Origin of the sequence: Fodinicola feengrottensis (assembly GCF_010993775.1) — a bacterium.
GTDB lineage: Bacteria > Actinomycetota > Actinomycetes > Mycobacteriales > HKI-0501 > Fodinicola > Fodinicola feengrottensis.
This window is the reverse complement of record NZ_WOTO01000006.1, coordinates 163,275-218,491: the sequence shown is the minus strand read 5'-3', so window position 1 is coordinate 218,491 and position 55,217 is coordinate 163,275. Positions and strand designations below refer to the sequence as shown.

Annotated in this window: 55 protein-coding genes and 17 pseudogenes (2 of these 72 cut by a window edge); 26 read left to right on the top strand and 46 right to left on the bottom strand. The window is 66.3% G+C overall.

Translation table 11 applies throughout. From position 1 onward, the window contains the following. Positions 1 to 549, bottom strand: partial view of an electron transfer flavoprotein subunit beta/FixA family protein gene (locus tag GNX96_RS07930; RefSeq protein ID WP_163567559.1) — the 5' portion only. The gene continues 234 nt to the left of window position 1, outside the view; 549 of the gene's 783 nt are visible here — the first part of the coding sequence; it begins with the start codon at positions 547 to 549; its stop codon lies beyond the left edge, outside the window. A 292-nt stretch (positions 550 to 841) separates the two neighbouring features. Further along, the gene (locus tag GNX96_RS07925) at positions 842 to 1,675 is read right to left on the bottom strand and encodes a GlxA family transcriptional regulator (RefSeq protein ID WP_279579746.1); all 834 of its coding nucleotides are present in this window, start codon (positions 1,673 to 1,675) and stop codon (positions 842 to 844) included. 239 nt (positions 1,676 to 1,914) lie between these two features. Between GNX96_RS07925 and GNX96_RS07920 the strand changes: the two are divergent. Next, positions 1,915 to 2,554, top strand: a pseudogene (locus tag GNX96_RS07920) (HD domain-containing protein). 12 nt (positions 2,555 to 2,566) lie between these two features. Here the strand turns inward: GNX96_RS07920 and GNX96_RS07915 are convergent. The 8 genes and pseudogenes from GNX96_RS07915 to GNX96_RS07900 all read right to left on the bottom strand — a co-directional run bounded on the left by GNX96_RS07915 (position 2,567) and on the right by GNX96_RS07900 (position 7,327). Next, entirely contained in the window at positions 2,567 to 3,160 is a 594-nt protein-coding gene (locus tag GNX96_RS07915) for a TetR/AcrR family transcriptional regulator (RefSeq protein WP_163567558.1), read from the bottom strand. A gap of 4 nt (positions 3,161 to 3,164) precedes the next feature. Next, a complete protein-coding gene (locus tag GNX96_RS49960) occupies positions 3,165 to 3,512 on the bottom strand; it encodes an acyl-CoA dehydrogenase family protein (protein ID WP_279579745.1) in 348 nt (115 codons plus the stop codon). Positions 3,513 to 3,558: 46 nt separating this feature from the next. Beyond that, positions 3,559 to 3,945: pseudogene (locus tag GNX96_RS49955) on the bottom strand (acyl-CoA dehydrogenase family protein); the annotation flags it as partial. Between the two features lie 63 nt (positions 3,946 to 4,008). Continuing rightward, complete coding sequence (locus GNX96_RS49950; RefSeq protein WP_279579744.1) at positions 4,009 to 4,323, bottom strand: acyl-CoA dehydrogenase family protein; 315 nt, start codon at positions 4,321 to 4,323, stop codon at positions 4,009 to 4,011. After that, on the bottom strand, positions 4,320 to 4,700 hold the full coding sequence (locus tag GNX96_RS49945; RefSeq protein ID WP_279579743.1) for an acetate--CoA ligase family protein: 381 nt from the start codon (positions 4,698 to 4,700) through the stop codon (positions 4,320 to 4,322). Before GNX96_RS49945 ends, GNX96_RS49950 begins: the two co-directional genes overlap by 4 nt. Continuing rightward, positions 4,684 to 6,054: pseudogene (locus GNX96_RS07905) on the bottom strand (acetate--CoA ligase family protein); the annotation flags it as partial. The pseudogene GNX96_RS07905 and the gene GNX96_RS49945, both read right to left, overlap by 17 nt. Then, entirely contained in the window at positions 5,939 to 6,310 is a 372-nt protein-coding gene (locus GNX96_RS49940; RefSeq protein WP_279579728.1) for a CoA-binding protein, read from the bottom strand. The pseudogene GNX96_RS07905 and the gene GNX96_RS49940, both read right to left, overlap by 116 nt. A gap of 219 nt (positions 6,311 to 6,529) precedes the next feature. Continuing rightward, positions 6,530 to 7,327 (bottom strand): alpha/beta fold hydrolase, encoded by a 798-nt coding sequence (locus GNX96_RS07900; protein ID WP_163567557.1) that lies wholly within the window; start codon positions 7,325 to 7,327, stop codon positions 6,530 to 6,532. Between the two features lie 58 nt (positions 7,328 to 7,385). Here GNX96_RS07900 and GNX96_RS07895 point away from each other — a divergent pair, with 58 nt between their 5' ends. After that, positions 7,386 to 7,979, top strand: coding sequence for a TetR/AcrR family transcriptional regulator (locus GNX96_RS07895; RefSeq protein WP_279579727.1), 594 nt, complete (start codon positions 7,386 to 7,388; stop codon positions 7,977 to 7,979). A gap of 144 nt (positions 7,980 to 8,123) precedes the next feature. On the opposite strand, the gene GNX96_RS07890 is transcribed toward GNX96_RS07895, so the two are convergent. Beyond that, on the bottom strand, positions 8,124 to 8,504 hold the full coding sequence (locus GNX96_RS07890) for a hypothetical protein (RefSeq protein ID WP_163567556.1): 381 nt from the start codon (positions 8,502 to 8,504) through the stop codon (positions 8,124 to 8,126). A gap of 192 nt (positions 8,505 to 8,696) precedes the next feature. Between GNX96_RS07890 and GNX96_RS60935 the strand changes: the two are divergent. Both GNX96_RS60935 and GNX96_RS07880 read left to right on the top strand, forming a co-directional pair. Then, a pseudogene (locus tag GNX96_RS60935) lies at positions 8,697 to 9,167 on the top strand (class I SAM-dependent methyltransferase); the annotation flags it as partial. A gap of 347 nt (positions 9,168 to 9,514) precedes the next feature. Further along, positions 9,515 to 10,980, top strand: a pseudogene (locus GNX96_RS07880) (1,4-alpha-glucan branching protein domain-containing protein). A 51-nt stretch (positions 10,981 to 11,031) separates the two neighbouring features. Here the strand turns inward: GNX96_RS07880 and GNX96_RS49930 are convergent. Continuing rightward, positions 11,032 to 13,020: a protease-associated domain-containing protein gene (locus GNX96_RS49930; RefSeq protein ID WP_279579726.1), complete on the bottom strand. Its 1,989-nt coding sequence runs from the start codon at positions 13,018 to 13,020 to the stop codon at positions 11,032 to 11,034. A 2-nt stretch (positions 13,021 to 13,022) separates the two neighbouring features. Here GNX96_RS49930 and GNX96_RS49925 point away from each other — a divergent pair, with 2 nt between their 5' ends. After that, positions 13,023 to 13,172: a hypothetical protein gene (locus GNX96_RS49925; protein ID WP_279579725.1), complete on the top strand. Its 150-nt coding sequence runs from the start codon at positions 13,023 to 13,025 to the stop codon at positions 13,170 to 13,172. Positions 13,173 to 13,372: 200 nt separating this feature from the next. Here GNX96_RS49925 and GNX96_RS62885 read toward each other — a convergent pair. From GNX96_RS62885 to GNX96_RS07865, 3 genes and pseudogenes are all read right to left on the bottom strand, one after another. Continuing rightward, positions 13,373 to 13,426, bottom strand: a pseudogene (locus GNX96_RS62885) (hypothetical protein); the annotation flags it as partial. 122 nt (positions 13,427 to 13,548) lie between these two features. Beyond that, positions 13,549 to 13,611, bottom strand: a pseudogene (locus tag GNX96_RS62880) (hypothetical protein); the annotation flags it as partial. 2 nt (positions 13,612 to 13,613) lie between these two features. Further along, a complete protein-coding gene (locus tag GNX96_RS07865; protein ID WP_163567554.1) occupies positions 13,614 to 14,051 on the bottom strand; it encodes a S8 family serine peptidase in 438 nt (145 codons plus the stop codon). Positions 14,052 to 14,068: 17 nt separating this feature from the next. Between GNX96_RS07865 and GNX96_RS07860 the strand changes: the two genes are divergently transcribed. Continuing rightward, positions 14,069 to 14,389, top strand: a complete 321-nt coding sequence (locus tag GNX96_RS07860) for a hypothetical protein (RefSeq protein ID WP_279579724.1) — start codon at positions 14,069 to 14,071, stop codon at positions 14,387 to 14,389. Positions 14,390 to 14,880: 491 nt separating this feature from the next. On the opposite strand, the gene pdxR is transcribed toward GNX96_RS07860, so the two are convergent. Beyond that, the gene (gene pdxR / locus GNX96_RS07855) at positions 14,881 to 16,323 is read right to left on the bottom strand and encodes a MocR-like pyridoxine biosynthesis transcription factor PdxR (RefSeq protein WP_163567552.1); all 1,443 of its coding nucleotides are present in this window, start codon (positions 16,321 to 16,323) and stop codon (positions 14,881 to 14,883) included. A 98-nt stretch (positions 16,324 to 16,421) separates the two neighbouring features. On the opposite strand from pdxR, the pseudogene GNX96_RS07850 reads away from it, so the two are divergent. From GNX96_RS07850 to GNX96_RS49915, 5 genes and pseudogenes are all read left to right on the top strand, one after another. Then, positions 16,422 to 17,040, top strand: a pseudogene (locus GNX96_RS07850) (mycothiol-dependent nitroreductase Rv2466c family protein). A gap of 54 nt (positions 17,041 to 17,094) precedes the next feature. Further along, positions 17,095 to 17,568 carry a cupin domain-containing protein gene (locus GNX96_RS07845; protein ID WP_163567551.1) on the top strand — a complete coding sequence of 158 codons (474 nt, stop codon included), beginning with the start codon at positions 17,095 to 17,097 and terminating at the stop codon, positions 17,566 to 17,568. 22 nt (positions 17,569 to 17,590) lie between these two features. Then, complete coding sequence (locus GNX96_RS07840) at positions 17,591 to 18,064, top strand: cupin domain-containing protein (RefSeq protein WP_163567550.1); 474 nt, start codon at positions 17,591 to 17,593, stop codon at positions 18,062 to 18,064. Next, entirely contained in the window at positions 18,064 to 18,645 is a 582-nt protein-coding gene (locus tag GNX96_RS49920) for an MFS transporter (protein ID WP_279579723.1), read from the top strand. Before GNX96_RS07840 ends, GNX96_RS49920 begins: the two co-directional genes overlap by 1 nt. Beyond that, positions 18,539 to 19,306, top strand: a complete 768-nt coding sequence (locus GNX96_RS49915) for an MFS transporter (RefSeq protein WP_279579742.1) — start codon at positions 18,539 to 18,541, stop codon at positions 19,304 to 19,306. The genes GNX96_RS49920 and GNX96_RS49915 overlap by 107 nt, the downstream gene beginning before the upstream one ends. 84 nt (positions 19,307 to 19,390) lie before the next feature. Here GNX96_RS49915 and GNX96_RS07830 read toward each other — a convergent pair whose 3' ends face one another. Next, positions 19,391 to 19,756, bottom strand: coding sequence for a hypothetical protein (locus tag GNX96_RS07830; protein WP_163567549.1), 366 nt, complete (start codon positions 19,754 to 19,756; stop codon positions 19,391 to 19,393). Positions 19,757 to 20,058: 302 nt separating this feature from the next. Between GNX96_RS07830 and GNX96_RS07825 the strand changes: the two genes are divergently transcribed. Then, on the top strand, positions 20,059 to 21,222 hold the full coding sequence (locus tag GNX96_RS07825) for a helix-turn-helix domain-containing protein (RefSeq protein ID WP_279579722.1): 1,164 nt from the start codon (positions 20,059 to 20,061) through the stop codon (positions 21,220 to 21,222). Positions 21,223 to 21,226: 4 nt separating this feature from the next. Here GNX96_RS07825 and GNX96_RS07820 read toward each other — a convergent pair whose 3' ends face one another. The 17 genes and pseudogenes from GNX96_RS07820 to GNX96_RS07745 form a co-directional block, all read right to left on the bottom strand. Next, positions 21,227 to 21,532, bottom strand: a complete 306-nt coding sequence (locus GNX96_RS07820) for a nuclear transport factor 2 family protein (protein WP_163567547.1) — start codon at positions 21,530 to 21,532, stop codon at positions 21,227 to 21,229. Between the two features lie 403 nt (positions 21,533 to 21,935). Then, on the bottom strand, positions 21,936 to 22,478 hold the full coding sequence (locus GNX96_RS07815) for a hypothetical protein (RefSeq protein ID WP_279579721.1): 543 nt from the start codon (positions 22,476 to 22,478) through the stop codon (positions 21,936 to 21,938). After that, positions 22,475 to 23,686, bottom strand: a complete 1,212-nt coding sequence (locus GNX96_RS07810) for a hypothetical protein (RefSeq protein ID WP_163567546.1) — start codon at positions 23,684 to 23,686, stop codon at positions 22,475 to 22,477. The genes GNX96_RS07815 and GNX96_RS07810 overlap by 4 nt, the downstream gene beginning before the upstream one ends. A gap of 1 nt (position 23,687) precedes the next feature. Then, on the bottom strand, positions 23,688 to 23,993 hold the full coding sequence (locus tag GNX96_RS07805; protein WP_163567545.1) for a hypothetical protein: 306 nt from the start codon (positions 23,991 to 23,993) through the stop codon (positions 23,688 to 23,690). Then, complete coding sequence (locus tag GNX96_RS07800) at positions 23,990 to 24,190, bottom strand: hypothetical protein (protein ID WP_163567544.1); 201 nt, start codon at positions 24,188 to 24,190, stop codon at positions 23,990 to 23,992. The genes GNX96_RS07805 and GNX96_RS07800 overlap by 4 nt, the downstream gene beginning before the upstream one ends. Further along, positions 24,187 to 24,477, bottom strand: coding sequence for a hypothetical protein (locus GNX96_RS49910; RefSeq protein WP_279579720.1), 291 nt, complete (start codon positions 24,475 to 24,477; stop codon positions 24,187 to 24,189). Before GNX96_RS49910 ends, GNX96_RS07800 begins: the two co-directional genes overlap by 4 nt. Beyond that, positions 24,468 to 25,373, bottom strand: coding sequence for an MCE family protein (locus GNX96_RS07795; protein WP_279579719.1), 906 nt, complete (start codon positions 25,371 to 25,373; stop codon positions 24,468 to 24,470). Before GNX96_RS07795 ends, GNX96_RS49910 begins: the two co-directional genes overlap by 10 nt. Before the next feature lie 43 nt (positions 25,374 to 25,416). Next, positions 25,417 to 28,245 carry an MCE family protein gene (locus tag GNX96_RS49905; RefSeq protein WP_279579718.1) on the bottom strand — a complete coding sequence of 943 codons (2,829 nt, stop codon included), beginning with the start codon at positions 28,243 to 28,245 and terminating at the stop codon, positions 25,417 to 25,419. Further along, positions 28,242 to 28,574, bottom strand: a complete 333-nt coding sequence (locus GNX96_RS49900; protein ID WP_279579717.1) for an Mce/MlaD family protein — start codon at positions 28,572 to 28,574, stop codon at positions 28,242 to 28,244. Before GNX96_RS49900 ends, GNX96_RS49905 begins: the two co-directional genes overlap by 4 nt. A gap of 1 nt (position 28,575) precedes the next feature. Further along, entirely contained in the window at positions 28,576 to 28,776 is a 201-nt protein-coding gene (locus GNX96_RS49895) for a hypothetical protein (RefSeq protein ID WP_279579716.1), read from the bottom strand. Next, complete coding sequence (locus GNX96_RS07775) at positions 28,773 to 29,831, bottom strand: MCE family protein (RefSeq protein WP_163567542.1); 1,059 nt, start codon at positions 29,829 to 29,831, stop codon at positions 28,773 to 28,775. Before GNX96_RS07775 ends, GNX96_RS49895 begins: the two co-directional genes overlap by 4 nt. After that, a complete protein-coding gene (locus tag GNX96_RS07770) occupies positions 29,828 to 31,081 on the bottom strand; it encodes an MCE family protein (protein ID WP_279579715.1) in 1,254 nt (417 codons plus the stop codon). Before GNX96_RS07770 ends, GNX96_RS07775 begins: the two co-directional genes overlap by 4 nt. A gap of 7 nt (positions 31,082 to 31,088) precedes the next feature. Then, positions 31,089 to 31,936 (bottom strand): annotated as a pseudogene (locus tag GNX96_RS07765) (MlaE family ABC transporter permease). Between the two features lie 3 nt (positions 31,937 to 31,939). After that, positions 31,940 to 32,696, bottom strand: a pseudogene (locus GNX96_RS07760) (MlaE family ABC transporter permease). A 138-nt stretch (positions 32,697 to 32,834) separates the two neighbouring features. Further along, positions 32,835 to 33,614 carry a hypothetical protein gene (locus GNX96_RS07755; protein WP_163567541.1) on the bottom strand — a complete coding sequence of 260 codons (780 nt, stop codon included), beginning with the start codon at positions 33,612 to 33,614 and terminating at the stop codon, positions 32,835 to 32,837. A gap of 140 nt (positions 33,615 to 33,754) precedes the next feature. Next, positions 33,755 to 34,195, bottom strand: coding sequence for a DUF6801 domain-containing protein (locus tag GNX96_RS60930; protein ID WP_313885605.1), 441 nt, complete (start codon positions 34,193 to 34,195; stop codon positions 33,755 to 33,757). Positions 34,196 to 34,260: 65 nt separating this feature from the next. Then, positions 34,261 to 34,872 (bottom strand): hypothetical protein, encoded by a 612-nt coding sequence (locus GNX96_RS07745; protein WP_163567539.1) that lies wholly within the window; start codon positions 34,870 to 34,872, stop codon positions 34,261 to 34,263. A gap of 921 nt (positions 34,873 to 35,793) precedes the next feature. Here GNX96_RS07745 and GNX96_RS07740 point away from each other — a divergent pair. Continuing rightward, a complete protein-coding gene (locus GNX96_RS07740) occupies positions 35,794 to 37,035 on the top strand; it encodes an HNH endonuclease (RefSeq protein ID WP_163567538.1) in 1,242 nt (413 codons plus the stop codon). A 547-nt stretch (positions 37,036 to 37,582) separates the two neighbouring features. Here GNX96_RS07740 and GNX96_RS07735 read toward each other — a convergent pair. The 8 genes and pseudogenes from GNX96_RS07735 to GNX96_RS07705 form a co-directional block, all read right to left on the bottom strand. Further along, the gene (locus tag GNX96_RS07735) at positions 37,583 to 38,494 is read right to left on the bottom strand and encodes a DUF222 domain-containing protein (RefSeq protein WP_279579741.1); all 912 of its coding nucleotides are present in this window, start codon (positions 38,492 to 38,494) and stop codon (positions 37,583 to 37,585) included. Positions 38,495 to 39,177: 683 nt separating this feature from the next. Then, positions 39,178 to 39,552 carry a GDP-mannose 4,6-dehydratase gene (locus tag GNX96_RS62875; protein ID WP_390623944.1) on the bottom strand — a complete coding sequence of 125 codons (375 nt, stop codon included), beginning with the start codon at positions 39,550 to 39,552 and terminating at the stop codon, positions 39,178 to 39,180. Between the two features lie 50 nt (positions 39,553 to 39,602). Next, positions 39,603 to 40,085 (bottom strand): annotated as a pseudogene (locus GNX96_RS62870) (NAD-dependent epimerase/dehydratase family protein); the annotation flags it as partial. 5 nt (positions 40,086 to 40,090) lie between these two features. Continuing rightward, positions 40,091 to 40,174: pseudogene (locus GNX96_RS62865) on the bottom strand (hypothetical protein); the annotation flags it as partial. 62 nt (positions 40,175 to 40,236) lie between these two features. Next, positions 40,237 to 41,491 (bottom strand): annotated as a pseudogene (locus tag GNX96_RS07725) (alpha/beta hydrolase domain-containing protein). Between the two features lie 128 nt (positions 41,492 to 41,619). Beyond that, on the bottom strand, positions 41,620 to 42,861 hold the full coding sequence (locus tag GNX96_RS07715; RefSeq protein ID WP_163567534.1) for a glycosyltransferase family 4 protein: 1,242 nt from the start codon (positions 42,859 to 42,861) through the stop codon (positions 41,620 to 41,622). A 337-nt stretch (positions 42,862 to 43,198) separates the two neighbouring features. After that, complete coding sequence (locus tag GNX96_RS07710) at positions 43,199 to 44,431, bottom strand: MFS transporter (protein ID WP_163567533.1); 1,233 nt, start codon at positions 44,429 to 44,431, stop codon at positions 43,199 to 43,201. Beyond that, positions 44,424 to 45,194: a DeoR/GlpR family DNA-binding transcription regulator gene (locus tag GNX96_RS07705; protein WP_163567532.1), complete on the bottom strand. Its 771-nt coding sequence runs from the start codon at positions 45,192 to 45,194 to the stop codon at positions 44,424 to 44,426. Before GNX96_RS07705 ends, GNX96_RS07710 begins: the two co-directional genes overlap by 8 nt. A 123-nt stretch (positions 45,195 to 45,317) precedes the next feature. Between GNX96_RS07705 and GNX96_RS49890 the strand changes: the two genes are divergently transcribed. The 6 genes and pseudogenes from GNX96_RS49890 (at position 45,318) to GNX96_RS49880 (ending at position 48,562) form a co-directional block, all read left to right on the top strand. Next, positions 45,318 to 45,845 (top strand): hypothetical protein, encoded by a 528-nt coding sequence (locus GNX96_RS49890; RefSeq protein WP_279579713.1) that lies wholly within the window; start codon positions 45,318 to 45,320, stop codon positions 45,843 to 45,845. Next, complete coding sequence (locus GNX96_RS07700) at positions 45,763 to 46,848, top strand: DUF885 family protein (protein WP_279579740.1); 1,086 nt, start codon at positions 45,763 to 45,765, stop codon at positions 46,846 to 46,848. The genes GNX96_RS49890 and GNX96_RS07700 overlap by 83 nt, the downstream gene beginning before the upstream one ends. 57 nt (positions 46,849 to 46,905) lie before the next feature. Beyond that, positions 46,906 to 47,079 (top strand): hypothetical protein, encoded by a 174-nt coding sequence (locus GNX96_RS07695; protein ID WP_163567531.1) that lies wholly within the window; start codon positions 46,906 to 46,908, stop codon positions 47,077 to 47,079. 187 nt (positions 47,080 to 47,266) lie between these two features. After that, positions 47,267 to 47,356 (top strand): annotated as a pseudogene (locus tag GNX96_RS62860) (glycogen/starch synthase); the annotation flags it as partial. 44 nt (positions 47,357 to 47,400) lie between these two features. Continuing rightward, positions 47,401 to 48,177 carry a glycosyltransferase family 4 protein gene (locus GNX96_RS49885; protein ID WP_279579712.1) on the top strand — a complete coding sequence of 259 codons (777 nt, stop codon included), beginning with the start codon at positions 47,401 to 47,403 and terminating at the stop codon, positions 48,175 to 48,177. Further along, positions 48,161 to 48,562, top strand: a complete 402-nt coding sequence (locus GNX96_RS49880) for a glycosyltransferase (protein ID WP_279579711.1) — start codon at positions 48,161 to 48,163, stop codon at positions 48,560 to 48,562. The genes GNX96_RS49885 and GNX96_RS49880 overlap by 17 nt, the downstream gene beginning before the upstream one ends. 51 nt (positions 48,563 to 48,613) lie before the next feature. Here the strand turns inward: GNX96_RS49880 and GNX96_RS07685 are convergent. Then, positions 48,614 to 49,368 (bottom strand): annotated as a pseudogene (locus GNX96_RS07685) (acyltransferase). A gap of 2 nt (positions 49,369 to 49,370) precedes the next feature. On the opposite strand from GNX96_RS07685, the gene GNX96_RS49875 reads away from it, so the two are divergent. From GNX96_RS49875 to GNX96_RS07670, 5 genes are all read left to right on the top strand, one after another. After that, positions 49,371 to 49,508: a M55 family metallopeptidase gene (locus GNX96_RS49875; RefSeq protein WP_279579710.1), complete on the top strand. Its 138-nt coding sequence runs from the start codon at positions 49,371 to 49,373 to the stop codon at positions 49,506 to 49,508. Positions 49,509 to 49,510: 2 nt separating this feature from the next. Beyond that, positions 49,511 to 49,672, top strand: a complete 162-nt coding sequence (locus GNX96_RS49870; protein WP_279579709.1) for a M55 family metallopeptidase — start codon at positions 49,511 to 49,513, stop codon at positions 49,670 to 49,672. After that, positions 49,669 to 50,256, top strand: coding sequence for a M55 family metallopeptidase (locus GNX96_RS07680; RefSeq protein WP_279579708.1), 588 nt, complete (start codon positions 49,669 to 49,671; stop codon positions 50,254 to 50,256). Before GNX96_RS49870 ends, GNX96_RS07680 begins: the two co-directional genes overlap by 4 nt. A 123-nt stretch (positions 50,257 to 50,379) precedes the next feature. Continuing rightward, positions 50,380 to 50,721, top strand: coding sequence for a cupin domain-containing protein (locus GNX96_RS07675; RefSeq protein WP_279579707.1), 342 nt, complete (start codon positions 50,380 to 50,382; stop codon positions 50,719 to 50,721). Then, positions 50,718 to 51,221: a MarR family winged helix-turn-helix transcriptional regulator gene (locus tag GNX96_RS07670; RefSeq protein WP_163567530.1), complete on the top strand. Its 504-nt coding sequence runs from the start codon at positions 50,718 to 50,720 to the stop codon at positions 51,219 to 51,221. The genes GNX96_RS07675 and GNX96_RS07670 overlap by 4 nt, the downstream gene beginning before the upstream one ends. Here the strand turns inward: GNX96_RS07670 and GNX96_RS07665 are convergent. The 3 genes and pseudogenes from GNX96_RS07665 to GNX96_RS07655 form a co-directional block, all read right to left on the bottom strand. Beyond that, the gene (locus GNX96_RS07665; protein ID WP_163567529.1) at positions 51,185 to 52,120 is read right to left on the bottom strand and encodes a class I SAM-dependent methyltransferase; all 936 of its coding nucleotides are present in this window, start codon (positions 52,118 to 52,120) and stop codon (positions 51,185 to 51,187) included. The genes GNX96_RS07670 and GNX96_RS07665 overlap by 37 nt on opposite strands. Before the next feature lie 16 nt (positions 52,121 to 52,136). Continuing rightward, positions 52,137 to 52,918 (bottom strand): annotated as a pseudogene (locus tag GNX96_RS07660) (enoyl-CoA hydratase/isomerase family protein). A 23-nt stretch (positions 52,919 to 52,941) separates the two neighbouring features. After that, positions 52,942 to 53,776: pseudogene (locus tag GNX96_RS07655) on the bottom strand (ABC transporter ATP-binding protein). A gap of 179 nt (positions 53,777 to 53,955) precedes the next feature. On the opposite strand from GNX96_RS07655, the gene GNX96_RS07650 reads away from it, so the two are divergent. After that, positions 53,956 to 55,047 (top strand): ABC transporter ATP-binding protein, encoded by a 1,092-nt coding sequence (locus tag GNX96_RS07650; protein ID WP_279579706.1) that lies wholly within the window; start codon positions 53,956 to 53,958, stop codon positions 55,045 to 55,047. Positions 55,048 to 55,145: 98 nt separating this feature from the next. Then, on the top strand, positions 55,146 to 55,217 hold the start of the coding sequence (locus tag GNX96_RS07645) for an ABC transporter permease (protein ID WP_163567528.1). It continues 684 nt past the right edge of the window; the window shows 72 of its 756 coding nt (coding positions 1-72); the start codon lies at positions 55,146 to 55,148; its stop codon lies beyond the right edge, outside the window.

Genomic DNA, 55,217 nt, shown 5'->3' with positions numbered 1-55,217 from the left:
GTTGATGGTGTCCCAAACGCTGACTATCGCCGGCGTGGTGGCCTCGATTACCTCGTAGCCGTCGTCGGTCTGCCGCTCGATCGTCGTCAGCTTGTCGCCGTCCACGGTGAGCTTGCGGGCGCCGGTCAGCTGGGCGATGCCGAGGCGCTCGGACAGCATCGCCGGCAGTGCGCCGGTCTGCCCGTCAGTGGATTCCGCACCCGCGATGACCAGGTCGTACTCCAGCTTGCCCAGCGCCGCCGCGATGATCGCCGAGGTGGCAACCGTGTCCGAACCGTGAATCGCGGGGTCGCTGACGTGGACGGCCTTGTCCGGGCCCATCGACAGCGCCTTGCGGATTGTCTCGGTGGCCTTCTCGGGGCCGACCGTCAGCACGGTGACCTCGCCGCCGTGCGCCTCTTTTAGCTTCAATGCCTCTTCGATCGCGTATTCGTCCAGCTCACCGATGACGAGGTTGCCGGCGTCGCGGTCGACGGTCTTGTCGTCTTGTCGAAGGTTGCGCTCAAGTCCTGAGTCAGGCACCTGCTTGACGAGTACGACGATGTTCACTGCTGGCTCGACCTCCTACCGGCGCTGACCACTGAGTTGTTCGTACGACGTTATTCCTACGACCACCGTGTGCGGCACGCCTCACCCGGGTGCCCCGAGGCTTCCGCTTCCTGGGGGCAGGGTCAACGTGCAGCGGTTGTTGCATTCGCCACCCACATGTTACTTACCAGTAGCTACCTGGGCACCTGCCGGAAGTATGGCTCATCTCACGACACCCGGCTCCCCAGGACGCGCGCAAGCCCACAAGGGAAGGTATCTGCCTCGGTTCTGGAGTGGCTCGCCTCCGGCGGCGTCAGCGGGTGGTGCGGAACCGGTGCTGATAGGTCGATGGCGAGACGTTGTGGGTCGCGTGGAAGGCGCGGCGGAGTGATTCGTCGCTGCCGAAGCCACTGGCACGGGCAGCGCTGGTCACTGTCGTACCAGCCTCCAGAAGTGCGCGGGCGGCCTCCAGACGGACCCGTTCGAGGTAGTGACCCGGCGTGGTGCCCAGCTGGTCGCGGAACAGGCGGCGCAGATGGCGCGGGGTCATGGTCGCGGCGCGGGCCAGGGACTGGGCGGTGTGTTCCTCGGCCGGGGCGGCCGCGACCAGGTCGATGACCTGCCGCAGCCGCTGGTCCTGGACGGGCGGCAGCTCCGTACGGACGGAGAACTGCGACTGTCCGCCGGGACGGCGCAGAAACACGACCAGTTCGCGGGCGACTTCGCGGGCGAGGTCGGGACCGTGGTCCTCCTCGACGAGCGCGAGCGTCAAATCGATGCCAGCCGTCACTCCGGCACTGCTGACGAACCGCCCGCTGCGGATGAAGATCGCGTCGGGTCGCACGTCCACCTGGGGAAACTGGGTCGCCAACGCCGACGCATATCGCCAATGAGTGGTGGCTTGGTGGCCGTCGAGCAGGCCGGCGCGGGCCAGTACGAACGCGCCGGTGCAGACCGACGCGACCCGGGTCCGCGGGGAGACCAGCGTCGTCAGCAGCTGCCGCGCCTGAGTATCAGCGGGCAGCCTGGTCAGGTCGTCGGCGCCGGTGACGATCAGGGTGTCGAGCCGACCGGCTGCCTCGACAGGGGTGTCGCAACGAAGCCGTACGCCGGCCGAGGTGACCGGTTCGGTGTGTGGCCAGCCGATCAGCGTGACGTCGTAGTCGGCACCGCGAGCGCGGGCGGCGGCGGCGGCAGTACGTCGACAGGACCCGACACGTCGAGTAGCTGAGCGCCGTCAAACACCAGCACCCCCCGACCCTTGCCATCGGTCGCCTCCAGAGGTCCGTATCTGTGGGATAGCTGTCCGGCCGGACATGGCCGGGCCCAGCGTACGCGGCCGAGGATGACGGTGTTCAGCACGAACGCAAGCGAGGGAGAACGACCATGACCGAGACGATTGCCGGCGTGAGCATCCCGGATACCCACCTCGTGCGGGAAGCCACCGAGTTGGTACGCGCGGTTACTGACGAGCTGCTCTACCACCATTCGCGCCGAGTGTTTTTTTTTCGGTGCCCTCCAAGGCCAGCGGCGCGGGTTAAGTCCGGATCTGGAATTGCTGTACGTCGGCGCGATGTTCCACGACCTCGGGCTCACCGAGAAGTACGCCTCGACCGATCTCCGATTCGAGGTGGACGGCGCCAACACCGCTGCGCGGTTCCTCACCGAACACGGCGTGCCCGCCGACGCTGCCCGCAAAGTGTGGCTGGGCATCGCATTGCACACCACGCCCGGCGTTCCGGAGTTCCTCGAGCCCGAGACCGCGCTGGTCTCCGCGGGCGTGGAGACCGACGTACTGGGCATCGGCTACCGCGACCTGGACCCCGGGCTGGTGGCCGAGGTGACGGCAGCGCATCCGCGGCCGGAATTCAAGAAGCAGATCCTGGCCGCGTTCACCCGTGGCGTCATCAACCGCCCGCGGACGACCTTCGGCACGGTCAACGCCGACGTACTTGCCCATTTCGATCCATCGTTTGTCCGGGAGGACTTTGTGGACACGATCCTGCGCAACGAATGGCCCGAATAACAGCGAAAGGGGTCAGCAGCCGACCAAGTCCGTGACGAAAACGCGGCAGGTTTCCCGCATGGTGGCCAAGGACATGCTGGGTGAGCGCAAAAGCACCTGCATGGCAAGACCGTCGACCATCCCGACCAGCATGTTCGCCAGCCGCACCGGGTCGCCGGCGCGGGCCGTGCCGGCATCCTGGGCGGCCTTGATGACCTCGGCCACCAACTGCCGCCACTGGCCGTACAAATCCTCGTTCACCCGCCGCAGAGCCGGATCGCGGATGCCCTCGGCCCACAGCTGCGCCCACACCCGCCAGGCCCGCAGCGATTTTCCGGAAGACGGCAGGTAAGACTCGACAATCTCCTGCAGCAACTCCAACGGTTCCCGCGTCGACTCACGCATCCACTGCCGGCGTGCCAGCGACTCCTCGAAATTGAAGACAAAAGCAGCGTCGACCAGCTCTTTTTTCGTTTCGAAGTAATAGTGTACGGTCCCGGTGCTGACGCCGGCCGCGGTCGCCACATCCGCCACCCGAAGCTGCTGGAGGCCGGATTTCGCGATCACCGCACAGGTCGCGTCCAGAATCTGCTGGCGGCGCTCGACTTCCACACTGGGGCGCGGCATCGCGTTACCCGAGGTTCCGGGAGATCACCAGGCGCATGATGTCAGAGGTGCCCTCCTCGATCTCCTCCAGCTTCACGTCCCGCATCCATTGCTCGACGGGGAATTCCCGCGAATAGCCCCAGCCACCGAGCGTCTGCACGGCCGCCCAGGTCACGAACATCGCCGTTTCGGAGGCCGTCAGCTTGGCCATCGCCGCGAGGCCGGTGGCTGTCTGGCCACTGTCGATCACCCGGGCGGCATGGTGGACGAGCAGCCGGGCCGCCTCGATTTTGGTGGCCATGTCGGCCAACCGGAAGGCGACCGCCTGATGCTCGATGATCGGTACGCCGAACTGCCCTGCGTGTTTTCGCATAGTCCAAGGCGAATTCGTACGCGGCCCGGGCCGCACCGAGCGCGGCCGCGCCGAGCACCACCCGGGAGACATCGAAGGTCCCCATCAGGCCGCGAAAACCCTGCCCTTCCTCACCTAACCGGTCTTCCGTCGGCACGTACACGTCATCGAGAAAGATCTCCCGGCAGACGATCGCCCGCTGCCCCATCTTGCGCATCGGCGCACCGAAAGTCATTCCCGCGGCCGGCTTTTTCAGCAGGAACGCGGTAACACCACCAGATCGCTGACTAATATCGGTCTTGGCGAAGATGACGTAGACCTCCGCGGCGCCGGCGTTGGAGATCCAGGTCTTCCGGCCGTTGAGCCGATAACCGCCTTCGACCTTGGTCGCGGTCGTACGAATCGAGGCCGCGTCCGATCCGGACTCCGCCTCGGTGGTGGCCAACGCGGTCATCGGCGCGTCCGCGCCGGACAGCGGGGTGAGCCACCGCTTCCGCTGGTCCCTCGGTGCCCAGCATCAAGATCGGGTCAGCGAAAAAAAAAAACCGTTGGAGCACACCAAATTCCCGATCCCCGGATCACCCCAACAGAGCTCCTCCTGGACCAGACACTGGGTGAACACATCGGTGATCCCGCCGCCGCCATATTCCGCTGGCAGCATGAAATCGGCGATGCCGACCTGCGCCGCCTTCTGGAAGATGTCGACCGGGGTGACCACGTCCGCCTCATCCACTTCACGGCCGCGCGGACGAATCTCCCGACGAGCGAAGTCCTGGCACAGCTGGACAATCTGCCGCTGTTCGTCGGTCAACGGCCAGGCCGGGATCGTCATGACCGTCCTTCTTCCGGTACGAGCAGTACGTCCACCGCAAGCACGCCGGCTGGGCCGACCCGGACCGGGTTCAGCTCCAGCTCCGCGAACTCCAGCGGCAGCTGGGAAATCTCGGCCACCAGCCGGGCGAGAGCGACGACATCGGTCCGCGCACGACCACGCCAGCCATGCAGCAGGGGCGCGCAGCGCAGCCGGTCGATCATCGCGGCGGCTGTCTCCGGCGACACCGGCGCCAGCTCCACCGCAAGGTCCCGCTGCAGCTGGGCGGCCGTACCACCGGCGCCGATCGCCACCACCACCACCAAAATCCGGGTCCCGGCGGACGCCGACCAACATTTCGACCACGTCCTCCCGCAGGTCCTGCTCCTCCACCACATATTCGCCATCGCCGAGTCTGGCGCGCATCTGCTCGTACGCGGCGGACACCGCGTCCCGGTCCGCCAGTGCGACCCGAATGCCGCCGACCTCGGTTTTGTGGTCCAGCCAACCGGCTTTCAGCACGTACGGCGGCGACAACGTGTCGTCGACAAAGGGAAAGAGCCGGGCGGCGGGGAAGGGGATGCCGTACGCCGACAGCGCTTCGCGGGCCGCCCAGTATCCGCCGGGGATCCTGGTCGTACGCACCGGGCCTGCCGGCCTTTCTCGTTTCACATCTTTAAAATCAGCCAACCGAGCGAGCGCGAACACCGCGGCCTCGATGGTCGGGAAGGCCGGCACGCCGACCTCCCAGAGCTCCTCGGTGACCGGGCCCTGGCTGCCCATCGTGTGCACGACGAGCGGTTTTCGGTAAGTGGCGGCGATCTTCCCGAGCCGCTGCGCGACCTCCAGCTCGCGCTCAGCGAGCGTCGGCGTATCCGAGCCATAACAACCGAAATAGCCGGTCAGGATGGCCCCGTCGACCTCGTCGGTGGCGAGCGCCCGATCGATGGTTTCGGCATAGCTGGCCAACTCCCGCTCGCCGGCACCGGCCAGATCCACCGGATTCACGTGGGCCGCGGCCGCCGACAGCACAGAGCCGATGCTTTCCGAGAGAGCGGACGAAAAGCTTGGCACCGACAACCCAGCGCCAGCGGCCTGGTCGGCGGCGATGCCACCCTGTCCGCCACTGTCTGCCACGATCGCGACCCGCCGACCAGCCGGGATCGCCGTGCCAGCAAGGAAGGCACGGGCCGCCGTGACTAGCTGGGCCGGCGTCTGCACCCGTACCACCCCGGCCGCCCGACAGGCCGCGTCGACCACGTCCAGCGACGACGTGAGCGATCCGGTGTGCGAGCGAGCCAACCGGCTGCTCGCCGCGCTGGCACCCACGGTCAAGACGACCGTCGGCTTCCCGGCGGCCCGTAATTCGCGCAGGGTCTCGAAAAGTGCCTCGCCGCCGGCGAAACTCTCCAGATAGAGCGCGATCATCCTGGTCAGCCGATGGTTTACCAGATCAGCCAGCATTTCCACGGCCGTCACGTCCGACTGGTTGCCGACCGACACCAACCGGGCGATCCCGATCCCTTGGCGCGCCCCAAGAGTCGCGATCTCCGAGCCAATCTGCCCGCTCTGCGAGACGATCGCGAGCGGCCCGGCGGTGAAACCGCCCCACGCCAGCCGCAGGTCACTGGCCGCGTCAAAGATGCCGAGGCTGTTCGGTCCGACCAGCCGAGCTCCGGCGGCCCGGATCCCGGGCCGCCAGCTGGCGCTCGTCCGGCACCCCGGCGGCGATGCCGACAAAGCCGCGCACACCCATCTCAAGCGCCTCGTCGACGATCCGTTCGATGGCGTTGGCCGGCACACACAGCGCGACCAACTCCGGCGGCTCCGCGAGCTCGGACAGCCGCCGTACGCACCGCTGCCCCAGCACCTGCCCGCCGCCACGGTTCACCAGGTCGACGCGCCGCCGATGCCGCCCGGCAAGCGCGCCGGACGCCAACCAATGCCCCCATTTCGCCGGATCCGCGGAAGCCCCGACCACCGCCACCGACGCCGGATCCCGGAACACCTCCAGCCCCCGTCCCGCTCGGCATCGCGGCCACTCCCGATCGATAAATAACTGATCCGTCAGTCAGTTATGGAGCCCGATCCTGGCCCTGGCAGCGGCGAATGTCAACCAGGCCTCAGCCCGAAGCCGGGATCCCCCATTACCCGCCGCCAATGAACCAGCGTCGGCGGCGCGATCGCGCGAATGTCCACGCGCGGGTTCCCGTTCGGCGCAGGCCCATCAGGCCCGGGCTTTTCCGCTGACCGTCTCGATAAACGGCCGGACCAGCGAGAGGAACCGGTCCGGTTCGGAAGCGAAGACGACATGTCCGGTGTCCAGCGTTTCCAGCTGGGATCCGGCCAGCGACTGGTGGGTCGTACGGCCGGCACTGAGCGGGATCACCGGATCTCGCTCGCCCCAGACCAGCAGGGTTGGCGCGGTCAACCGGGCGGCCGCCGGCCGCAGGTCGAAATCGACAGTGGCGAAACTCTTCCACAGCGCCGCGTCGATCCGGGCGCCCTCAGCGGTTTTGGCCTTGTCGACAACCCGTCGGGCGATCGCGCGGTCGAAATCGGTACGCACCTTCATATAGCTGGGCACCATTCGCGGCATGACCAAGTGATTGACCGCTTTTACTCCCAGTAGCCGACAACAGGCCCTGGTCACGATGTTCTGCGCGATGAAGCCACCAGCGTTGACCAGCACCAGCCCGCTCACCTGGTCCGGGCGGTCGATGGCAAGTTTCGCCGCCGCATATCCACCGACGGAATTCCCGATAAAGACAGCGGGTGGCAGGCCTCGTACCACTTCGGCCAGGACGTCGGCGAAAAGTCGCGCGCTGAGCCGCGCTGGCGCCGGGTCGGACTCACCGTGCCCAGGCCAGTCCACCGCGATGACCTTGTGGTCGGCCGACAGCGGCTCGGCGATCAGGTCGAAATCGGTGTGATCGTGCAGCGCCGCATGCAACAGCACTATCGGCGGGCCGGCGCCGCGCTCGCGGTAGAACACCCGCCCGGCAGTGGTCGACACGTACGGCATGGGATCCCCTCTCGAGTTTCAGTGACCGACTGGTCGGTCACTGAAACTGTACCAGTGGGTGACCGGTCGGTCAGTGGGCTATCCTGGAGGCATGCCAACAAGGCAAGCAGCTGCCGAACTGACCCGCGAGGCGTTGCTGGACGCCGGCCTCGCCGTCGCCGAGCGACATGGGCTGGGCGGAATGAGTGTGAACCGGATCGTCACGCAGGCGGGCGTCGCGAAAGGCACGTTCTACGTGCATTTTCCCGATCGCAGCGCATTTCTGAGCGCGCTGCACGGCAATTTCCATGATCGCGTCACGGTGGCGGTGACCGCGGCGACGGCCGGACTGGAGCCGGGATTGGGCCGGCTCCGGCAGGGCATGACGACCTATCTCGACGCGTGCCTCGCCGCCCGCGGAGTGAAGGCCCTACTACTGGAAGCCCGCAACGATGACTCGGTGGCCGCTGAGGTGGCGCTGCGCAACGATGCTTTCGCGCAGTTCGCGGCGCCAGACCTGCGGGCGATGGGGTGGCGGCAGCCGGTCGCCGCCGCCCGGCTGCTGATCGCGATGGCCGCCGAAACAGCGCTGGTCGAGCTGGTCAACGGCCGCCGCGACTCGACCAGCCGGCGGGTCCTCTGGCAGCTGGTCGAGCGCGCCGACCTGACCTGAGCCAAAACGGCCGCGCACCCAAGTTTGGTGCGCGGCCGTTTTGGCGCAGGGGAAACAGCTGGAACCAAGGACGGATCCTGGCAATAAGTCCATTCCTGGCAACCGGGAGCCGACACCGACCCAGCCATTTTCTCAGTGGAGAAACTACGGCGCTTGGCGCCAGGCCATCCGGAAACTGTGGATGCCACCGTTGCCGTAAGCCTTCAACGTGTACGCACCACCTGGCACACCCCAGCATTCCCACGTCTGGGCCGGGGCATTGATCGTCGTGACGTTGTCGCAGTTCCCGACGCCTTCCATCTGCCAGGCGAGCTTCTCATCGCCGCCGCCCCACGCATCGATGTCGACGAAGATGTTTCCGCCGTTCAGGTTGGCGATTCGCTGGCAGTTGGTGACACCGTCGCACTCCCACGGTCCGCCATTCGCTGGTGCGGCGGCGGCCGGAGTGACTGTGGCGGCGAGCGCGCCGGCCATCAGGACAGCTCCAGCGGCCGTCCATCCGGCCCGCTTGATTTTCGACCTCATGCGAAACCTCTCTTCTGATCAAGGGGGAGTTCCGCCAGTCACCATCGTGGCGACATCCCCGGGACACAAGCTGTTCCATCCGGCTTTGAACCGTTCACCGCACGTTGACAATCGAAAGCCCGACACTTACGAAATGGCCGACTTCGGTCGGGGTACTCGCCGGTAGGGTGTTGCCCGCGGCGATGCTAAGTTGTGCTGACGACCAGAACAGGACCTCTCCGAGGCGGTGTGACGATCAGTAGCATCTCCGCAGCTGAGTGGGACGCTCTCCCGCTGACCGGCGAGCGCACGGTGCCGGGCATCGCGCACGAGAACTACTGGTTCCGCCGGCATGAGGTCGCCTATCAGTACGCGTTGTCGTGGGTGCGTGGAGCCGATGTGCTGGAGGCCGGCGCCGGCGAGGGATACGGCGCCGCCGTGTTGGCGACCTCCGCGCGACAGGTGTTCGCACTGGATTACGACCTTTCCGCTATCGAGCACGTGAGCCGCAAATACCCGCAGGTGTCGGCGATCCGCGGCAATCTCGCCGCGCTGCCGGTGGCCGATGCGGCGGTGGACGCGGTGGTCAGCCTGCAGACCGTCGAACATCTCTGGAATCAACCGGAATTCATCTCCGAATGCGCCCGGGTGTTGCGACCGGCCGGCACTTTCCTGATCTCCACCCCGAACCGGCTGACGTTCTCCCCCGGTCTGGACAAACCGCTGAATCCGTTCCACACCAGGGAACTCACCGCCGCCGAGCTGGACGAGCTGCTGGCGCCGCATTTCCGGGTGTCGCGGATGCTCGGTGTCCATCATGGACCGCGGCTGCGCCGAGCGGACAAACATTTCGACGGTTTCGTGGCGGCCCAACTGGCCGAGCCGCCGGCCACCTGGCATCCGGAGCTGCGCCGGGCGGTGACCGCCGTACGGGCCTCGGATTTCGTGGTCACCGAAGACAAGGTGGATGCGAGCCTCGATCTTTTCGCCATCGCGGTGAAGAAGAGAGCCAGCCAGTCGGCACGTTCTGTCTGGTCCTGCACACCCACCTGCCGTGGCTGCCGCACGCCGGCACCTGGCCAGTCGGCGAGGAATGGGACGTACCAGGCATTCACCGCCTCCTGGCAGCGGGTCGTCAGGGTGATCGAGGCGCTGGACCGGCCGGACGTGCTCACTCTAGGCATTACACCGACGGTCGCGGCGATGCTGGACGACCCGTACACCCTCCGGGAGTTGCACACCTGGATCGCGAACTGGCAACTCCGCGCCGCCGAGCTGGCCGGCCGACCAGAGCCACACCTCAAATCCCTGGCCTCGTACGAATGGCGGGCCGCCTCGGCGTGCCTGGACGACTTCGAAAGCCGGTGGATGCACGGTGGCTCGCCGGTGCTGGGACAGCTGGCCAGCAGCGGCACGGTCGAGTTGCTGGGCGGGCCGGCGATGCATCCTTTCCAGCCATTGCTGCCTTCTCGGCTGCAGCGGTTCGCGCTCGCCGTCGGGCTGGACGACGACGCCCGGCAGCGGTATGGCTTCGCGCCGGCCGGAATCTGGGCACCGGAATGTGGTTACCGGCCCGGCCTTGAAGCGTCCTATGTAGACGCCGGCGTCCAACGGTTCTTGATTGATGGTCCGGCCGTCCAGGGCCAGACGCACGCCGCATATCCGGTCGTCGGCACCGACGTGGTCGCTTTCGCCAGGGACCTGGAGGTCACTTACCGGGTGTGGTCGCCCAAGGCCGGATATCCGGGATCCGCACCGTACCGGGATTTCCACACCTTTGACCACGCCTCCGGTTTTCGGCCGGTCCAGGTCACCGGAAAGCACCTTCCCTCCGAGGCGAAGAAGCCGTGGGATCCGGCGGCCGGTGCGGCGCAGGCCAGCGCGGACGCGGACGACTTCGTGGCTCGGGTTCGTGACCGGCTGGTGTCGTTGGCTGACCAGCACGGCCAGGAAAGCCTGGTGGTGGCGGCGTACGACACCGAGCTTTTCGGGCACTGGTGGCACGAAGGAACCACAGTGGCTGGCCGCGGTCTTGCGCCGGTTGCCCGAGGCGGGCGTACGGGTGACGACTCTCGGCGGCGCGCTCGCGGCCGGCCATCTCGGGCCGGAGCGGGAGATTCCGGCGTCATCGTGGGGATCCGGCAAGGACTGGCGAGTATGGGACGGCGAGCAGGTCGCCGATCTGGTGGCGGACAACGCGAAAGTCGCCGATCGCCTGCTGTCCACAGTGGACGACTTCGGTACCGCCGACCGTGACCCGGTGCTCGACCAGTTGGCCACTGAGGCGCTGCTCGCCCTCTCCAGCGACTGGGCGTTCATGGTCACGAAGGACTCGGCGGCCCACTACGCCCGCTGCAGGGCCGCGAAACACGCCGCCCAGGTCGCTGAGCTCGCCGATCTCCTTTACGCCGGCCACCGCCGCGCCGCCGAAACCCTCGCCGCCCAGCTCCGCGTCGTCGACGGCCCTTTCGCCCATCTGGACGCCCGACAGCTCTAAAACAACGCCCGCGAAAACGCGTCGTTCCCGCGGGCGTTGCCAACGTACGCCTTACCGCAGCTGGTAAGCGTGAACCATCGTCTCGTCCACCGAGTTGCCAGCGGTGTCGGTCGCCTTCACCCGCAGCGACACGAATCCCCCGGACTTTCCACCCAGCACCGGCAACACCCAGGTGTCACCAGCGCCAACGGCCCGTACGAGCGACCAGGTTTTGCCGTCATCAAAGGAAGCCCACGCCTGCACCGACGACACTCGTGCCGCCGCCGAGCCCCGCTGACGACCAACAGAAATCGGCACCACCGCATTGACCGGGACCCGGTTGTAGTCATCGGCAGGCGGCGAATAGCCAACATCCAGCAACGGCAGCGGCTGGTTCGCATTCCCAGCCACGTGCGCCGACCGGAAATCCCAGGTCGCGGACACCCTGCTGGAGAATGTCGAGGCCGGCGCATCGCTTGCCATCTGTGCCTTGAACTCGTAAGCGGCGTCATCGGCCGGGACGGTCCATTCCCCACCGCCCGGGCACGGACTGGCGCCGGGTCCGGTGGTGACCGGTGTGCCGTTGCGAAGCAGCTGATTCGATCCCATCCCGAGGTAACAGGTGTAATCGGAATGGTCGGCGGAACTGTCCACTCGCAGCGGAATTCCGAAGCCAAGCGTGTCACCGGACCGGTAGGCGTATGGCGGGTCGGTGGTGAATACCGGCGCGGTCGACACCCTGGGCGAAAAGACCGCTCCGTTCCACGACTGCTCGACGGCCCTGCCGGCGCGGAACGCCTGGGCGGGCAGGCTCTGCCGAGCCGAGAACCAGTTCGTCTGGTCGAAATAGCTGCCGATCATGCCTCCCACCAGCCAACTGACTCTCGGCGACAGATACTGATCCTGGGTGGAAGGCAGCCCCACCGGGATCTCGATGTTGCTGAAGAAACCATTGAAGTCACCGGCGATAAACGTGTATCCGTAAGAAACTCCGGCGGCCCGGAATTTCGCCTTTATGTGCGCGAGCTGGCTCTTGGTCTCATGTCGCAAACCACCGACCGGAAACGCCCCACTGATCGGATAGAACAGATCATATTGGTACGGGCTGGAAGCCACCGTGGTCAGCGACACCGTTGTCGGGCCGTGCGCGACGGCGTCCAACAACAGCTGACTGTCCGCCTCGGTGCCGGCCTCATACACAGGGATGGGGGTGTCGTTGGGAACACTGAATAGCCGACCGACCTCGATCATCCCGACACCACCTGCCTTGGCGACGTCGGCCGCGATCACCGCCGGGTCGTTGCCGGCCGGCGCGACCAAAACCACCCGCCCTTTCACCTCCGCTTTGGACAGATCGGCCGGTGTTCCAGTGCCGCCACTGACCAGCTGCCGGGTGCCCTTGGTGGTGGCCCGGGGCGAGTTGACCGCGTACGACAGCACAACCCGAGAACCGCCCGAGCCTATGCCAGTCACCACCGCCTCGGGTTCGGCGAACGTGCTTTCCAGCCCCAGCTGGAAATCCGCCGCTGGTTTGCCCACCGAGCCACTGTAGAGTGCGGCACCGCCGCCCACGAGCTGGGCGAGGTAGAGCCCGATCGGCATCCCGGTCAAATGCCACCCCAACATCTGGCTGAGCTGTTGGGCACCCGGTTGGTCGACCGTGATGACCGACGGCTGGGCGTCCTTCGCGGCATCGATCGTCAGACTGGTGTTGGCATGCAGGTCGAGATCCGGCGTGGAAATCCCGGCGGTCGAGACGACGTCATCGCCGGAAAACTGGTACACCGTGGTCGCGAACGCGAGGTGGCCCGCGTCGAGCCGCAACCTCACCGTCCCGTCCGGCCCGACCTGAACACCGAAGGGCTGCATGTTCGCCCGGTTGATGCCAAAAACCTCGCCGTTGGTGGCTGGTCTTCCGTCCCGGCCAAGCACGGTGAGGGTCAGATCGTATTTCTCCGGTTCCTGGTACGCCCCGACTGCGGTGCGTACGACGGTGTCGCCAGCGGTCGCGGTGATCCATCCGCCGTACTGGCTGGCCGACTGGCGCCTTGGCCGGATCAAAGATGACGTCCACAGTGGACCTGCCATGTGCTGGTACGGCCACATTGGTCGCTGACAGCGCGAAACTCCCGTCCGCCGCCGGCTTCCCACTCGCGTCTGTCACCGCCGGCGTCACCGCGAGGGTCACCGCCGTATCGCCGTCGTTGCGGTAGGTGATGGTCTTGGTCTCCGGCGGCTGCCCCATGTGCGGCCACCGAAGATAGCCAAAAGAGAGACTGCCGGTCGCGGTGACTTTCTGCGCGTACGCTCGCGCCACGTCCACCCGACCGTCGCCCTGCTGGTAGACATTCGCACCGGATATCTGCTTACTGGTGGACATCAGTGCGGCCTTGAGCTGGTCGGCCTGCCAATCCGGATGCTCTTGCACCAGAATCGCCGCCGAGCCGGCCACGTGCGGCGACGCCATCGACGTGCCAGACAGCCGCTGGTACGAATCTCCGACTGGGTCGCCGATATCGCTGCCGGCGGCGCGCGCGCGGCCACGATATCCACCCCCGGTGCGGAAATATCCGGCTTCACGGCGTAGTCACCCAGCCTCGGGCCAAGACTGGAGAAGGTGGCGTACTGGTCCTGTTTGGTGACCGCGGACACGGTCAACGCCGCGTCCGCCGCGGCGGGCGACCCGACCCGACCTGCGAAGAAGGCCCGGAGTTTCCGGCCGCCAGCACGAACAAGGTGCCCGACTGTGCGGTCAACATGTTCACCGCCTGCGACATCGGATCGGTGCCATCGCTGGGTTCGTCCGATCCCAGGCTCATGTTCACCACCCGGGCATGCTGATCAACCGCCCACTGCATTCCGGCGATAATGCCCGAGTCGTAGCCGGAGCCGTCGTCGCCCAGCACTTTGCCGATCAACAACTTCGCGCCCGGCGCGACACCTTTGTATTTCCCACCGAAAGCCGCGCCGCTGCCAGCAACGATCGAGGCCACGTGGGTGCCATGCCCGAAATGGTCCTGCGTTCCGGTGGTGGAACCGGGAAAAGTCCCTGCTCGCCAGCACCTCACCAGCGAAATCCGGATGATCGGCATCCAAACCGGTGTCCAAGATGGCGACCGGCACGCCTTTCCCGGTGAAACCGGCCTTCCACGCCTCGGGCGCACCGATCTGCGGCACGCTCTGGTCCAGTGCGGCGTGCACTTTCCCGTCCAGCCACAGCTTCTGTACGCCCGCGGCCAGCGCACGCGCACCCGTGCCACCCCGGACCGCCTGCCAGAACGCGGTCGCGGTCGGCTTCTTGACCCGAGTCGCGATGATCCCGAGTTTCGCGAACGAGACGCTGTTCTGCGCGTCCGGCAACACGGCCGGCCGGGCGCCGGCCGGGCCGGTCTCCAGCAACGGGATGTCGGCTCGGTGCGCGTCGTCGTAGCCGTCGCGAACCAGCAGGCTCACGTCGAACAGCCGCGAATCCACCTTGCCAGCGGCCAACAACGGCAGCACGTCGGCCGGCAGGACGGTCACGTCGTCCTTTGACTTTGTTGATGACAAAGGACATGTGGGTTCTACCAAGGGCCGCCGACACAACTGCCGACTGCTGCGCGCCGCTGCCGGAGAGCGTCACCTTGTCGCCGGTGATCAGCGTGACCACCTGACTTTTCCCGGTCGCCTTCCCGGGTTTTCCCGGCGACGGCGGTGCGGCGCCGGCGCCGGCCGGCGCCACCCCCACCATGCCCGCCACCAGCACAAAAGCCAGCCCACTGGCCATGAAAGGTCTTCGCCTCATCGACATCCCATCCAGACCTGGAAAGCGAACGTACGAACGCAAGGACAACTGAACCCGCCGACAAGGTTGCCCCCCGTGCTCGACAAGGCCCCCCGAAGTGCCCGAATGGGCCAGAGAATGTCCTGACTACCGACCGATCATCCGATTTCACCGGAGACCGCCTGGAAACTGTCCGCCAGCCTGCGCAATCCCGCTGGCAGGTCGGCGATCGCGATGCCGCCGTAGCCGAGCACCAGCCCCTGGGCGGGTTCGCCGGCGCAGTATTCGGACAACGGTTCCACCGCGACACCGGCGGCCACCGCCCGCTCCACCACCGCGGCGACATCGATTCCGGTGTCCGCGCGCAACCGGGAACACACATGCAGACCGCAAACCGAGGGCACCGGATCCAACCAGGGTGCGAGACTTCCCTGCAGTGCCTCGTGGATCAGCTCGTAGCGACCGGCGTATTCGCGAGTCGCGCGGCGAATGTGCCGGGCCAACAGGCCGTCCTCGACGAACCGCGCGAGCGCCGCCTGGGTGCTCATTTCGCTGTGCCAGTCGGAAAGTTGTTTCGCCGCCCGGAGCGCGGGCTGCAGCGAGACGGGCGCGACGAGAAGGCCGAGCCGCAACATCGGCAACAATGTCTTGGAAAACGACCCGACATACACCACCCGGCCGTACCGGTCGATGCTCTGCAAAGGCTCCAGCGGCCGGTCGGAGAACCGGAACTCGCTGTCGTAGTCGTCCTCGACGACGACCGCGCCGTGCCGTGCCGCCGCCCACTCCAGCAGCGCGTCGCGGCGGCGCAGCGACATCGTGGTGCCGAGCGGGAACTGGTGCGACGGCGTGGTGTAGACCAGCCGCGCGGCGGCCGGCAGCGCCGTCACGTCGAGGCCCTCGGCGTCGACTCGTACGCCCACCACCCGCGCACCCAGGCTCTCGAAGAGCGCGCGTACGGGCGGATAGCCGGGCTCTTCGACCGCGACCGTGTCGCCCGGGTCGACCATCACCCGGCCGATCAGGTCGATGGCCTGCTGGGCACCGTGGGTGATGACCACGTCGTCGGCGCCGGCGCGTACCGACCGGGAAACACCCAGATGCCGGGCGATCGCGGCGCGCAGGCCCGGATGGCCGGCCGGGTCCTTGTACTCGGCCGAATGCAGCAGGCCGGGCCGCAGCTCGCGGGTCACCAGCCGGCGCCAGCTCTGCAACGGGAACAGCCGCGGGTCCGGCATCCCCACCCGGAAGTCGTACGGCGCCGCCGCGGTCGGGGTCCGGGCCGCCGGCAGGTCCCGCCACAGCGCCCGCGGTCGTACGACCGCACCGCCCGGCGCGGTCCGCGACCGTCCCTGCCCCAGCTTCTCGGCCTGCACATAAGTGCCGGCGCCCACCCGCCCGACCAGGAAACCCTCGGCGGTCAGCCGCTCGTACGCGGCGGCGACGGTGTTGCGGGACACCGCGAGCTGGGCGGCCAGGTCACGGGCCGACGGCAGCCGCTCGCCGGGCCGCAGCCGGCCGTCCAGGACAGCGTCGTGCAGTTGCCGGTAGATCCGCGCGGCGAGGTCGCCGCGGCCGGCGAGACTGACGTGGAAGTCCACCGAATGACCCAATCAAGTTACCGAGAATTGGACCTTACCGCCGGCCAATCTACTGCTTAGTGTCCTGTGTAGACAGCTGGAGATCCGAGGAGACACCGATGACCACCACGGCCGACATGTGGTTCGACCCGAAATGCCCCTTCGCGTGGAACAACTCGCGCTGGCTGCTGGAAGTCGGAGAAGGTACGTGACGTGCGGATTCGCTTCCACGTCATGAGCCTGTCGATCCTCAACGACGGCCGCGAGGGCCTGGACGACTGGTACGCGAACTGGCTCAAGGACACCCGCGGGCCGGTGCGGGTAGCGATCGCCGCTGAGCAGAAGTTCGGCGGCGACGTGCTGCGCGATCTCTACACGGCGCTGGGCAACCGGATCCACCACGACAAAACGCCGATCAGCCGCGAGCTCTACGTCTCGGCGTTGGCGGAGGTCGGACTGCCGGTCGAGCTCGCCGACGCGGCCGACAGCACGGACTACGAGGAGGCCCTGTTGGCCAGTCACCACGCCGGCCTCGATCCGGTCGGCGAGAACCTCGGCACGCCGTCGATCCACCTGCCCGGGCCGGACGGCCAACCAAACGCGTTCTTCGGACCGGTGCTTTCGCGGATTCCGCGCGGCGACGAGGCTGGGCGGCTGTGGGACGGCGTCGTGCTGGTCAGCGGGGTGCGCGGCTTCGCGGAGCTGAAGCGTTCCCGCGACCAGCTATCGTTCGATTAGGGAGGCGGCCGCGGCGCGGGTCGGCCTGCTCATCCGGTCGCCAAAAGGAGCGAAATGACTTACACAAAGGACACTGGCGAGGTCAGCGCACTCGTACGGCCATATGCTGCCGCCGAAACCGTGCGTACGGCCAAGGTTTTCGGCCGTTTTGTGGCCACTGGCGAGCACACGAACAACCAGTTCGGGCTTTTCGAGTGGAATATGCAACCGCGGGCCGGCGGTCCGGATCCACATTTCCACCGGACCTACTCGGAGTCATTCCACGTTCTGTCCGGCAGCGTGACGATCTACGACGGCCGGGAATGGGTGAAAACCGTCCCGGGTGACTTCGTCCACGTGCCCGAGGGTGGTCTGCACGGATTCCGGAACGACACCGACGAGCCGGCTTCGATGCTTATCCTGTTCTCTCCCGGCGAAGCCCGGGAGAACTACTTCCGCGAGCTGACCGAGATCCGCAACACCGGGCGCAAACTCACCGACGAGGAATGGACCGAGTTCTTCGTACGGCACGACAACCATTTCAGCTGATCCGCGCAAGAAAGCGAAAAAAGTGACATACAACAAGGAAAGTGGCGAGGTCAGCGCGATCGTTCGCCGCAACGGCGAAGTCGAGACGACCAGGACCAAGCGGTCCTTCGCCCGGTTCGTCGCCACTGGCGCCGAGACCAACGGACAGTTCGGCTTGTACGAATGGAATATGCAGCCGCGATCTGGCGGATCGGACCCGCATTTCCACCGGAAGTTCTCCGAGTCATTCTTCATCACCGCCGGCACCGTGGAGATCTACAACGGAACGGAATGGGTGCTGAGCTCGCCGGGTGATTTCGTGCACGTACCAGCCGGCGGCATCCACGCCTTTCGCAATGTCAGCGACGAACCGGCCTCGATGATGGTCATCTTCGCGCCGGGCGAGGCCCGTGAGGAGTATTTCCGTGAGCTGATGGACATCAGCAACAACGAGCGGAAACTTTCCGAGGCGGAGTGGGCCACGCTTTACGACAAATACGACAACACCCTCGCGTGATGGCGATCCGCATCGTCCCACCGGCCGGGCCGGCGCGGATGCTCGCCCAGGCGCAGCTGACGAACGCGATTGGCGACGGCGCGTACTACGTGACGTCCGCGCTCTATTTCACCCTTTTCATCGGCCTGACACCCACCCAGGTCGGCCTCGGCCTGACCCTGGGCTGGGCGATCGGTTCGGTGGTCGGGGTGCCGCTGGGGTATCTCGCCGATCGTCGCGGACCCCGTGGCATAGCCGTCCTGCTGGCGGTCGCGACCGGCCTGTCGGTCGCGTCTTTTCTGCTCGTACGGTCATTTGTCCCGTTCCTGATCGCCGCGTGCCTTTACGCCAGCTGCCAGTGCGGCCTCGGCGCGGCCCGGCAGGCGCTGCTGGCGGGCTTGGTGGACAAGGAAAAACGCACCGAGGTGCGGGCTTATCTGCAGTCCACCGTCAATGCCCGGGCTCGCGGTTGGAGCGGCCCTGGGTGGCCTCGCGCTGACGCTGAACACCCGTACGGCCTTCCTGGTGGTTTTCGCGATCGACGCGGTCAGTTTCCTGCTTTCCGCGCTGGCGCTGCGCCGGCTGCCGGCCGTCGCCGCTAGCCCGCGCGGACCCTCCGGCGAGCCGGCTTTGGCCGTACTAAGGGACAAACCGTACACCCTGGTGACCTTCCTCAACACCATCATGCTTTTCTATATGCCGCTGCTCAGCCTGGTGATCCCGCTCTGGCTCGTCCAGCGCACCGCGGCGCCACACTGGATGGTGTCCGCACTGCTGGTGCTCAACACCCTCAGCGTGGTGATTTTCCAAGTACGGGTGGCCAGCCGGGTCACTGGCCTCACGTCCGCGGCCCGGTCCGTACGCTTGGCCGGCATCGCGATGCTGGCCGCCTGCGCGGTTTTCGCGCTGTCGTCCCTCGGCTCGTCGGCCTGGCTCGCCGGGCTCGTCCTGCTGGCCGGCGCGGTGCTGCAGGTGATCGGCGAGATGATGCTCGGCGCCGGCTCCTGGGAAATTGGTTTCGACCTGGCTCCGGCCGGAAAACAGGGCCAATACCAGGGGTTTTTCGGCACTAGCACAGCCATCGCGAGGATGGCCGGACCATTGGCGCTGACCACCCTGATCATCACGTGGGGCACGCCCGGCTGGATCGTGCTCGGCGTGCTGTTCCTGCTCGCCGGCACCGCGATGGGCCCGGCCGTACGCTGGGCGGAACGAACCCGCGTGCCGGCGGCCGTTAGGTTGTCAGCAGACCCCGTGCGCTGAGGAAAGCGGTCAATTGGGCGATTTGCCCCTCGGTCATGGCCGTTCGCGGCAGGCCGATCAAACCGCCGGGCCGGAGCCGCAACATCAGCATCGACCGGCTGACCGTCGCCGTACGGACCGCTGACCACGGCCGCTGCATGCTGCCCACAGGCGTCGTCGTGTCCAGGGATTGCTCGGTAATCCGGTAGAGCAGGGTTGCCTCGGCATCTTCGCGACCTGCCGCCACGACACCCAGCCAATCAGCGTGGGCACGAAGAACACGAAGACACCCATCACGGTCAGAAAGACCACCGTGTAATCCACTTCTTGGGATGTGACCAGCGAAAACACGCCGCAGACAAGCATCAATGGGCCCAGCACGCGAAAGAGAACGAGGCGCCACCGCAGGCTCGCTCGCACCACCGCCCGGATGTACGCGCGATCGACCGGTACCTCGAAACTGATGTCCACCGACAAGCCTCCCGTGTCGGGTCAAAGGTAGCGGGTCCGAGGAGGTGTCCTTTTGGGGCACCGTGGTCGGTACGGACGATGAATCGTACGAAAGATGCCAATTTGGCAGCGCAAAGGCAGACGTCCGACCGATGACCAGAAGCGGCCACCTTCCACACAGCAGTTATGTCGCGAAAAGTAACCCGAATGTGGCCGTTCGGCGTAAAGGATTTCCCGTTCGGTGGGACAGGTCCCTCACAGAAGGGTTTAGCCTGCTAACTGTGGGCCAGCTCACTCTGTGGGCCAACGGGGAAGGGAGCACTGTGGCTGCGAACCTGCAGGAGGCCAGCCGATCGGGAGGTCCACCGCCGCGCCAGCTGCGGCAGTTGGCGGAGACGCTGCGGCCGGAGCTTCCCAGCCTGGCCGCCGAAATCATCGACGAAATCAGGCGGTCGATCCCGGAATACGCGCAGCCGCTGGACGGTCCGTACGGGCACGCGCTGCGGGTGGGGACGGCGGAGGCGATCACCGGTTTCGTGGATCAGCTGGGCGGGTTGCCGGTGTCTTCGATGCACCGGGACGAGGTGTGCCGGCGGCTCGGCGAGAACGAGGAACGGGCCGGCCGCAGCATGGATCCGCTGCAGGCGGCCTACCGAGTCGGCGCCCGAGTGGCGTGGCAGCGGATCATGAAGGTGGGGCGCCGCTACAGCTTCTCCAGCCAGGCGGTTTCCATGCTGGCGGACCGAATTTTCGCGTATATCGACGAGCTCGCCTCGCTCTCGCTGGACGGTTATTCGCGGGCGAAGGCCGGTTCCGCGCAGGCCCGCCGGGAGGGGCAGCGACGGTTGCTCCGGGCGATTCTGGTCGGTGCGAGCGATCTGGCCGAGCTCGCCGAGGCGGCCGAATGGGCGCTGCCGGCGACCGTGACGCTGGTCGCGGTCGAACCGGGTGACCTGCCCAATGACCCGCTGCTGTCGCCGTCGGTGCTCGCTGACCTGCATCCGACCGACCCGTGCCTGCTCGCTGCCGGGCCGATCGACGACCTGGAGTTGGGCAGACTTCGGGACGGCTTGGGGGAAACGCGCCTCGCGATCGGCCTGACCGTGCCGCTCGGCCAGGCCGCGGACTCGCTGCGCTGGGCGCGGCAGGCACTGCAGGTGGTGGACGAGCCAGCGGTACGCTGCGACGACCACCTGATCCCGCTGTGGCTCGCCTGCGATCCGGCGCTGGTCGAGCAAATCCGCGAGCGGGTGCTCGGCCCGCTCGACGACATGGCCGTCAAGCAGCGGGACCGGCTGGCCGAAACTTTGCTGGCCTGGCTGCAAACCCAGGGCAGCGCAGCGCTGATGGCCGAGCAGTTGCACATCCACCCGCAGACCGTGCGCTACCGGATCCGCCAACTGGAGGACGCGCTGCCCGGCCAGCTCCAGGACCCGGACGCGCGCTGGTCGATGGAGGCCGTGCTGCGACGCCGGTCAGACAAGTAGATTCTCAGCTGGTGAAGAAGTCGAGGTTGGCGATTTTCCAGACACCGCCCACCCTTACCGCGTCCACCGCGAAATGGGTGCCGGCGTAGCTCGCCTGGCCGGTGTCCGAGCGTACGTTGCGCTGGTCGGCGAAAACCAGCAGCCGGGCCCGATCGCCCTGCAGGCTCACCACACCGGCCGTCACCACGCTGGTGGTCAGCACCAGTTTCTGTTGCGGCGCCTGCTGCTTCACCAACGCGATCAACTTGGTGTATTGCTGGATCGCGGATCCGGTGAGCAACCGGCCGGCAGCCTTCTCGGTGGTGTCCACATGCGCGTAGTCGTACGAAAAAACGGTGTGTGACCGCGGTGGTGATCTGCCTTTTCACCGCCGCGGTGCCGGCCGCGTCGGTCAGCGCGGTGTTCGTCGCGGACGCGCTCGTACGCAGCTGCGATGCCTGCACGCCGCACCATGTCGCCGCGCCACCGAAAAGCACCGCGACGACCGCGAGCGCCGCCGGCCAGCGCCACGACAGCGGCTTTTTCTCGCCCACAGCGGGCTTTGTCAGCCGTACGGCCGGCACGACCTTGCCGTTGACTTCCTCGACCTCGTCGACCTGCGCCGGTTCGATGTCGGTTTGTTTCGCGGGCACCGCGTTTCCTCTCTCAGCCCGAGCCGGTGCCGATGGGCACCGGGCCGACGGCGGCCAGTTTCCAGCCGTCGTCCGTACGGGTCAGCTGTCCCTCGAAGCGGTTGCTCTTGTCGACCGGCGCGCCGGTCGACGGGTTACGGTGATCTTGAGCGCGACGATCACGGTCGCTGTGCCGGCCCGGTCGTCCAGCGTGGTCAGCGCCGCCTCCAACACCCGGGCGGTGGTGACGGTCTGCGCCTTCTGCAGCTGCGCGGTCACTTGCGGCCGGTTGTCGGTGAGCTGTTGGTGCAGGTCACCGGTGGTGGACTGGGCCCACACCGCGAGGCCCGCGGCGGCGTTCCGGTAGTCCAACGTGTTCAGGTTCTGGACCGCCTGCTCGCCGGCCTGACGTACTTCGTCCCGCAGCTGCGAATACCGCAGCGACTCGTCGTGCGCGGCCTGCTGGTACGACCAGCCACACCACCCAGCCGCCGCGACCGCTATCACCACCAGCGCGATCGCCGCGACCAGCACCGGGTTGACCAACAAGCGGTTGGCCAGCGGCTTTGTCCGCAACGCCGCTTTACTTGCGGCTGGCGCACCCAACGGGACGGTGCGGACAACACGGCGGAGCAGGGTTTTCACGGCTGCTCTCGTGTGATGACCGGCGGGCCGAGGGTGGCGTCGATGGTGTTGCCCGGCCCGGGAATCAGCTGGTTGATCAGCAACTGCTGGAGCAGGCAGTGCCCGAACGGCGGAATCGTGTACGTGCCGCCGACCGGCCCGCCGAGCACCGCGTTGAACCCGTCCTTGCCGGTCAGCTGGATAGTCGCCGGGGAGACGCTCTCGCAGTGCGGCCCGACCAGCGTCGGAATCCCGCCGACCTTGACGTTGCTGAGCCGGATGATGACCTTGGAGATGCTGGTCATCCCGCCGGTGTTCTGGTCGACCGTGCCGGTCGTCTGGCCAACGTTGACGAACGTGGTCGTCGCGGAAACCGGTAGCAGTCCGAGGATTTTGAAGGTCGACTGCGCCGGCGGCAGCGGTAGGTCGGCGGTGAAGGTCGACGTGTCCAGGTCCAGGACAGCCGACAGTTTGGTCGGCCCGAGAGTGAGCACCGACCCGGTTTTCTTGATCATCGACGTGCCGTTCACATCGTAGACGGCGTTCAGGATCGTGTCGGCCTGCGCCGCCGGCGCGGCCGCGAGGACCGCCCCGGCCGCCACAGCCAGCGCGACGAGAGCGGTCCACACCCGTACCGATAGCAGTCGTTTCATGATCGCGTTCCTTCCTCTCGGGACGCTCAGACAGCCTGGATAGCGCTGATCAGCCACCGGCCGTTCGTCCGGTCGGCGGTGACGAGCAGGTCGGCCGCCGCGACGGTGGCCGGCTGGCCGGCCCTTGCCGCGCGTTGGTCGCAGAAAAAAAAGCACAACCACGTGGTTGTCGGTGAGGGAGCTGACGGCGGTCGAGACGACCGTCGTCGCGACGGTTAGCTTCTGCTCCCCCGCGTGCGCGCTGACCTGGCCGAAAAGCAGCTTGTACTGAGCCGCCGCGGTGCCGGTCAACGCCTGGTCCGCGAACCGGCTGGTGGCCGTCGGATCTGTTGCGGTATAGGAAAAGATCCGGGCGACCGAAGCGGAGAGCTGGGTCGCGACGACCTGGCCTGCGGCCGGGTCGCGTACGGCCCGGTTGGTGGCCGCCACGCTGCCCCGCACCTTCGCCGTTTCCACCTGCAGCCACCCACCGGCGACCACGGCCACCAGGATGACCACGACCAGCACCGCGAAACCCCAGGGCTTGCGCGCCTTTTCCTGCTCCACCTGCGCCGGAGCCTGCATTGTCGTGGTCATCTCACGCCTTCCCAGTCGGTACGGGACTGAGTGAGCTGACTTTCCAGCCGGCGCCGGCACGGGTGAGCACGGCCCGATAGCGGTGCCGCTCGGTGGTCGGCGAGCCGCTGCTCGGGGTGATTTCCAGGCTTACGGTGGTCAAAAGTGTGGCGGTCCCGGCCGATTCGTCCATCGTCACCACCGCGGCCGCGGTGACCGTGCCAACCGCAGTGGCGCTGGCTTTGCGCAGCTGGCTGACGGTGTCTGCCTTTACCCGTACCAATTCCTGGTGCAGCGCGCCGGTGGTACACGACAGCCAGCGGTTCACGTCACTTCGGGGCTCTGCCGGCGAACCGTGGTGAGAGTGGCCACGGACTGCCGGCCAGCGCTCAAAACACCGTCCCGCAGCTGGCCGTACCGGACGGCGGAGCTGGCGTTCGCCTGCTGCAGCGTCCATCCGGACCAGCCGGCGAAGGCGACCGCGACAGCTAGTACGGCCACGCCGATTTTCCAGCGACGGCTCACTTCGACACCCCCAACAGCCCATCCATGCTGTTCGGCACCGGAGCCGGCGGGTCGGTCAACCCGGCGGCGGTGCCGGCCAGCGCCTGCGGCGGATCGACCACCGTCGGCACTCCCCCGCCGTACGGCGCGTGGGCGGAGCCGCGGACGAGAATGCCACTGCTGGCCGGAGAAGTGCATTTCGCCGCGGTGTTAAGTGGTGCTTGCGGGGTGGTGTCCAGACCGTTCCGATAGTCGGTGCCGCCATAGCCCGCCACGCATGGCAGCGGGTTGAAGAACGTCACGGCCATGCCCAGGTGCAGCGCGCGTTTCCTTGCACCACGGTCGATCCGATCGCGGTGGCCGTCGGGGTCAATGCGAGCAGCTGGTTCAGCGCGCCGGTTCGGGTCTCTACGACATTCGTCGTGGTGAGCAGGTTTGCCAGCAACACGCCCAAACCCGGGTCGGTGTCGGTGAGCAGGCCGCTGATCTGGGTGGCCGCACCGGGAGCGGCCGCGATCAGCCGGCGCAGGTCCGGGTCGGAGGTGGCCAGCTGGTGCGCGAAAAGTTTCGCGTCCCGGCCGAAAGACACCAACGCGGCGCTCTGGTCCGCCTGAGTTTGCAGGACCGTACGCCCATTCACGATCAGCGCCGAGGTGGCCGGCAGGTTCTGGTCCGCCGCCTGCACGAAGTCGCCGGTGGTGTCCAGCAGGATCTGCAGGTTCGGCCCCTGGTTCTGCAGCGCCGCGTGTAGTTCGTTGACCACCACCTGCAGCGACTCGGTCGGCACCGAGGTGGCGAAACTGTCCACGCTCAGCAACAAAGTCTGTACCGGGATCGGAGTTTGAGTCTGCTCGACCGCGATCGTCGAGCCGTTGCTCAGATACGGTCCGGAGTCGCTGGTTGGCCGCAGGTCCACATACTGCTCACCGACCGCGGACAGGTTGGTCACCACGGCCCGCGCGTTCACCGGGATATTGGCCGTCCCGTTGGTGATTTGCAGATCGACCTGAATACCGTCCGGAGTCAGCCGAAGCTCGCCGACCCGGCCGATCGAAACACCCCGGTAAGTCACGTCCGCATTGGTGTAAATGCCGCCCGAAGACGGCAGATTCACCGTCACGTCATAATAGCCGCGCAGACCCACCAGCGGGCCGAGGCCGGCGTACCGATAGCCGACGAAAGCGATGACCAGCACCGCGATCACCGCGAAGGCGATGACTTTCGCCCCCGTACTCCAACGGTCAACATCACGGGCTCCCGGTGGGACTCGGGCTGCCACCGGATGGGGACGGCGAGCCGGACGACGGTGCCGATCCGGAGGGCGACGAGGAGCCTGAACCGGACGGTTTGGGCTTGCCACCGGGGCGGCCCGGTGGAGATTGGCTGGGTGGGCCGAAAGTTTGGCCGGTGGTCGTTGGATTCACCGGCGGCAGTGGCAGCGGCACCGCGTTGTTCGCCGCGTTGCTGGGATTCGGGTCGGTAGGAGCGGCTGGCAACACCGGTGGGATCAGCACGGTCCCGGGTGCGGCGACCACCGACAGGTAGACGTTGAGGTAGTCACCGCGGATCGCGTTCAGCGAGTAATCCGTGAAGGGATAGGTGAAAAGCACCTGCAACGACTGCGGCAGCGCCTGCCCCGAGGCAGCCAGCTGGCGCAACGTCGGCTCCAGCGCTTTCAGATCCGCGACCAAGTCGTTCTTGCTGCGCTTGATCGTGTCGACGGCGACGCTGGACAGCGAATTCAACGCGGTCAACATCCGGACCAGGTCCGGCCGCTGCTGGTTGATCGCCTGCAAACCGGGCGGCAGCGACTGCAGCACCCCCCTGCTGATTTCCTGCCGCTGGTTCGCCAACGTGTGGGACAACTTGTCCAATGCGGTCAACGCGTCGGTGATGTCCTGGCGATGTGCGTTCAGCGAAGTGGCGAGAGTGTTGAGATTCGCCAGCAGGGAACGGATCTGCGGCTCGTTGCCGGACAAAGCCGAATTCAGCTCGCGGGTGATGGTCTGGATCTGCCCGATCCCGCCGCCGTTGAGCAGCATCGACAGCGCGCCCAACACCTCCTCGACGGAGGGGTTCCGATTCGTACGATCCAAGGGAATCGTCGCGTTGTTCACCAGCCGGCCGGTGCCCGGCTGGCCGGGCGGCGCACCCAGCTCCACATACTTCTCCCCCAGCAGGCTGCTTTGTTCCAGCCAGGCATAAGAATCCGCGGGCAGCTTCACATTCGCGTTGATCAGCAAGGTGAGATTCGCGGTCCAACCGTTGGTCGGCAGGTCGATGCTCTCCACCCGGCCGACCGCCACCTCGTTGACCTTCACCGCGGACTGCGGCACCAGATCCAGCACGTCGGCGAACTGTGCTGTAATGCGGTACGGGTGGGCACCCAGGTCCGCGCCGCCGGGCAGCGGTAGGTCGTAGATTCCCTTGTAACCGCCCGATCCGCAGCTGGCCAGCAGGGCGCCAGCCAGCACCGCCACCAGCAGGACGGAGAGTTTTCGAAGCGTACCGGCGGTCATTTCGCGCCTCCCGAGCCGTAGGCCTGGCCAACCGTGGGCAACGGCAGCGGCAGCGCCGGGCTCTTGCCGGCCGGCACCGGGGTGAGCTGCGATGGCTGTGGTCCCATGCTGATCTCGTTCAGGTTGGCCCGGCCGTCCAGCGTGTGGGTGTTCGGGTTGTACGCGGCCGCCAGGTTGGTCAACGCGAGCGGCGCGGTGTCCAGCGTCTCGGCCAGCGACGCCCGTTGCGCGACCAGGATCGCGGTGATCTGGGCGAGACCGTCCACACTGGACTTGAGCGCGTCCCGGTGGGTCTGGATAAACGTACGAACGAATCTGGGTCAGCGCGGTCGCCAATGTCTTCAGCGCGTTCGACAGATCCTGCCGATCAGCCGCGAGGAACCCGCCGACCGTCGCGAGTTGTTGTTGCACAGCACGGACATTCGCGTCGTTGTCTCGGAGCATGCCGGTGAACTGCTGCAGGTTGGTCACGGTGCCGAAGAAATCGTCCTTGGAACCGGCGAGGGTCCGGGTGGCCTTACCGAGCTGGGAGATCATCGTGCCCAGCGCGGCACCGTTGCCGTCGAGGTTGGCCGCCGATGTGTTCAGCAAGTCCGAAAGCGCGCCTTTGGAGTTCGCGCCGTGCGGTCCGAGCGCGTCGGACAACTTCGTCAGGCTGGCATAAAGCTGGTCGATTTCCAGCGGGGTAGCCGTTCTCGTGATCGGAATGACGGCGCCGTCCGACATCGGAGCGCCACCGGTGTAGGCCGGGCTGAGCTGCACGTAACGGTCCGCGACCACGCTCGGCGACACGACCACCGCGCCGGCGTTGGCCGCCGGCGCGTCCACGTCGCCGTCGAGGGTCATGGTGACCCGCACCTCGGTGCCAGCCGGGGTCACCGTGTTCACCGTGCCCACTCGTACGCCGAGAATGCGCAGGTCCGACCCGGGATAGACGCCGACCGTCTGGGTGAAATAGGCGGTGATGTGTTTCGCTTTGACGTCAGCGAAGACCCACCACACCGCGGCGGTCAGCACGAGCAGCACCACGACCCCGGCGGCGGCCAGCACCCGCCATCTTCCGGCGGTCATCAGTTGCCTCCGTTTTTGGGCGGCTCGCAGCCAGTCGGCGGTCCGCTGCCCGGCGGCAGGTACGACGGCGGCACGACCCCGCACACGTACGAGTCCAGCCAGTGGCCACTGCCCATCGTGTTGCCGATCAGCCGGTAGTACGGGCCGGCCAGCGCGAGAGCCTGGTTCAGGTTGGCCTGATTCTGTTTCAGGACCGACAAAACCGTGTTCAACGACTGCAGCGTCGGCCCGAGTTGGGGTCTCGTTGTCCCTCACCAGGCCGGAAATCTGGGTGGCCAGCGACTGGGTGCCGGTGAGCAGTTGGCCAATCGCGGTGCGCCGCTGGGCCAGCTCGTTCAACAACAGGTTGCCATCGGCAAGCAGCGCGTCGAATTCGCTGTTGTTGGCGGCCAAAGTGCCGGTGATCTGGCGGGTGTTGGCCAGCAGCTGGGCCAGTTGCGCGTCCCGGGAAGCGATCGTGGTGGACAGCGCGGCCAGCCCGGTCACCGCTGAGCGTACGTACGGTGTGGCGCGCCAGCGAAAGCGCTGGAAATAGCCTGAAAGCTCGCCGCCAGCTGGTCCGTGTCGATCGCCCCGACAGTGGCCGACAGGCCGTTGAATGCCTGCACCACGTCGAAAGGCGAGACCGTACGGGCCCGCGGGATCGTCGCCGACGGGTCCTGGTCCTTCGCCCCGAGCGGGTCGACAGAGAGGAATTTGGCGCCCAGCAACGTCTTGATCTTGATCGCCACCGTGCTGGCGTTGCCCACCCACGCGTTCTTCACCCGGAAGGTCGCCTTCACCTGGGCGCCGTCCAGCCGTACGTCGTCGGTCACGTCACCCACTTTTACCCCGGCGACGAGCACGTCGTCCCCCCGGTTTGAGGCCAGCGGCCTCACTGAAATCGGCGCTGTACGCCGTACCAGCTCCCACTACCGGCAGGTCGTTCCAGTAGAAGGTGAGCAGCCCGATCAGCGCCATCGCGACCACGCCGACCAACGCGACCGCTATCGGATTACGCTCTCGCAGTGGCTTCACGGCGTTCCCACCGCCGGGCCCTGCTGAGCGAGGCAACGGCCGTCCTTGATCGGCCGTCCGGTCGGCGGCTGGCTGCCGTCCGATGTGGACAGTCCGGTCACGGTGGCCGAGCAGAGGTAGAAATTCAGCCAGGAACCGTACGACGCGAGGGTGCCGATCCGACCGAACTTCACCGGCAGGTTCGTCAGGAAGGAGTTGAGCTCCGGGGTGTTGCTGGCCAACGTACCGGAAAGTCTGCCGAGCGAGGCGATGTCGCTCTTCAGCGGTGCGCGGCCCAACTGCAGCAGGCCGGCGGTGCTGGTGGTCAGGTCGGCGATGCCGCTGACCGCGTCGCCAATGGGTGCGCGGTCCGCCGCCAACCCAGAAACCAGTTGTTGCAACGTGACGATCAGGTCAGTCAATTGCCCACCACGCGAGTTGATGGTGTTCAGCACCGCGTTCAGATTGTCAATCACCTGGCCGATAACCTGGTCCTTACTGGCAAGCGCGGTGGTCAGCGTGGCGGTGCTGGCGACCAGGCTGGTCACCGTGGTCCCGTCGCCCTGCAACACCTGAACGATCTCGTTGGACAGCTTATTCACGTCTTCTGGCGACAGGGCCTGGAAAAGTGGCTGGAAACCATTGAAAAGCGCGGTCAGGTCCAGCGCCGGGGTGGTCTGGGTGACCGGGATCAGGCCACCTGGCGCCATCACCTCGTCCACCGGCCCGGTGCCGCGAGCCAGGTCGATATAGCGCTGGCCCAGCAGGTTCATATTTTTGATGGCCGCCGTTACCGAAACCGGCAGCCGACGGCCCGGGTCCACCGAGAACCGGACCTGCGCGAGCCGTCGGTCGGCGATCTGGATCGACTCGACCTGGCCGACCCGAACCCCGGCGATCCGCACTGTGTCCCCCACCTGCAGGCCGGTGACATCGGTGAACTTCGCCGCATAGTCCGTGCCGCCACCGAGATTCCCGTTCACGATGGTCAGTGCCAGAATGCCGGTCGCCACCAAGGTCACCAGCGTGAACAAGCCGCTTTTGACCAGTGCTCCGGTAAGACTGGGTCGTCTCATTGCAGCGTCACCTCCGCGCCGCGGTAGATCGGGCCGACCAACACGCTGCTCCAGTCCGGCAGCTGCGACGGCGACTGCCCGACCTGAGGTGCCACCAGCTCGTTCACGAACTGGTTCTCGGTGGCCGAGTTCGGCAGGCCCAGGCCGCCATTGGTCGTACTCACCGTCGGCGGCGTTTGCGGCGACCCCACACCGGTCGCGGTGAAAGGCCGGTCGGTCGGATAGCAATGTGGCTGACCGCCGCCGGAATACGTGGGGGTGTCCTTGCCAGGCAGGTAACGGCCACGCGACGGCACCGAGTCGATCTTGACGTGCAGGCCCGGCTGGTTGGTGCCCTTTCCCAGAACTTTGTCCATCACCGGCACGAAAGCGGCCATCTCGGCGAGCACGCACGGATATTCCGGCGAGTATTTCGCCAGGATCTGCAGGGCCACCCGAGAGTTCGCGGACAGCCGGATGATGGTGTTCTTGTTCCTGCTCAGAAAGGTCTCCAGGTCGGCGGAGGTCGAGGTCACCGACTGGTAGAGCGTCTCCAGGTTCGTCCGCTGGTCCAGGATTGTCTGGGTGGTGACACTGAAATCGTTCAGCGCGTCCACGATGTCCGGCGCGGCTGACGCGTACGCGTCGGCGACCGTCACCAATTCATGGATGTCGTTAGTGAGGTCGGGGAGCTGCGGATTGAATTTCGTCAGGTAGTCGTCGAGCTGGACGAGCGTACGCCCGAGCTGCGGCCCTCTTCCTTGCAGTGCCTGCGAAATCGCCGTCAACGTCTCGGCCAGCTTCTCCGGCTGCACCGCAGTCAGCAGCGGCAGCATGTCGCCGAGCACCTTGTCCAACTGGATCGCCGCCGCGCTGCGATCCAGGTCGATGGTGGCGCCGTCGCTGAGCTTTTCCGGGCTGGGCGTGGCCGGGATCAGCAGCGCTACGTACCGGTCCCCGAAAAGCGAAGTCGGCAACAACTGCGCGGTCACGTTGGCCGGCAGCATCGGCACGTACTGCGGGTCGATGGCCAGCCGCAGCCGGGCTTGGCTGCCATCGCTGGAAATCTGCCGCACCTGCCCGACCACCACTCCACGGACCTTCACGTCTGCGTCCCGGTGCATCTGGTTTCCAGCCGTACCAGCCAACAACGTCACCGAAAGCGCCGAACTGAACGCTTTCTGGTAAAAACCGCCACCGAGAGGCTGGCCAGCAACACGAACACCAGCAGGAACGCCACCCCGACCAGGCGGCGTCCGGTTTTGGACCAACCGCGCCTCATCCGGCGACCTTCACCGTCGTGGTGGCTCCCCAGATCGCGAGGCTCAGGAAGAAATCGGTGATGCTGATGGTGACAATGGCGGTGCGTACGGCCCGGCCTACCGCGATGCCCACACCCGCCGGTCCGCCGCTGGCCCGGTAGCCGTAATAACAATGCGCGAGGATCACCATCACGCTGAAGATGAGCACTTTCATAAAGGACCAGAGGACGTCTTCAGGGGGTAAGAAGAGGGTGAAATAGTGGTCGTACGTGCCGGCGGACTGGCCGTCACCGAAGACCGTGATGGCCCTGGAGGCGGCGTAAGAGGTGAGCAGCCCGAGCGCGTAGAGCGGCACGATCGCGATCGCGCGCCGGCCAGAATCCGAGTGGTGACAAGATAGGGCACGCTCGGCAGGCCCATCACCTCCAGCGCGTCCACTTCCTCGGAGATCCGCATCGCGCCAAGCTGCGCGGTGAAACCGGCGCCGACGGTGGCCGACAGTGCCAGGCCCGCGACCAGCGGCGCGATCTCGCGAGTGTTGAAATACGCCGAGATGAAGCCGGTGAAAGCCGCGGTGCCGATCTGGTTCAGCGCCGCATAGCCCTGCAAACCCACCACCGTGCCGGTGAAAAGGGTCATCGCGACCATCACGCCGATCGTGCCACCAATAACACCAAGGGCACCGCTGCCAAAACTCACCTCGGCCAGCAGCCGGATGATCTCGCGGGTGTAGCGATGGACCGTACGTGGCGTCCACCCGATCGCCTTGACATAGAAAATCAGCTGGTCGCCCAAAGCGTCCAACCACGCCAGCCGACGATCCAGGAACCCCGTTCCCTGATCGCTCGCGTAGGGATTCGCCATTGCTCAGCCACCCTTCGGCGGAACGATCTGCAGGTAGATCGCGGTCAGGATCAGGTTCACGAAGAACAGCAGCAGAAACGTGATGACCACCGACTGGTTCACCGCGTCGTCACCGACACCTTTCGGGCCACCACGCGGATTCAGTCCCCGGTACGCGGCCACTACTCCGGCAATATAACCGAAGATCAGCGCCTTGATCTCGCTAATCCACAAATCCGGCAGCTGCGCCAGCGAAGAGAAACTCGCCAGGTACGCGCCCGGAGTGCCGCCCTGCATGATGACATTGAAGAAATAGCCACCCAACACGCCGACCACCGAAACCATGCCGTTCAGCAGGACAGCGACCAACATGCAGGCCAAAACCCGCGGCACCACTAGCCGCTGGACCGGCGACACCGCCAGCACCTCCATCGCGGCGATTTCCTCGCGGATCGTACGGGCACCGAGATCCGCGCACATCGCGGACCCACCGGCGCCGGCGATCAGCAGCGCTGTCACCAAAGGACTCGCCTGCTGGATGATCGCCAGCACACTCGCGGCGCCGGTGAAACTCTCCGCCGCCGAATCTGCTGGGTCAGCGATCCCAGGTGCAGAGCGATCACCGCGCCGAACGGAATGGACACCAAAGCGGTCGGCAGGATCGTCACGCTCGCGATGAACCAGAACTGCTCGATGAACTCGCGGGTTTGGAACGGCCGCTTGAAAAAAACAGCCTCGCCACGCTGCCACCGAGCGCGAACAGTCGGCCGGTCTGGCGCATCCCGCCGACGGCCTTGCCCAGCACCGGAATCTCGCCCCAGTCGCGGCGCGGCGGCGGCGCGGCGGCGCCGAAGCACCGGGCGGGCGCCCCGCGGGCGGCTGCGTCTGGGTTGTCATCGCGATGTCCTCCGGTGGGCTTTCAACGCTTGGGTTCCGGGATAACCGGCGGGCACTGGTATGGCACCGGCACTGGGAAACAACCCGGCCCCTGGGTCATGCGCATGAAGTTGCCCGGCCCGGAAATGGACGCGGTGAACAACCCGTCCAGGTCCTCCCCCACCCCGCAGTCGGCGAACCGTGGGATCGTCACGGTTCCGGCGAAAGTGCCGCCGGTGTCGGCCGCGTAGTCACCTTCCGCGTTCAATGTCAGGAACAGGTTCTCGAAGGTGTGACAGTTTGGTCCCACATCAAGGGAAGTGCCATTGACCTTCACCTCGTAAATCCGCAAGGACATCTGCACGGTCGAAACGGTGGTAGTGATGTACGTGCCGTCCGGTTGTGCCGCGGAATGGGTCTTAATGACCATGATCCCGACCTGCGTGAGTTGCATAGTCGCCGCCGTCGGCATGAAGCCGAAGGTCAGGAAGGTGCTTTTGGCCGGTGGCAGCGTCAACTGCCCGTTGGCGACCACGTCCACATCGCCGGTGACCGGGTCGAAGGTCGCGTCGAAGATTTTGAGGTCGATCAACCCCGGGCCGACCAAGGCGGCCCCGTTAAGCTTTTGTACGTCGGAATAGCCGACGAGGTAGGCCGAAGCGGGCGTCGAATTGGGCTCGTCGTCCAACCGGCCGGCGGCGGACTTGTGCGTACCGGCCGCGCCGACTTTCAGCGGCCCCGCCGGGCAATCGTGAAATGCCAGAGCCGGCACTGTTCTGGGTCGCGGCCACCGGCAAGGACGCCAGCTGCGTACCGGAGTCATCCGTCGTCGTACACATGACCTGGGTGTCTTTGGCCCCTGCTGAGGAAAAGGTGAGAGTCAGCTGGGTGGCCACAAAGGACAGTCGACCGGGAACGGCGGACGTCACCGGCTGCGCTTTTCCGTTCGCTTCCCAGCCGATATCACCACTGGGCGGCGCCGACTCGCCGGTCGCCGGCGGCACGGCCGTTGTCGTGGGGGTGGCCGGGAAAGTCCAGGTCGTACGAGCCCCGATCCCCGCGATCGCTGGCACCACTGTCAACTGCGCGCTCGCGCGCGGTCGAGCCACTGGCGATGCCGGTGGCGGCCGGCACCGTCAGGCTGAGCCGAATCCCGCTCGGCTGAATGGGCTGTCCGACCGCGCCGGCCCCCGGCAGGGTAACCGCCACCCGCGCGGCCACTGGCTGTGTCCCGGATGGCTGTGTCCCGGAAGGGAAGTGGCAAGTGAACGGGACAGGCACGTCGGCGTTTTGCTGTGCGGTAGCCGAACTGGACCCACCAGTGAGCCCTGCGGCGATCGCGAGGACACCTGCTCCGATCCAGACAATCGACCGACGGCCGGCCTGTCGCCACCTGCCACGCATTCACACCTGCCCTTCTGTCCGAGACACAGCCATCCAGGACGTTGCGTTCGCCAGACCGCTGCGACTTACGGGCTGGTGATGGCGATCGTGTTCGGAGTGATCGTGTACGCGCCGCTGAAGGTCGGGTGGTCACCGTTGTGGATGAGCCCGAAACAACCGCTGGCGCCGGAAACCGTCAGCTGCGTACCAAGAGCGGCATTCAGCGTCGGGTCGACATTAAGCACCGCGGTGCTGTTGGTGTACGTGCCGGCCACCGAGCCGGACACCGTGGCCGCACAGCCCGGGCCACTCAGCGCCGCCGTGACGTTCGTGATCGTGCCCTGGGTGACGCCGCTCGCGTAGTTCACCGCGTTCAGGGCCCACACACCGCTCTGCGTCACGGTGAACGTCAGGCCGGCCGGACCGGTGCAGTGCACAAAGGTGATCGACGTGATCTGCGCGATGTTGGTGCCGGGCAGGCCGGTCCCGTTCGCGATCGTGCCACCGGCCGTCGAGGAGGTGCATTTGAGGACGACGCCACCATCGGTGAGGGTGGTGGTGCCGGCCGCGCCGCTCAGCGTGCCGCCCGGGCTGCCAGTCACGCTCCACGTCGGAGCGGCCTGCGCCGGCGCCGCGCTCAGGGCCATCGCGGCAGCTGCTACGCCGGTCAAGAGAATACCCGCTAATCGCTTACGCACTTTCCTTCTCCTTCTTTCTGGCTGCGAGCTCTGGACGACTGCGCACCAGGGTCGACCGTTCTGTGGGGCACCAGACACCGCGCCAGCACGCGTTTTCCGGCCCAAGCCGCCCCGGCAAGGGTTTTTTCCGGCAACGGTTTTCCGTGCTCCGCCACAGAGTTTCGGCGACGTTGCTGTCCATCGGGAACGGACGCCTGCTCCACCACCACCTCCCGTGGCTAGTCGCCTTTCTCACCGGTCCCGATCCGTCGGGAACGACGGTCCGTGCTGACCTTGCTGCGCCGTGAGAACGTACGCACTGGGGCACCGGTTTTCCAAGGCCAGCAGGCACTTTCGCTCGAGCCGGCGGCGGATGTCCGGTTTTGCTCATCCGCCGGTAACAAAGTGGCAGATCCGCGTTTGTCCATTAGTGACAAAGACCACGGCGCTCTACTGACTGGTATCTACCGGTGAGTAGAGTCCCGGTACCGATCAAGAAACCGGCTATGAGCTGGTGATCTGAACCGTGTCAGGACTGATCTGAGCGGTCTCGTTGACAACCGGATGGTCCCTGTTGTGCGCTCTCGTTGAAGCAGCCGCTGACGCACGACAGAGACGAACGTGGGATCGCCCTCACCGGCATATGCGGCGGGTGACATAGCGCCCGTAGTAGTCGTAGGAGTCACGCCCTACCAAGGGGGCGGGAAAGCCGGCCGCAGGGCGAAGGGGGCACAGGTGATTGGAGACAGCAGCCCGCTCCAGCACCAGCGGTCTCGAAATATCAGCCCCACGCTCCTGAGCCTTACTTCAGAGACCCAACGTTCTCGCTCGCAAGATTTGAACGCGCGCGCTCCACGTTTCGTTGGAATCATTGTGAAAGTATCCATTTCCTGATTACCCGTACGCCATCAAACTGTCGGTGCCGGCGGTAGAATTAACAGCATGGCCGCCGGCGACGACACCACCACTCCAGAACTCTGGAGGTGTGACCCGGACGAGCTCGGTGAGCTGCTGCAGGCAAAGGAGAAAGCGGTCCGGCTACTGCAGGTCGAGGTGTTGGACATTGTCGCGGCGATCCACCGGGGAAACGTCGGCAAGACGCTCGGGCACCGCAACACCCTGGGCATGCTGCAAGACCTCCTGCGACTGTCCCCAACAGAGGCGTCCCGACGCTACAAACGAGCGCTGAACCTGTGCCCCAGTCAAGCCCTGACCGGGGAAACACTCGCACCCACACTCAGCATCGCCAGTGAGGCGATGCGTCGCGGTGAGCTCGCGGACTCTCAGATCGACACGATTGTTGGGGTCATGACCAGGCTCCCGGCCAGGGTGACCATCCGGGATCGTGAGGAAGCTGAAGCGTCCCTGGTAGAGCACGCGAAACGGTACACCGCACCCGGCCTAGCCAAAGTCGGCCGTCGGATCCATGATCACTTGGACCCTGACGGTCCGGCGCCCTCCGAACACGAAAACGAGAAACCACGCAGAGAACTATCCCTGCACACCGGGACAGACGGACGCCTGAACTTCACTGGCTCGTTCGACGGTGAAACCGGCACCCTCTTCAGTGAGATTCTGAGCCCACTGGCCAAACCTCGTCCGGCTGAGAATGGTACCCCTGATCAGCGGTCGGTGTCTGAGCGCAACGGGGACGCGCTCGCGGAAGCGTTGAATCTGATCGCGGACTCCGGGAAACTCCCCATCCAGGGCGCTGAGCGGCCGCATCTGACTATTACGATGACGTGGGAAATGCTGCGGGACCGGCTCGGGGTCGCGTACCCGCACAGTGGCGCACCGATTTCCCCAGAGGGCGTCCGCCGGCTGGCTTGTGACGCGGACATCATCCCGATGGTGCTGGGCAGCGACAGCGTGCCCCTTGATGTTGGACGCAACGAACGACTCATCACACCAGCCCTACGCAAAGCCCTGATAGCACGAGACAAAGGCTGCGCCAGATGCGGCCGACCACCCCGCTGGACCAGAGGGCACCACGTGCAGCACTGGGCCGATGGTGGGCATACTTGCCTTGAAAATTGCGTGCTCCTGTGCGATCGCTGCCATCGTTTAGTGCACCACGGTGGTTGGGATGTACGCATTGTTGACGGAATCGTTGAATTCCTGCCGCCCGCGTACGTTGACCGCGAACGAAGACCCATCCGCGGGATTAATCAGCTCGCTGCATAGAAAAATCCACCCGGCCGCCGGGCAGCACCACGCCCGGCGGCCCACAATCCTGCAGACGAACCATCACCCCTTCGTTCTCAGCAGACCTGAACCCGAGAACCACCGACAAACAGCGCCAGATTTAGCAGCGACACACTACTACCAAGCCGGTAGTGAGTTAAGGGATATTTGAGGCGTGGCGTAGGGTGGTTGACGGAAGGCATTTTGGCGGTGTGGGAGGTTGTTGGCCCATTTGTGCAGCAACCGTCCGACTGCGGTGGTCGCCAATTTTTGGCGGCGAGCAGGCGAAGATTTACTGTTACTAGCGGGCCGGGCCCATCCTCGTACCGGTAGTTAGCAAGCCCGTTGTCAACCGCGGGCCGGCCAGCATCCAGTGCCAGGCGGTCCTGTGGTTGGCGATAGACAGCCATAAACCAAGTCCATTCCGTCACACCATCGTCGGAAAGTCGACTATGACATCCGCGCGTCTTGGCAGTAGGCGTGCGTGACCGAGCGACTCTCGCTGGCCGTGGTGAGCCCGGGATCACCGGGGGCGTCCTTCCTACCGTTAGAACGGTGGTGGTGGGTATTCGTCGTTGGGTGTGACGTCGTACGTTCGACCGGTGGGGCTTGTCCACAGGAATCGGCCTGGTGTTGGTTGGGTGACGGTCCAGCCGTGTTCTTTGATGTCGTTGTGGAATTTGCAGGCTGGTCCGGTGCTGTCGTACGCGGTCTTTCCTTCCGGGTCGCGGCAGGGGATGGTGTGGTCGAATTCGCAGGTGGCGGCGGGTCGGTTGCAGGCGGGGCCGCAGCATCGTTGGTCGCGTGCGTTGACCAGGTCCCGTAGCGCTTTGGTGGGGGCGATAGCGCGTACGGCCATGGTCGATGACCACTCCGCTGACGGGGTCGGTGAGGATTCGGTACCACTCACTGTTTTCGTCGCCGGCGAGTTCGCGGGCGCGTTGCGCGCGGTCATCGGGCCGTAGCCACTCAGGATCGCTGGGTTGTCGTCCAGGCCCATCAGCGTGGTGGCGTCTACGCGGAGTTCGATTTTGGTGCGTACGTTGCTGGGGACGCCGAGACAGAGGTCGGTGAGGGCGTCGGCGCGGAGTGCGTCCATGGTGCGGGTTTCGTCTTTGGTTTTAAGGCTGCGGGCGATGGTGTCGATGCGACGGTAGATCGCTTCGGCTGATTCGGCGGGCAGGAACGCGCCGAGCAGAGCCATGCCGTCTTCGCAGGGTTGTTTTTCTACTCGCCTCTCGGAGACGAGTTTCTTGCGGCGGGTTTCGGCGGCGGCTGGGTCGATTTTGATGACCTCCCGGCGGGCCCTGTCCCGGATCGATCGAGGCGTTTTCGAGTCGGCGCCGGGTAGCACCTTCTCTTCGACTTTCCGGGCGTCTTCGGGTGAGAGGTGGCCGACCTGGTCCGCGAACGTGAACGCCTTACGCAGGTCAAGGGCGCCGTGAGACATCCCCGCCATCGTGTCCGGCACTCATGGACCAGTTGGTACGCCAAATTCAACCGCTTCTGAGCCGCTGACAGGCTCCAGGTCAGGGATGCGGCGATTTCACCGGCCGCGTATTTGGAGAATGGTGCGCCTACTGCTGGGCGGGCGTTGGTGAAGCGGTCCATGAACCGCATCTGCATCGCCTGCGTATACGAAATCACCTTGTCCAGCGTCTCGACCGCGGCCAGCGCGGTGTCAGCGTCGGCTCGGCCGTACCGGTCGAGTTCTTCCAGCATCTGCAGGGGGACCCAGCTGGGTGGCATGGTGCGCCACGGTTGCTTGTTGGGGTCGGTGAATTCCGGTCGCCGTCGTTTTCTGCTCATGACCCGATTTTACTGGCTGCCATCGACAGTCGGGCTGCCAGTTTTCGTTTCTGTGGATAAGAAACGGACCACCTAAATGCCCCTGTGGAAACCCCTGTTTCAGAGCACGCTCTGGCGTCCGACAGAGGCGGAATATTCGTCGCTCTTCCAGCTCTTCCAGCTCTGCCCGCCACAAACGGTCGCCCCGGCGACAGGCCCATGTTGCGCAGCAACCGTCCGACTAACACTTGACCAGCCGTAGCACCAGCCCATCGGCCACGTCCGGGGAAAGTCCACTACAACACCCCCGCCTTGGTAGATGACCTGTTCCAAGGTGGTCAGTGGTCGGCGGAATTACACCGCTGATTTGTCTCGGATACTGGTGCGTGGCCAGCCGGCCCAGGCTGAGGCGACCATTTCGGAGAGGTCGAACTTGGCTCGCCAGCCAAGTTCGGCTTCGATCCGGGTCACGTCCGCGACCACCTCGGCGGGGTCGCCTGGGCGCCGAGCAACGACGGTTGGTTCGAAGTCGCATCCGGTGATGGTTTTGATCGTGTCGAGCACCTCGAACACGGTGCTGCCGTCGCCGCGACCCACGTTGTACGTCCGTCGGGTAAACCGCTGCTCCAACAGGTCCACTGCCTCGACGTGCGCGGCCGCGAGATCGAGGGCATGGACGTAGTCGCGTACGCACGTGCCGTCGCTGGTCGGCCAGTCATCCCCGAACACCTTCGGTGGTACGTTCTGCTGCAGCGCGGCGAAAAAACTCTCGGGATGAGGTTGTCGCCACCACGGTCCGCCAGTTGCGCGGTGGCCGCGCCGGCGACGTTGAAATACCGCAGGGAGATATAGCCGATGTCGTGCGCCGTCGACGCGTGGGCGAGGATCTTCTCGCAGTTCAGCTTGGACTCGCCGTACGGATTCTCCGGCCGGCAGTCGGCGTCCTCGGAAACCGGGGAAACGTCAGTGGTGCCATAGACCGCCGCGCTTGAGGAAAGCACGACCCTGCGCACATCGGCCCGGATGGCCGCGTCCAACAACGAGATCATGCCACCCACGTTCTCGTTGTAATAGAAGATCGGGTGGCGAACCGAATCCGGAGCGGACTTTCGTCCGGCCAGATGGACGATGCCGCGGACGTCGTGCTCGCGAATGGTCGACTCGACCAAGGCGGTGTCCAGGACCGATCCCACACGACCAGCGGTGTTCCGACCGGAATGCGCTCTGCCACGCCGGTGGACAGGTCGTCCAGGACAACACATTTGTGTCCGGACCGATCCATCGCGTGCAGCACATGTGAGCCGATGTAGCCGGCGCCGCCGGTGAGCAGCCAGGTGGTGCGCCCTGACATCTTTGTCATAGGTAATCCAATGATTGTTGACGGGCATCGCGGAAGACGGTGCAGCGCGACCGTCAGTTGTTGAGCGACATCAAATAGACTATTGACGCTGTTTCCTTGATCTCGGCAGCGTCCGCCTGCAGGATGACCCCGTTCTCAATGGCGGTGTCAGTCGCCGCGTCGAACGCGGTTTGGTACGCGTCCGCGCTTGGATAGATCTCTTTCAACATCGCGGCCGGAAAAGGCGCGGTCAGATCGGTGGGCTCGGGCGGGATGCCGTCCTGTGGACCAACTCCGGTCAGCAACGCGGTCGGCACGTCCACCCACGGTGTCCGAACTCCGCCCACCGCATTGCCGCGCACGTCACGCCGGAGAATGTGCGGTGCGTGCGCGACGGTGGCAAGCCGATCGCCATACGGCAAGGCAACACCATCGCGAAGACAGCGATGGAGGCTGTGAAGCGCGGCGTTGGCCACGTAATGGTGCTGTGGGCCCGAAGTCACGAACTGGTTGAGACCCGGCCCGAACATCTTCGCTCGGCTGGCCAGCGCCGAGATGATATCCGATGGCCGGCGTTGGAGGGGATGGAGCGGGGCCATCGCCTGAAGGTACGCGTCGGATCGCGCCGCTCCGGCGATTTCCCACAGCCGGAAGCATTCCTCGTCCGGCTGCCGGACGGATCCGTACCCAGAACTGGCGACCTCGGTCTCGGTCTGCAGGACGAGCACCGGCACCCGCAGAACATCTGCGAATCGTACGGATCCCGAATCGTCGACGGTATCCGCGCGATGGGGCACTTTGGGCTGCGCGAACGTCGGCCGACAATGCACCAGATATCCGTCGAAGACTTCGGCGATCGGGTCAATTTTGTTGACATAGGTGGTGAGCCGGTGCGCCGACTTCGACATTCCGGCCGCCAGCAGGCGAACCCCCTGGCAAGATCGCCCGGATGGCCCGCCCGGCCTGCGAGAACATGTCGTAAGAATATTCGTCGCCGGGATGGTGCAGGCAGGAATACCGCTGGGCGTCCCAGCCTTTTAGCCCGTCCATCACACCGGCGCGCTGCACCGAAACACCGGCCCAGGCGAAACCTCCGCGCACCAGCTCCGGCTGGGTGTATGCCCATTCGTGCGCCGTGTCGACGGAATCGGTGGCATCGAGCCATTCCACCACCGCGGTGCCGTTGAATCGGTCGAACTGTGCCGGGGTCCGAACCAGAATCCGGGTGACGTACGCGGCCTGGGGACCCACGTCGATCTCACTGTCCTCGCCGTGCCGGAACGTCGTCGACACGCCCCGGATTACGTACTCTTCCTCGACATAGCCCATCGCGGCCAGCCGGTCGGCGGACAGCTGTGCTGGACCTGGCGAGAAAGCCTTTCCTTGGTCACCTCGAAAAGGTTCGAGGTCTGGCAGCGGTATCACCGCGGATGTATGTGGAGCGGGAGCCACGCTTATCAGCCTTCCGATGGGCCTGCCTCTGTGAGGTATTGATGCCCAGGTCCGGTTCCCGTCTGAGGTCGCAAGACCAGCCCTGGTGCAAGTAATGACGCATCGGCCGGCATGAAAGGTTGCGCTCGATTCCACATGCGTCCGATATGCAGGGAAAATTTCGCCGGTGCCCTCGATTGTCGGAAATCCGGCGAAGAGGTGACACAGAAGTACGACTCGCGGACCGTCAGTGGGTCGAAGATCCCAGCAGTGACCGGTAAACCGTGACCAGCCGCCGAGTGACGTTTGCGGTGTCCAACCAGGCCAACGCCTCGCGGCCAGTGGAGCGGGTCGGGCTGGTCAGCAGCGGTTCTACCGCGTCCGCCAGGCGGGTAATCAACGTCGCGCGGGATTCGTCGGTTCCCCACGGGTTCCGGGAACTTCACCACGGTGCTGGGCGAGGCGTGCGCCAGCGTCTCGGCGGCATCACCAACATCCACGGTGACGACGGGCAAATTCATGGTGGCCGCTTCCTTCACCACCGTCGGCGACGCTTCGGTGCCCTTTCGAGAAGTAAACAACATGACATCCGCGGCGGCGAACTTCGGGACTACCGCGGGCCTGTCCTGTCCCGGCGCGGCCAGCACCAGTTCCTGTGCTGGTACGCCGCGCTCGCGCAGCTCGGCGAGTACATCAGCGAAAACGTCATATCCCTTGACCTGATTGTCCGGGTGACCGCCGAACAAGACCACTCGCGCATCGGGATCTATGCCCAAAGTGGCTCGGGCTTCGGCCCGATCGGTCGGAGTGAAAAGTTCGAAATCCACACCGTTGGCGATGACCGTGGCCTCTGGTTCCTCGGCCGTGACAGCCAATCGGCGTGACACGTAGATCCGTGCCACCGAGCCGGCACCGAGCCGGGTAATCCGCCGCTGTCGTGGCGAGTTGATATCCGACCCGTACAGCGAAAGGATCTTCGGAATACCGGTCACCAGCCGCGCGGCCAGCGCGGTCAGGCCGTAATGGACGTGTACGATGTCGTAACGGCCGGCGCGGGCGCGACGGCGTACCCGAGGCGCGGCCAGCAAATAGTCGACTTTGCCGCGGGCCTGCGCGACCACCTCCACATCCACCTGATGTCCCTGTCTGCGCAGGGCTTCCACCTGTTCGCGTACGAAGACGCCGCGAAAACTGCCACTCTCCGGCCACAGGTTGGTGACCGTCAGAATGCGCAGTGACGGCTGGTGAGATGGCGACAACGCTGTCATGACAACTCCGAATCTTTACTGTACTGGGCGCATCGCCCTTGATGAGCAACCCAGCTAATCCCAGCATAGAGAATGACAGCCGCGGATGAACCGCGTCCTTCAGCAGCGGTTCTTCGCCGTCTGGATGGCATTTGTCATCCAGACGCGATATTCGGACACGCCGGTACGATCCAGCCTTTTCCGCAAAAGACCCAGCACTGATTATCGTACGACCGCAACCTTTCTCGGCCACCATGCGTCTTACCTTCATGCTCACCAGTCGACAACCGCGGACGGAGCGACGAATGCCCTGATTAACCGCTGTAACGCGCGTCCGCATCCGGACTCGCCGGTAAATTCACCCGACCGGCGCGGTTTCGACGGCGGGCCGGCGGGCCGGGCGCAGAATCGGCGCCAGTATGGCCACCACGACCGTGAGCACCACCGGAATTCCCAGCGCCACTGGCAAAGTGACCAGTGACGCGGCAGCGCCGATGGCGACCGGTCCGAGCAGCATGCCGGCGTAGCCGGTGCCGACCACCTGGCCGAGGTCACGGCCGCCCCGGTCGGGATTGCGGTTCGCGGTCGCGGTGAAGACCTGCGGTACGATACTGGCGAGCCCAAAACCGAAGATTCCGAAGCCGATCGCGGCCCCTATCGGCTGGTTGACCAGCAAACCAACGGCCATGCCGGCGGCGCCGAACCCGGCGCTGAGCTGGACCAGCCGGACCGGACCGAGCCACATTGCCAGCCGGTCCCCGATAAACCGGCCCATCGTCATGGTGATGGAGAAGACCGCATAGCCGATCGCCGCTGTGCCGGCCGTCGTGCCCAGGTTTTCGTGCAGGTAGATGGAACTCCAGTCGGCCACCGAACCTTCGGCGAGGAAACAGAACATCGCGAGCAGGCTCAGCACGATCACCGCGAGCGACGGGCCGCGACGCTTGACCGGCAATGCCGACGGGTCCGTACGCGCCGAAGACCCCGTCGCCGGCGGAAGCAGCCAGGCCGGTCCCAGCACGGCGATCACCAGCATCAGTACGGCAGCCGCCGCGAAAGTGGGCAACGCGCCAATCGCCAGCGCGGCCGCCGCACCGCCGAACGCGGAGCCGGCAAATCCGCCGACGCTGTAAATCGCATGAAAAGAAGTCATGATCGGTCGTCCGTACGCGCGCTCGACCTCGACCGCGTGCGCATTCATCCCGACATCGAGGGTGTTGAAGCCGACACCGAAGCAGAAAAGTGCGGCCACCAGCCAAAAGTAGCTGGGCGCGAGGCCGGGGCCCAGGACGACCACGCAGCACAGCACGCCACCCACCAGCACCACCAGTCGGCTGCCGAACCGGTCCACCAGCCGGCCAACGAACGGAATGCAAGCGATAGAGCCAATACCGAAGGCCAGCAGCGCGTAGCTGAGCTGCCCATTGGTCAGCCCCAGCCGCATCTTCACGTCCGGGATCCGGACCGCCCAGGTGGCGGCCAGCATGCCCATCAGGAAGAAGTAGCCAATCACCGCCCACCTTGCCTTGCGCAGCCGGGAATCCACTGCCGGGGCGGCCGGGAAAAGCCGCGCCCGCAACGATTCAGACACGCCGAACCTCCACCCCGGCGGCTTGGAAGTCAGCGATCACGCGCTCCGGGGCGCTCGTGTCGGTGATGAGTACGTCGATCCTGGCCAGCGGGCAGACCTGGCCGAGGGCGGTACGGGCGAATTTGGTGGCGTCCGCGACCGCGATCACCCGCCGGCTGGATTCCAGCGCCGCCTGCTTCACGTCCACGTCGTCGAGGTCGAAGGTGGTCAGGCCGTGCTCGGCGGAAATCCCGCAACAGCCCAGGATCACCGTGTCGAAGCGCAGCGACCGCAGCGCCCGGGTGGTCAGATGCCCGGTGAAGACGAGCTCGCCGGCCCGGACTTCCCCGCCCGGCATCAGCAGGCGTACGCCGCCATGTCCTCCTGCCGGGGCCGACAGCGTGTTCGCCACGTGCAGTCCTAACGGCATCGCGGTGATCCGCCGGCCGATCAGCGCCCGGGCTACCTCGCGGCCGGTCGTACCTCCGTCGACGACGACCGCCTCACCGTCGGTCACCATCGCCGCCGCGGCCGCGCCGATCCGCTTCTTCGCTGCCAGCTCTTCCAGCTCCCGCAGCGCGAACGGTGGCTCGTCGCCACGCGGGAGCAGGCTCACCGCGCCGCCGCGAACCCGCCGCAGCACGCCCTGCGCGGCCAACAGGTCGAGGTCCCGACGAATCGTCATCTCCGAGCACGCGGTCTCCCGGGCCAGGTCGACCACGCTGATCCGCTCGGCGGCCCGCAGGGCCTGGACGATCGTACGCACCCGTTCGTCACTACTCACACGATGATTCGAACACGATTGATGTTCTGAACACAAATCTCTGAACATTTTTTATGTTCGAAACGTCTGATCGAGCGCCCAACTCTGTAGGCCGGCCATATGTACGTCGTCTAGCCTGCGAGGATGACTGATCGACTGCGAGCGGTGACCGAACTCGACCTTGCCACGGCACGGGAGCTGGCCGGCCTGCACGAATATGACGGACGGATCCAGGACCTCTCGGCGGACGGCGTCCAGCGCGCCCTCGCGACCGTCAAAGAGGCGCAGGAGCAGGGAAAACTCGACGATCCGCAAGACGAGGCGCACCTGGCCGCTTTCGAACACAGCGCCCAGGTCGTGTATGGGGACCTGCAGCTGCACCGGCGGTTCCCGCTGCTGCACCAGGCGAACCTGGAGCTGACCGGCTACGAGCGTGACTACGCGCCAACCGCGGACCGTGCACAAGCCCGTGAGCGGCACCTCGCCAGCTGGCCAGATGCGGTCGACATGGCCGTCCGTACGCTCGATCAGGTGCCAGCGCCGGTCGCGCAGGCGTGCCTGGGAGCCGCCCGGGGCGTGGCCGCCGGGGCTGGACGCGGATCGGTCCGACATCGAGGCGAAGGCCCTACAAGCGCACGCCCGGTTCGTCGAACACATCGCCGCCGCGGCTGAGCACGGTCCGGCCGACGCGGCGCTCGGCGGCCCGGCTCTGGCCAGCCTCCTGTCGGCCTCCGAAGCGGTCCCGATCGACCTCTCCGAGCTGGGCAAACAGGCCGACGCCGAGCGGGACCGGCTGCGCGAGATGCTGACCGAGGCCTGCGCGCGGCGGCTGCTGCCGGGTGTGTCGGTGGCCGACGCCGTACAGCGGCTCAACGCAGACCACCCGGACGCTGACGGGGTGCTCGACGAGGCCCGCGACCAGACCGAGGAGGTGCTGGCCTGGACAAAGCGGCACGACCTCGCGCCGACCGACGGCGAGTGCCTCGTACGCCCGTCGCCGGAGTCCTACCGGTGGTCCATCGCGTCGCTGTCGCCGGTCGCGCCGTACGAACCAACCAGCCAGACCTTCTACAACATCACTCCGCCGGACGCGTCCTGGCCCGAGGATGAGCAGGAGGGCTGGCTGGAGGTGTTCAGCCGGACCACCCTGCCGGCGATCACCATCCACGAGGTGGCGCCCGGGCACTTCAGCCACTTCCTGGCGATGCGCAGCCTGACCAGCGACGTACGCAAGACCCTGCACAGCAACTCGTTCATCGAGGGCTGGGCGCACTACTGCGAGGAAATGGCGCTGCAGGAGGGTTTCCGGGACGACGACGACGCCCGCTACGCCGCCGGGGTGGCGATCGAGGGGCTGGTACGAGTGACCCGCCTCGCGATGGCGATCGCGCTGCACACCGGCGCGCTGACGGTGGCCGAGGCGGCCGAGCAGTTCGCCATCAACACCTTCTACGGGACGCCCGGCAACCCCAGCCAGGCCGCCTGGTCGGAGGCCCGCCGCGGCACCTTCGACCCCACTTATGGCCGCTACACATGGGGCAAGCTGGAGATCCTCGCACTGCGGGAGCGGGCCCGTGCGGCCTGGGGCGCCGACTTCGGCCTGCCGCGGTTCCACCGCGAGCTGCTGGCGCTCGGCTCGCCGCCACTCGGCCTGATGGCGTCGCTTATCGCGTGACATAGTCGAACATCGCGCGTTCTTAAGGGTGCCCTTTCGATCACTTTGGAGGCACCCATGAGAATACGCAGGATGGCCCTCGCGCTGGGCATCGCGGCGCTGGCGCTCACGCCAGCCGTCCGTCAGCGCGCCGTCGGCGGCGTCCGCGACGACGACGATCAGCCCGGCGATCTGGGCCGTGGGGCCGTACGCGGACTACTACGACCCCAGGATGTGCTGGGCCGACGGTGACGCGGGCATCGCACAGGGGCGCTGGCGCGAGTACGACTGCCGGCAGCTGCCCGGCATCTACGAGTGGCGCATGTACGTGAACTGGACTATCTAGTTCTGATGACGTGGCCTCGTCACGTACGACTGACGGGGCCACGCCGCCACCCGGTGGTTACTTGCGAGTAAGGGTCTGGCACCATGATCGGCGGTGCGGACTCTGGTGCTCTCCTGGGAATACCCGCCGGCAGTAGTCGGCGGGCTTGGCCGTCACGTGCATGCGCTGTCCGAGGCGATGGCCGCGGCGGGGTCACGAGGTCACCGTCATCAGTCGGCACGCGCCCGGTGCCCCGGCCGACGAGATCGTCAACGGCGTACGGGTCATCCGGGTGCCGGACGACCCGCCGCTGTTCGAGTTCAACCCCGAGACGCTGCTGGCCTGGACGATGGGCCTTCAACCACGCCGTCACCCGGGCGGCGCTCGCGGTCTGCGACGAGATCCAGCCCGAGGTCGTCCACGCCCACGACTGGCTCGTCGCGCACGCCGCCGCCACCCTCAAACACCACCTCGGGGTGCCGCTGGTCGCCACCATGCACGCCACCGAGGCCGGCCGGCACCAGGGCTGGCTGCCCGGCGACCTGAACCGCTCCATTCATTCGGTCGAATGGTGGCTCACGTACGAGGCCCGCCGGGTGCTGGCCTGCAGCGAATACATGCGCTGGCAGATCACCCAGCTCTTCGAGCTGCCACCGGCCAAAGTGGACACCGTCCCGAACGGTGTTCACCCGCAGGACTGGAAAGTCTCCGCCGCCGCTGTTCGTACGGTCCGCCGCACGTACGGGTCCACATTGGACGCCCCACTCTTGTTGTTCAGCGGCCGACTGGTGTACGAAAAAGGTCTGCAGGACATTCTCGCCGCCCTCCCCCGGCTGCGCCGCCGGCACCCGGGACTGCGGTTGGTGGTCGCCGGCGACGGCCCGTACGGCGACGAACTGCGTGCCCAGGCCCGCCGGCTCCGGCTCGGGAAATCCGTACAGTGGCTGGGTTTCGTCCCCGGCCGACAACTCGCTTCGCTCGCCGCCGCCGCCGACTGCGCGCTGGCTGGTGCCGAGCATTTATGAGCCTTTCGGCATGGTCGCCCTGGAAGCCGCCGCCGCCGGCGCCACCCTCGTGCTCTCGGACACCGGCGGATTGGCTGAGCTGGCCAAAAACGGCGTCTCCGCGCTGCAAGTGCCAGCTGGCAGCCCGGCCGCGATCGCCGACGCCGTCAGTCGACTGTTGCGCGACGAGGTGTTGTCCCGGCGACTCTCCCGACAGGCCCGCGCGGTGGCGACGCGGGACTACGCCTGGCCGCGGATCGCCGAGCAGGTCATCGAAACGTACGAACAAGCCGTCATCGAGGAACGCGAACTCGCCGCCGCCCCGCCCGTCGCACACGGCCGAGCCCCCACTCCCCTGCGCATCGTGGTCCCCGACGGAAATCTCCTCGCCGACGGCACCGACTGATTTCCCACCGAGTGCGGGACTTTATCCGACGGTCGGCGCTGGTCCGGCGGATTACCGATCGGCGGCGCGCAGCTCGCTGACGGCTTCGGCCTGTTTGCGGGCCATGTCGGCGACATCGGCGCGTTGTTGGGCAGCGAGGTCCCAGGCCTGCGCGATGTCCTTGACCACCCGGCCCGGCACGCCGGCGACCACGCTCGCCGCCGGTACGGTGCCCTTGACCACGGTGTGGGCGGCGAAAAAACGCAGTTAGGGCCGGTGCTGGCGCCGCGCAGCACGGTGACTTTCACGCCGAGCCAGCTGCCCGGGCCGATCCGGACCGGCGACTTCGCCAGGCCCTGGTCCTTGATCGGCACCGACGGATCGGCGTAGACGTGGTCGAAATCCGTCACGTACACCCAGTCGGCGATCAGCGTACCGGCGCCGAACTCCACGTCGACGTAGCAGTTGATGGTGTTCTCACTGCCGAAAACGCACTTGTCGCCGATCCGCATGGTGCCCTCGTGGGCCCGGAACTTGGTGCCCGATCCGATGTGCACCCAGCGGCCCACCACGATCCGGCCATAGCCGCGGCGGACCTCGAACCGCACCTTCTTTCCCAGGAAAACCATGCCTTCCAGGACGATGTCCCGACGGGTCAGGGTGAGGCGGGCGAGGCGCAGGTAGCGGATCAAATACCACGGGGTCCAGGCGCGGTTGCGGATCACCCAGCGCAGCGACGCGAGGGTGAGAAACCTGGCCTGCCGCGGATCTCGCCGTCCCACCTCGCGCACGCTACCGGACCACCCGGCGAGCCAGCGCGCTGGCAGGCATGATGGGACTTTGCCGGGAGACCGAAGGCGGATACGTGAAGGTCTATGTCAGTGCGGACATGGAGGGCGTCACCGGGCTGGTTGACTTCCACGACGTACAGCCCACCGGCCGGGACTACGAGGCCGGCCGGGGGTGATGATGACCGAGGACGTGAACGCGGCCGTCAGCGGAGCCCTGGAAGGCGGCGCCACCGAGGTTCTCGTCAACGACGCGCACGGCCCGATGCGGAGCCTGCTGCCGCCGATCGACTGCGACTGCACCCGGTCGCGGAGTTGGTACGCGGCAAGGCGAAACCGATGAGCATGTTGGAAGGCCTGGACGCGGGTTTCGAGGCGGTGCTGTGCATCGGCTTTCACACCCGGTCCGGCGCGCTCGGCGTGCTGAGCCACAGTTTCATGGGCCACGAGATTGAGGACATGTGGCTCGACGACCGGCCGGTCGGCGAGATCGGCATGGTGTACGCGACCGCCGCCGCCCTCGGCGTACCGGTCATCCTGCTCTCCGGCGACGACGCGGCCTGCGCGGAAATGGCCGAGTGGAACGCGAAAGTCGCGACCGTGCCGGTGAAATGGGCGATCGACCGGTTCGCCGCGAAACTGCGCCCGGCCGTCCAGGCGCGGGAGGCGATCCGGACCGGCGCTCGCGATGCCGTGCGACGTGCGAAGAACAAGGGCGGCAAGGTCAAGCCGGTGCCGGGCACGGCGACTCTCGCGGTCCGCTGGCAGTCCGCGTCGGTGGCGTCCCACCTGCTCGGCATTCCCGGAGTGACGGCACGGGACGGCCGTACGATCCAGACCACCGCTGCCATGCCGGACCTTTTCCGGCAGTTCGCGCTGTTTATGCGGATCGCGTCCACTCTCACCCACCAGCCGCCCTATTGCTAGTCCGTCAACTAGGTTGACTATCCGGCGAGGATCGATGCATACTCCTGGAGTTCGTCAACCACATTGACCATTGGAGTCAAGCAATGCCCGTCATTCCCGCCCCCGAAAAAACCGACCCACGAGTTGCCCGGCACCAAGTTCACCTCGCTGGCCACCCCGAGCCGCGGCTCCACCCACCTGAGCGTCTGGCAGGTGGAAATCGAGCCGGGCCCCGAAGCGGCCCCGCACGAGGTCACTCTCGAAGAGGTTTTCGTGATACTCAACGGCAAAGCGTCCGTTGTCCTTGGCGACCGGACGTTCTCGGCCGGCGCCGGCGACGCGATCGTGGTGCCGCCGGACACGCCGTTCGCGATTTCCAACGCCGGGCAGGAGACCCTGCGTACGATCTGCTGCATGCCAGTTGGTGGTCAGGCCCGGATGGCCGACAGTCCGGCCTTTACCCCGCCCCTGGGCCGAATAACATGAGCGAGGCCGCCGAGACGGTCCCACTGGCCAGGCTTTTCGCGATGGCCTATGGGCACCTGATCGACGGCCTGCACGCTCGGCTCGCCGAGCAGGGCTGGCACGACGTACGGCCGGCGTTCGGATTTATCCTGCTGGCCGTGCGTTCCGGCCCGATCACCGCGACCGAGATCGCCGCGCTGATGGGCACGACCAAGCAGGCCGCGTCCAAGCTGGTGACCGCGATGGACGAGGCCGGCTATGTCCAGCACACCGTCCATCCGGGCGACAGCAGGGCGAAACTCGTCCCTCACGCGCCGCGGCCAGCGCTTACTCGCCGCGGTGGACCAGATCTACCGCGACCTGGAGGCCGAATGGGCCAAAACTCTCGGCGCCACCCGGATCGAACACCTCCGGGCCGACCTCACCACAGTTTTGCGCGCCACCCACCAAGGACAACTCCCACCCGTACGCCCAACCCCCTGACCTACAGCGGTTTGGTGCCGGTGATGAGGAGGTTGTAGAACAGTTCCTTCGGGATCACCTGGCTGAAGACGTGCTTGTCGACGGCGGACAGGGCGAGCCAGCCCTTGTACGCGAACATGGCCCAGTTCCAGCCGAGTTTTCCGGACGGCACCGCACATTCGAACGTACGCACCGGCCAGCCGAACCAGGCGGCGGTGAATTCCTCTGTCTTCACCGAAACATCCTGCGCCCCGGCGCGGACGGCCCGGACAGCCAAGGAATGCGGGTCAAAGGTGTGCAGGTCGACGACTGCCTCCAGGGCCGCCGCCTCGCTGGAGGCATCCAGCTCCTGTTGCGGCCGGCGCCAGTCCGCCAGCACCGGCAGCCTGGTCGCGTTGGTGGTCGCCCACCAGGTCAGCTGGGAGAGCTTGCGGGCGATCACATCGCCGTATTTTGTGGGTTCTCCGGCGAAAACGAACCGGCCGCCGGGCTTGAGCACCCGCAGCACCTCGGCGAAAGCCTGGTCCACATCCGGGATGTGGTGCAGCACCGCGTGTCCGACGACCAGGTCAACCGAGGAGTCCTCGACCGGGATGGTCTCCGCGTCGGCCACCCGGCCGGTCACGTCGAAACCGAGTTCCTTGGCGTTGCGGGTGGCGACCTCGACCATGCCGGGCGAGATGTCGGTGACGATCCCGGAGGTGGCGACCCCGGCACGCATCAGGTTCAGCAGGAAGAATCCCGTGCCGCTGCCGATTTCCAGGGCCGTCTCGTACGGCCAGCCGTCCTCGCCGGCGATGCTGGTGAACCGCTCCTTCGCATAAACCGTGCAGCGGTCGTCGTCGAACGAGATCGACCATTTCTCGTCGTAGGTGGTCGCTTCCCAGTCGTGGTAGAGGATGTTCGCCTGCTTCGGATCGTGCCGAGCGGCTTCGACCTCTTCTTTGGTGACTGCCATGCGGATTTCTCTTCCTCTACTGGCCGGTGAAAGTGGCCTTGCCCGGCCCGTTCTCCACAAAGGACTCCATGCCGGCGGTTCGGTCCTGAGTGGCAAAGGTGGTCGCGAAGAGCTGGCTTTCCAGCGCCAGCCCGGAAGTCAGGTCGACCTCGATGCCACCGTCGATCGCCGCCTTCGCGGCCCGCAGCGCCAGCGAGGCCGCGCCCACGTACGGCCGGACCATCGCGACGGCCGCCTCGTACACGTCGTCCGGCGCGACGATTTTATCCAGCAGCCCCAACGAAAGTGCCTCATCGGCGGCCACGAACCGACCGGAGAAGACCAGGTCTTTCGCCTTCGCCGGGCCGATCAGCCGGGTCAGCCGCTGGGTGCCACCGGCACCGTGATGATGATGCCCAGCAGGATCTCCGGCTGGCCGACCTTGACGTTGTCGCCGGCCACCCGAAAGTCCGCGCACAGCGCCAGTTCGTGCCCGCCGCCGAGCGCATAGCCGGTGATCGCGGCAACGACTGGCTTCGGGATTTTGGCGACCGCCACGAAAGACGCCTGCAGCCGGTGCGCTCGTACGGACATATACGCGTACGAGCGGGTCTTCATTTCCTTGATGTCCGCGCCGGCCGCGAAAACCTTCGGTCCGCCGTAAATCACCACCGCGCTGATGTCTTCGCGCGCGGACGCCTCGGTGGCGATCTCGGCCAGCTCGTCCTGCATCTGCTCGTTGAGCGCGTTCATCGGCGGCCGGTCCAGCCGGATCGTGCCGATGCCGTCGCTGACCTCAAGCCGTACGAACTCGCCCATCAAGCCTCCCAAACGTCAGTTAACTAGCGGCCCGCGCGGTGTAGCGGTCGCCGGCCGGGGTCACCTGGCGATCCAGCGTCAGCGGCATTCCCGAACGTCTTGGACAGGTTGTCCGCGGTGATCACGTCCGGCGTCAGCCCCGCCGCGACCGCCTGCCCGTCAGCCAGCAGCAGGGCGTGCGTGAAGCCCGGCGGGATTTCCTCGACATGGTGGGTGACCAGCACCAACGCAGGTGCGTCCGGGTCGGCGGCGAGCTGCGAGAGGCGGCGTACAAGATCCTCCCGGCCACCCAGGTCCAGCCCGGCGGCCGGTTCGTCCAGCAGCAGCATCTCCGGGTCGGTCATCAGCGAGCGGGCGATCTGGACGCGCTTGCGCTCGCCCTCGGACAGCGTCCCGTACGTCCGGTGGGCAAGCTGACCGACGCCGAATGCCTCCAGCAGCTCGCGAGCCCGGGTCACGTCCATCTCGTCGTACGTCTCGGTGAACCGCCCGACGACGCCCCACGCGGCAGTCAGCACCACGTCGAGCACCCGCTCGGAGGCCGGCACCCGGCCGGAAACCTGCGAGGTGGTGAGCCCGATCCGCGCGCCGCAACTCGAACACGTCCACCGCGCCCAGGCGCTCGCCCAGCACGTACGCGCGGCCGCTGCTCGGGTGCATCTGCGCGGCCGCGACCTGCAGCAAGGTGGTTTTGCCAGCGCCGTTGGGGCCGAGCACGACCCAGCGCTCGTCCAGCTCGACCTGCCAGCTCAGCGCGTCGAGCAGGACGCTGTCGCCGCGCCGGATGGTCACCCGGTCTAGCGCGATCACAGCGTCCGGACTGGGGTCGTGTTCAGGCACGTCACCATCCAACAACATCAGTGTTGCCGGACCGCCCTGGGGTCCGGGACCCAGACGCGACTTGCGCCCCAGAGGACAACCTCTTTAACACCACTTGGACGGTTTTCTCCCAGGCCGACTATGGTGGTCCCGACACCGGGTGTGGTGTCTCCGCGACAGGGGGTGGTTCTGTCGTGGGTGCAGGAGGGGGAAGCGTCATGGCTTCGGGGTCTTTGATGGCCGGGCTGCCCGGAGTGGCTTCCGGGGGTGCCCGCGATCGAGGTCAGCGCGGGCTGCACAAGGAGTTCCGCGGGTTGCGCGGCGGCCGCCGGGTGGCGCTGCACGACATGAACATGTTGGTGGAGGCCGGGACCGTACACGGGTTCCTCGGGCCCAACGGTGCCGGCAAGACGACGACGATCCGGTCCCTGCTCGGGCTGATCCGGCCGGACGCCGGTGAGATGAACATCTTCGGCCACGAGGTGCCCCGCGACCTGCGATCGGTGATCCAGAACATCGGCACGGTCGTGGAGGGCGCGCAGTTCTTCGGCAACTTCTCGGCCCGGCGGAACCTGCGGATGCTGGCCACCCTCGCCAAGGTGCGCAGCACCCGGGTGGACGAGGTGCTGGAGCTGGTCGGTCTGCGGGATCGGGCCGGCGACAAGGTGAAGGGCTTCTCGCTCGGCATGCGCCAGCGCCTCGCGATCGGCGCGACGCTGCTGAAGGAGCCGTTGCTGCTGATCCTGGACGAGCCGAACAACGGGCTGGACCCGGCCGGGATCCGGGAGATCCGGGATCTGATGCGGGCGCTGGGCGACGGCGGCGTGACCGTGCTGCTGTCCTCCCACCAGCAGCTGCTGGAGGTCCAGCAGGTCTGCGACAGCGTCTCCATCGTCGCGCACGGCCGGCACGTGGTCACCGGGCCGGTCAGTGACGTGCTGGCGACCGCGGCGCGCGGCGAGGTGCTGGTACGGGTCGATGAGCCGCAGACCGCGGCGGGGCTGCTCCGGGACGCCGGGATGACGGTCACCACTCGGCCGGACCACCTGATCGTCACCGATGTCGACGATCCGGCGCGGATCACCCAACTGCTGGCGAGGCGCCGGTTGTACGTGTCCGAGCTGACCCCACTGGAGCCGGATTTAGAGGACGTGTTTTTTTGGAGCTCACCGGCACCGCGCCGGGTGCCACCGAGGCCGAGGGCGAGCTGGCCAGGGGCAACGAGGGTCTGCCCAGCTATGCCCCCCAGCATGCCCCCACTCCGGCGCTGCCTGGCCGGCACGCGGCGCCGGACGAACCCCAGCCGGTGATGGCCGGGGATGTCCCCGGGATGGATTTGCGCGATGAGGCGAACGATCTGTTGGACCAGACGATCGGCGCACCGCCGCCGTTCCGGGGTGAGGCGTAGATGCGACTCGTACGGGTAGAGATTCGCCGGCTGTTCGCCCGCCGGCTCACGTGGGCGTCGGTCGTGGTGGTG

What these genes read in the sequence shown, in the direction of transcription:
- GNX96_RS07915 (WP_163567558.1), bottom strand. Translation starts at nt 3,160, where the DNA reads ATGCCGCGCCCCAGTGTGGAAGTCGAGCGCCGCCAGCAGATTCTGGAC.
- GNX96_RS49960 (WP_279579745.1), bottom strand. Translation starts at nt 3,512, where the DNA reads ATGCGAAAACACGCAGGGCAGTTCGGCGTACCGATCATCGAGCATCAG.
- GNX96_RS49950 (WP_279579744.1), bottom strand. Translation starts at nt 4,323, where the DNA reads ATGACGATCCCGGCCTGGCCGTTGACCGACGAACAGCGGCAGATTGTC.
- GNX96_RS49945 (WP_279579743.1), bottom strand. Translation starts at nt 4,700, where the DNA reads ATGTGGTGGAGGAGCAGGACCTGCGGGAGGACGTGGTCGAAATGTTGG.
- GNX96_RS07900 (WP_163567557.1), bottom strand. Translation starts at nt 7,327, where the DNA reads ATGCCGTACGTGTCGACCACTGCCGGGCGGGTGTTCTACCGCGAGCGC.
- GNX96_RS07890 (WP_163567556.1), bottom strand. Translation starts at nt 8,504, where the DNA reads ATGAGGTCGAAAATCAAGCGGGCCGGATGGACGGCCGCTGGAGCTGTC.
- GNX96_RS49925 (WP_279579725.1), top strand. Translation starts at nt 13,023, where the DNA reads ATGACGTCCACAGTGGACCTGCCATGTGCTGGTACGGCCACATTGGTC.
- GNX96_RS07865 (WP_163567554.1), bottom strand. Translation starts at nt 14,051, where the DNA reads ATGCCGATCATCCGGATTTCGCTGGTGAGGTGCTGGCGAGCAGGGACT.
- GNX96_RS07860 (WP_279579724.1), top strand. Translation starts at nt 14,069, where the DNA reads ATGGCGACCGGCACGCCTTTCCCGGTGAAACCGGCCTTCCACGCCTCG.
- GNX96_RS07845 (WP_163567551.1), top strand. Translation starts at nt 17,095, where the DNA reads ATGACTTACACAAAGGACACTGGCGAGGTCAGCGCACTCGTACGGCCA.
- GNX96_RS49920 (WP_279579723.1), top strand. Translation starts at nt 18,064, where the DNA reads ATGGCGATCCGCATCGTCCCACCGGCCGGGCCGGCGCGGATGCTCGCC.
- GNX96_RS07810 (WP_163567546.1), bottom strand. Translation starts at nt 23,686, where the DNA reads ATGACCACGACAATGCAGGCTCCGGCGCAGGTGGAGCAGGAAAAGGCG.
- GNX96_RS49910 (WP_279579720.1), bottom strand. Translation starts at nt 24,477, where the DNA reads ATGGCCGTGACGTTCTTCAACCCGCTGCCATGCGTGGCGGGCTATGGC.
- GNX96_RS07775 (WP_163567542.1), bottom strand. Translation starts at nt 29,831, where the DNA reads ATGAGACGACCCAGTCTTACCGGAGCACTGGTCAAAAGCGGCTTGTTC.
- GNX96_RS07755 (WP_163567541.1), bottom strand. Translation starts at nt 33,614, where the DNA reads ATGACTCCGGTACGCAGCTGGCGTCCTTGCCGGTGGCCGCGACCCAGA.
- GNX96_RS60930 (WP_313885605.1), bottom strand. Translation starts at nt 34,195, where the DNA reads ATGCGTGGCAGGTGGCGACAGGCCGGCCGTCGGTCGATTGTCTGGATC.
- GNX96_RS07740 (WP_163567538.1), top strand. Translation starts at nt 35,794, where the DNA reads ATGGCCGCCGGCGACGACACCACCACTCCAGAACTCTGGAGGTGTGAC.
- GNX96_RS07735 (WP_279579741.1), bottom strand. Translation starts at nt 38,494, where the DNA reads ATGGCGGGGATGTCTCACGGCGCCCTTGACCTGCGTAAGGCGTTCACG.
- GNX96_RS07715 (WP_163567534.1), bottom strand. Translation starts at nt 42,861, where the DNA reads ATGACAGCGTTGTCGCCATCTCACCAGCCGTCACTGCGCATTCTGACG.
- GNX96_RS49890 (WP_279579713.1), top strand. Translation starts at nt 45,318, where the DNA reads ATGACTGATCGACTGCGAGCGGTGACCGAACTCGACCTTGCCACGGCA.
- GNX96_RS07695 (WP_163567531.1), top strand. Translation starts at nt 46,906, where the DNA reads ATGAGAATACGCAGGATGGCCCTCGCGCTGGGCATCGCGGCGCTGGCG.
- GNX96_RS49875 (WP_279579710.1), top strand. Translation starts at nt 49,371, where the DNA reads ATGATGGGACTTTGCCGGGAGACCGAAGGCGGATACGTGAAGGTCTAT.
- GNX96_RS49870 (WP_279579709.1), top strand. Translation starts at nt 49,511, where the DNA reads ATGACCGAGGACGTGAACGCGGCCGTCAGCGGAGCCCTGGAAGGCGGC.
- GNX96_RS07680 (WP_279579708.1), top strand. Translation starts at nt 49,669, where the DNA reads ATGAGCATGTTGGAAGGCCTGGACGCGGGTTTCGAGGCGGTGCTGTGC.
- GNX96_RS07670 (WP_163567530.1), top strand. Translation starts at nt 50,718, where the DNA reads ATGAGCGAGGCCGCCGAGACGGTCCCACTGGCCAGGCTTTTCGCGATG.
- GNX96_RS07665 (WP_163567529.1), bottom strand. Translation starts at nt 52,120, where the DNA reads ATGGCAGTCACCAAAGAAGAGGTCGAAGCCGCTCGGCACGATCCGAAG.
- GNX96_RS07650 (WP_279579706.1), top strand. Translation starts at nt 53,956, where the DNA reads ATGGCTTCGGGGTCTTTGATGGCCGGGCTGCCCGGAGTGGCTTCCGGG.